The organism is Natrinema sp. DC36, assembly GCF_020405225.1.
Classification (GTDB): Archaea; Halobacteriota; Halobacteria; order Halobacteriales; family Natrialbaceae; genus Natrinema.
Genome location: NZ_CP084472.1, coordinates 4,043,653 through 4,097,440, shown reverse-complemented (window position 1 = coordinate 4,097,440; position 53,788 = coordinate 4,043,653). Strand labels below are relative to the sequence as shown.

The following is a 53,788-nucleotide window of genomic DNA, read 5'->3' as shown; positions in this document are numbered from 1 at the left end:
GTCAGCGCCGCCTCGAGTCCGGCGGCGAACTCCTCGCGGGTCTCGCCGTCGCGGTCGCGCTGCTGGAACGAGACGACGTCGGTTCCCGCGTAGCGATCCTCGACGGCTTCGACGACCGAGCGGACGTTCGCAGACCGGGGGATCTCGAGGGTGACGCGCGCTCGACCGTCCTCGCTTTCGATCGCCTGGGTGCGGGCGCCGCGCTCGGAGAGCCAGCCGACGAGGTCGTCCGCACCGGTCAGTTCGATCAGACACTCCTCGTCTCGTTCGACGATGACTCGGCAATCGATATCCGGTAGCGCCGCGGCGGCCGCGGTGAGTTCGTCCGCGCTTGCACCGGTGACGGTAAACAGTGATGCCGTCTCGTCGTCGGTCCGGTGGACCGACCGCCGGTACTCGAGCCGGCAGTCCGCTTCGGTGGAGAGGGCGACAGGCGCGAGGGCTCGATCCGTCAGGTCGAGTTCGACGGCGACGACGGCGTCAGTCTCGAGCACGCGGCTGGTCTCGCGGGCGTTGACCCCGCTCGCGACCGCACGGGCGAGCGCGGAGAGGATCACCGTTTCGCGGTCGTCGACGGTTCGATCCCGATTCGTTCGAATCGTCAGGACGCCGTACTCGATCCCGTTGTACGAGAGCGGGAACGCGGCGTGAGTCGCCCCCTCGACGGTATCGACGACCGGCTCACCCGTTTCGAGCGTTTCGACGGCGGGATGGTCACCACCCGTCTCGATGGCGTCGCGCCCGGGATCGGTCCCGGCGCTCGAGCGAACGTCGATCGCGCCGGTCGCGGGGTTGCGCTCGCCGATCCAGGCCCCGTCGTAGGCGTCTTCGGCCGCGATCCGAGCACAGACCTCGGACTCGAGCGTCGAGCGATCGGTCGAACCGGCGACGACGGCGGTGACGTCCTGAATCAGCCCCTCGACGCGATCGAGGAGGTACTCGAGTTCCGCGGTCCGCTCTTCGAGCGCGAGTTCCGCTTCCTTGCGTGCGGTGACATCGTTCTGGAAGCCGACGTAGTTAGTCACGCGGCCGTCCTCGTCTCGGACGGGGGCGATCGTCACCTCGTTCCAGAACTCGGTGCCGTCCTTGCGGTAGTTCTTCAGTTCGACGGTGATCGGCCGCTCTTCGTCGATCGCGGCCGCCATCTCGGCGATCGTCTCCTCGTCCGACTCGGGACCTTGCAGGAACCGGCAGTTCCGACCGACGACCTCGTCGAACTCGTAGCCGGTAATCGCTTCGTAGGCATCGTTGGTATAGACCAGCGGATTGTCCTCGCGGTCCGGATCGGAGATGGTGATCCCGACGGGTGCCTCCTCGATCGCGCGGTCTTTCGTCAGTCGGTCGCTCGCGTCCGCCGTCGGTTCGGCAGGGTCCGCGAGCGAGTCCTCGTCAGCGTCGCCGTGGGAGCCGACCGCGCCGCGATCGAACGTGATCGTCGCGCCGTCGGCACCGCGGTGGACCCGTGCGCCGTCACGATCCCCTTCGAGATCGACTCGGCGAGCGGTACCGACAGTCGTCTCGCCGATCGCCGCCGCGAGCCGATCCCAGCGGGTGCCGAGTGCGGTCGCCGCGTCGCGGTCGGCGTCGCCGATCCCGAAGGCGTCGCGGGCGGCGGCGTTCGCGTACGTCACCGTGCCGTCGGCGACCGCCACGACCGGATCGACCACGTGCTCGAGCGCACGCGCCGCTCCGACGGCGTCGTCGGCGGATCGACCGTGCTCCGCGTCGACATCATCCATACTCTTCCCTACGTGGTGACGACTAAGAATCGTTGTGATCGGACGACATGCCGACAGGGGCTAGAATGTTATATGCTACCACGGCATACGCTAATACATGTCAACGTACCGTTCGCCGTTCGAGCGGCTCCGGGAGAAGTACGACGAATCAGAGCTCCGCTGTCCGGCGTGTGGGTATACCGACGCCGACGGTGGATGGCGCGTGACCACCTCGGGTGGGCGGGTCCGGTATCAGTTCGTCTGTCCGGCTTGCGACGCAATCGAAACGCGGGAACTACGACTCGAGCGGTGACGGTGACGGCCGCAATCGCGCACGACCCGCACGCGGGTGGCAGCGCGAGCGGCCGTCGACGGCTTGAGAGCGCGGTGAGATTTCGGACCGACAATCGGCGGTTTCGACGCGGAATGGCAGGTAATCGACCGCTTGGAAGCCGGCAGAGTACCGGAACTGCGGGGGACCCGGACGGAAAATCGGGACGGGACGTGCAGCCGGTCACAACGACCGTTTTCTTCGATCTAATCTCGTAACAGTCTGCCCGTTTTAGCCCGAGAACGACCGTACCTCGGTTCGTATGGTTTCACGACCGCGAACGATCGGTGTCGCGTTCGTCGCGCTGTTGGTGATGCTCTCGGGGGGTCCCGCCCTCGTCGGCGCAACGACGACAGCCGCGACCGACGACGCCGACGACATGAGCGAACCGAGCGCGACACTCCAGAACGTGCAGGTCGGCACGCTGGAACTCGAGAACGTCACGATCCAGAACGCCACGATCGAGGAACTGACCGTCCAGCAGCTAGACGTGCAGGACGGCGAAGACGAACTCGAGCAACAACTGAACGAGACCCGCGAGAATCAGTCCGCCGGAAATCAATCCGCAGGGAATCAGTCCGACGAGGTGATGCTCTCGAACGTCGCCTTCGAATCGCTGGCGCTCGAGAACGTCAGCCTCGACGAACTCGGCGGTGGGAACGAGAGTATGGCCGCCAACGAGACCGGAAACGAGTCCGCAACGGGCAATGAGACTGGGAACGAATCGTCGACGGGTCTCCAGCAAGTGATCGACGAGAACGCCAGCACCGTGATGGTGCAGAACATGACGATCGAGTCTATGAACGCCGACCAGCTGACGATCGATAATCTGACCGTCGGCGAAGGCGACGATGGCGGTGGGATCCTCTCCGGCATCTCCGACGCCATCGGGGACCTGTTCGGTGGTGGCGGTGACGGCGAGAATCAGACCGCAACCGACGGGAACGAGAGCGTCCAGGAGATCGAGTCGCTGACCATCGAGCAGTTCGACGTCGGCGATATCACGTTCGAATCCATGACCGTCGGCTCCCTCGAGAGTCAGCAGGCGGGCAATGCGACGAGCGAAAACGCAACCGAAAACGAAACGACCGCAAACGAGACGGCCGCGAACGAAACGATGGCAGGCGGCAACGAGACGGCGGCAGGCGAAACCGTCTCGTCGGTTTCCGCGGGAGCGATGACGGTCGAGAACAGCTCCGTCGACACCCTCACCCTCGGCGAAACGCAGGGACTCGAGGAAGCGCTCGGACAACCGGCCGATGGTGCAGCGAACGAGACGGCAAACGAAACGAACGCGACTACGAACGAGACCGGCAACGAGACGAACGCAACGGGGTGACGATCGAGGCCGACGCATCGAACGAAACGCCATGAGGAACCGAGCGGCGTGACCGGCTCGAGCCGGTCGAACGCCGCGTTCCAACGCAGTCCGTTATTTTTGGGCAGGCCGCGATCCGGATCGATCAGTCGATACCGCGATCCGGATTGAGTAGTCGATAATACGAGACGGCGAGCACCGTCCGACCGTCGCGGATCTCGCCGGTGACCACGGCATCGATCAGTTCCTCGAGGGGGAGTTCCATCGGACGAATGCTCTCGTTGTGATCGAGTCGCTGCTCGGCGGTCGGGCGGCACCCGTCGGCGACGAAGAAGTGCAACACGGAGTCCGCGATCCCGTTGGCCGGCTCGACGGTCACCAGCGGCTCGAGTTCCGTGGCCTCGTACCCGGTCTCTTCGGCGAGTTCTCTCCGGGCCGCGGCCTCGAGACCGTCGTCATCGGGTTCGACCCCGCCGACGGGGAGTCCGCGGCTGATTCGGGAGACGGCTTGCCGCCACTCCTCGATGCAGACGACGTCGCCGTCGGGCGTGAACGGCAGGATGCAGACGCTCGGGGCGTCCGAGAGGTAATCGAACTCGGATTCCGTGCCGTCGGGGAGTTGAACGGACTCGTTAACGACATCGAACCCCGGACAGGAGTAGGCTACTCGACGCTCGCGAGTGTCCCAGGCCAGTGGATCGGTTGGCATAGCGGCCGATACGGCGGTGAACGTCAAAAACGCGGCGTCACGGCTGCGGCGTCACGCGCGGCCGACGGTGGGCTATCGGCACCGAACGTGCTCGGTCGATAGTAGTCCTACGGGCCGCATTCCGGCTCGAGCGGCGTCGTATCCGCTCTATAACAAAGCCACAGAGCGGTGAACGTCGTCACTCAGAGGGTGATCCATGGACCAGCTAACTGGCTTCCAGCGCGACCTGTTGTACGTGATCGCAGGGAAAGACCGGCCGTCCGGGCAGGAGATTCTCGACGACATCAATAACTACATCGACCAACCCGTCACACACGGTCGACTGTATCCGAACCTCGACACGCTCGTCGAGAAGGAACTCGTCGAGAAGGGCGAACTCGACCGGCGGACGAACTACTACGCGCTGACGCCGAAAGGCCGACGCGCGCTCCAGCGTCGCCAGGAGTGGGTCGACCAGTACGTCGACGTGTAACTCCGGGCGACCTCCTCTCGAGAGGTGTTCACCGATAGCGCCTCGCTTCGCGGTAGGATCGAAATGCGTTGGGAACCGGTTCGCGAACGCCTGCGACCGCCGTCACCGGGCGTCGTCGAGATCGACGACCGCCTCGAGATCCGCGGTCAGCCAGGCGTTCAGTTTCTTCGTCGTGGTGCCGTCGCGTGGGACGAGCGTACAGCGATCGTCGTCGGACTCGTATCGGACGATGACGGCGTCGAACAGTACCGCGTCGGCCTCGTCGGTGGGGGCAGCGTACTCGTGGGCAGTTCCGTCGTCGATCCCGTCGGCAGAGCCATCCATGGTAGTCCAGGCGAGCGTCGTCGCCACCGTCCCGTAGGCGCGGACGGTACAAAACGACTGCTAGGTGTCATATAGAGCGGTTGGGTCGACTGTGTACCGCTCCCGAACCGCTTTGCGAGTCGACTCCTGGTACCCACAGATGAAACGAACCGTCCGGTCGACGAATAGCTAGTCGTCACCGAAGCTGACCTGCGCGAGATCCGCCTCGAGGTCGGCGACGTGCTCGTTGAAGTCGGCGACGAACGCGGGAACGTCGCCGGCCAATCGGCGGACTTCGGGGGCCGCTGGCGGGCCGTACTGCGAGAGGAGGTAGACGCCGTCGGAGCCGCCGACACGCAGATACGAGGCGAGATCTTCTTCCCACTTCAGTTCCCACCGGGTGCCCGAAATCGTCGTCGAGTAGGTGCCGTACTCGCCGTCGTAGCGGTGGAGCTGACTCGCCATCGCGTTGCAGACGTCGCGGATGCGGTCGACGATTCGGTCCCGCTCGGCGACCAGTTCCGCCGTGGATTCCGCCTCCGGGAACTCGTCGGAGACGTCCGCGAGAATCCCCTCGAACGAGCGGACGTACTCGTTGTAGGCCGCGACGAACGCCCCGTAGTCGGCCATCGCCGTCTCGAGGGCCTCGGGTTCGGGCGGCTGCTTGCTCGAGACGACGTAGATCTCCGACCCCGATTTCGGGTCGAATCTGAGGTACTGTACGTCGCCGGCCTCGTACTTGAGCGTCCAGCTCCCGCCGTCGGTGTTGAACGTCTCCTGCCCGTAGTCACCGCCCTGGAAGACGGCGAGTTCGCGCGCGATCTCGCCGGCGTGTGTGCGAACGCGAGCCGCCAGTTCGTCCCGTCGCTCGGCTATTTCGTCCATCTCCTCGACGTCCGCCTCGAGTCCGTCGGTCATCACTCGAGGAAGGGGGCGAGACCCGGTAACGGTTACGCCATCACGACGGGAGCGCGCAGCCGTGGTCGGACGGTGACGAGAGGCGGGTCAGTCGAAAATGCTGGTATTGTTCTCGCTATCGTTCCCGGTTTCGTTGGTCTCGTTGGTCATGTTTCCAGTCTCGTTTCCGGTCTCGTTCGTCGCGTTTTCGGTCTCGTTCGTCGCGTTTTCGGTCTCGTTCTCGCCGGCCGGTTCGTCTTCCACGTCCTGCCCGTTCCCGGTCCCCTCTTCGGTTTCGTTTTCTCCGTCACTCGTATTGTTGTCGTCGCCACCGGGGCCGCCACAGCCAGCGACGAGCGCAGTCGACGCCGCGACACCTGTTAGTTGTAGTACTCGTCGGCGAGTCGATCGCTGCTGATCGGTCATACAGGTGAGGACACTGTCGATATCCATAAGCCGTCAGCCGTCAGTTGCGTGGTCATTGACATCCCTTGGTACGTGTCGACTGCCAACCGTCTGAGATCGATTCCGTCAGACGAGGTGTTCGTTCGCTCGCGATCAATGTCGGCAACACATCCAAACCGAGAGCCGTTGAACGATACCCATGGCACCGATACCCGAGGAGTTCCACGACCTGTTCGAGACGGAAACGTTCGCCCACGTCGCGACGCTGACCGACGAGGGACTCCCCCACGTCACGCCGGTCTGGATCGACTACGACGCGGACGACAACCGGTTGCTGGTCAACACCGAACGCCACCGCCAGAAGGCGCGGAACGTGGAACACAACTCCGCGGTCGGCGTCAGCATGACCGACCCCGACGACCCCTACCGGTTCCTCTCGGTGATCGGCGAGGTCGACGAGATCACGACGGATGGGGCTCGAGAACACATCGACGAACTCGCACGGCGGTACACGGACAACGACGAGTATCAGACGCCGATCGAATCGGAGCGTATCATCCTGCGAATTCGACCGGACCGCGTCCTCTGACGCCACCAGCGCGGGTGCCGGCACGCGAGCGCGCTCCCGATCCGACGAGCGCCGCGTGGTGGTCGATAGCGCGTGTCCTCCGTTCGAGGGGGTTTAGCTTGTATCACAAATGAGTGTGAAATGATGGGTGGCCGCATCGACTTCGTTCGATCGTGTCACAACCAGATGCGGTACCCGCGACGGACGAGCGCGACGAATCGAACACGACCGACTATACCCGACGAGCCGCTCTAATGGCCCTCGGTGCGGGCGCAGTCGCCGGACTCGGCGCACCGTCAGCGCCAGCAGCCACGCCGCGACGGTCTGGTCGTCGGGCGGGACGTGGTACGCCGATGCTCACGGCTCGGGCGTGTACGCGGGCGGCGACATGCTCGACGCGATTCAGGCCGCCGTCGACGGGCTCACGCCGGGCCGAACGACGAAAGAGACGGTCGTCGTCGAAAACGGCGGGACGGTCGGCCCGACGAGCCAGGTCCACGCGGTCGACCTGCCCAGCTACACGACGCTCGACGTTCGCGGCCCGATCACCGTCGAGGACACCGGCGACGAACTCGTCGTTCCGATCCGCGCCCGGAGCGTCGAGGCAATCGAGATTCCCTCGATCACCGTAAACGGAAATCCGCGATACGGAATCTGGATCCAGAGCTGTACCGACGTGACCCTCGGCACCGTCGAGATGGCGCTTTACGAGACCAGCAGCATCGGTCTCGGCGTTCGAATCGACGACGGCGACGGGGGCCGCTCGAGCAACGTCTCGCTGGACTCGGCGGCCATCGAGGGCTGTGCCCACCACGCGGTCGAGACCTACGGCGTCGACGGGGTCGACATCGGCACCGTGACGACCGCGGACACCGGCGGCTGCGGCCTGCTCTTGAACGACACGACCGACGCGACCGTGGGGACGGTCGACGCGACCAACCCCGACCCCGGTGGCGGGTACGCCGGTTTCCGGGTCGCAAACGGCGGCGGCCAGAACGTCACCGTCCGGGAAGTCATCGTCCGCGGCGGTGCTCGCGGCGTCTTCGGCGTCTCCGGCAGCAGCGGCTTCACCGTCGAACACGTCGACATCGAGGGCACCACCAGCCAGGGGATCCTGCTCCAGAACTGCCAGAACGCCTCCATCAACGGCGTCATCGTCCGTAACAGCAATAACGAGGGCGTCCGCATCGACTCGCGCGATGACGGCTCCCACCCGGCCGCGGAGAACGTGACGGTCCAAAACCTGCGCGTGGTCGACGATCGAGCGAATCCACAACAGCGCTACGGGATCCGCGAGACCGGCCCCGGCACGGCCAACAACGCCATCCTGAACAACGACCTCAGGAGCGCCGGTACCGTCGCCGATCTCGAGGTCTCCGCCTCGAGCACGGAGACGCGCGGAAACGTGCTGACGGGCGAGGAATCGCCGGACGACGGCGCGTCCGGCGGCGTGGCCGACGGCCGATACGTCCTCGAGAACGTCAACAGCGGCAACGTCCTCGAAGTGGCCAACGCTTCGACGGCGGACGGTGCCAACGTCCAACAGTGGCCTGTCAACGGCAACCCGACACAGCACTGGGACGTACGGGACCGGGCAACGGCGAGTACGAGGTCATCAACGTCAACAGCGGCAAGCTCCTCGAAGTGGCTGACGCTTCGACGGCGGACGGCGCGAACGTCCAGCAGTGGTCCGCCAACGGCCATCCCACGCAGCGTTGGATCCTCTCGAGCGTCTAACGGCGCGAGTCGAGGCCGGCCGAGCAGCCCGAGTTCGACGGGGGACGATTAATGGCAAGCGGTGTGGACGGGTCGAGCATGCAAACCGCAGCCGACCTGCTCGTTCGCTGTCTCGAGTCCGAGGGCGTCGAGCGCGTCTTCGGCGTCCCGGGCGAGGAAATCGAGGACCTACTGTTCTCGCTGCGCGACTCGTCGATCCGGTTCGTTCCGACGCGTCACGAACAGGGCGCGGCGTTCATGGCCGACGTTCACGGCCGGCTGACCGGCGAGGCGGGCGTCTGCTGCTCGACGCTCGGCCCCGGCGCGACGAACCTCATGACCGGCGTCGCCGACGCTCAGTTGGACAAGAGCCCGGTCGTCGCGATCACCGGCCAGGGCGGCCGCGAGCGACTCCACAAGGAGAGCCATCAGGCGCTGGACGTGGTCGACGTCTTCGAGCCGATCGTCGCGTGGAACACCCAGATCGCCGAGCCCGAGATCGCACCGGAGTCGGTTCGCAAGGCGTTCAAACTCGCCGAGTACGAGAAGCCGGGCGCGACCCACCTCGAGTTCCCCGAGGACGTCGCCGCGTCCCCGGTGGACGGCGAGCCGATCGAAACGCGCGATCCGGTTCGGCGACCGGACCCGGACGACGAGTCGGCCGCGCGGGCGGCGCGGCTGATCGCCGAGGCCGAACGACCGATCCTGCTGGCGGGCAACGGCGCGGTTCGAACCCGCGCGTCGGAGCACATCCGCGCCATCGTCGACCGCATCGGAATTCCGGTCGTCGAGACGTACATGGGGAAGGGGGCGATCTCCGACCGCGAGCCGGCATCGCTGATGACGATCGATTCGGGACCCGGGAGCGAGGCCGCGCGGGCGATCGAGCGCGCGGACTGCGTCGTCGCGGTCGGCTACGACATCGCCGAGCACGACCCCCAGGGCTGGAATCCGGACCTCGAGAAGACCATCGTCCACGTCGACTACGAGCCCGCGGAGGTCTACCGCCACTACAACCCGGACGTGGAGATCGTCGCCGACGTGGGCGCGGCGCTCGAGGCGATCGACGGGCAACTCGAAGACGGGGCCTGTTCGCTGTGGTGTGGCGATCTGCACGATCGGTTGCTCGAGGCGGTGACGGAGCCGCCGGCCGAAGACGATCCGGTGACGGTGCGGAACGCCTTGCCCCTCCTGCGCGAGGCGATGGCCGACTCGGACGTGCTCGTCTCGGACGTGGGCAGCCACAAGATGGCGATCGCGCAGTCGTTCCCGACCTACGAGCCCAACACCTGCGTGATCTCGAACGGGCTGGCCAGCATGGGGATCGCCGTCCCGGGCGCGCTCGCGGCGGATCTGGCGGTCGAGGGGAACGTGGTCGCGGGCACCGGCGACGGCGGCTTCCTGATGAACGCGGCGGAGCTCGAGACGGCGAGTCGGCTGGACTGTAGCTTTACCACCGTCGTGTTCAACGACGACGATTACGGGCTGATCTCCGAGAAGCAGGAGGATCACCGGGGCGAGCACACCGGCACCGAGCTGACCAACCCCGACCTGGTGAAGTTCGCCGAGAGCTTCGGGCTCGAGGCCTACCGGCCCGAGGGATGGGACGAGATCGAGTCGGCGTTCGCGGAGGCCGTGCCGTCCGACGAGTTGTCGTTGATCGAGGTTCGGCTCGAGTGAGCGGCGAGCCCCGATTATCCGTCTCCGGTCCCGTCCCCGCGAACGGTCGCCGCGTCCGCGCCGGTGCGGGCCGCGCCGATCACGCAGCTATCGGCGACGCGTTCGGCGCGCTGGAGGAGGAGGAGCGCGCGCCCGGCGTCCGTGAGTCGGTACGCGGTCGCCCCGTCGGAGCCGTCGCGGTCGTCGAGGAGGCCGCGCCCGACGAGGACTCGTAGGTTCGGCTCGAGTCTGGTGCGGGTGACGGTGGGATACGTGTACCCGAGCGTGCACATGATCCCCAGTTCGTCGCACGGCCGGTCGTCGCGCTCGCGGCGAGCGACGGCCTCGAGACAGTCGCGCTGGAAGGCGGTGAGTTCGACCCAGGCGCGTCGGCCGTTCCGCGTGAGGTGACTCGGGATCGATGCGTCTGCTCGAGCGGGAATGTTTCGTGAAACTCGCGGTAAGAAATGGATTTGTTGGTTATTCTCGGGCTTCTCAGCTAACTCCATAAACACCCAACTTCAAGCCCGTCCCACTGAAATCAATTTAAACAGAAAATGGACATAGAGTCTGATGGGCCGGAGGGCGCTTCACTCTCGTATAGAAAGATCCTTGAACGGGAGATGGAAAGTGCACTCAAGGAGATCAATCGCCCTCCCAAAGGCGTGTTTCTCTCCGGCTTGTCGGCAGGGCTCAACCTGAGCTTCGGTGCCTTACTCATGGCGATGGCACTGACCTTTTCCGGGGGATTCGAATCGAAATTGGTACAGCAAGTCACGTTAGGCGGTGTGTCTTCGATCGCGTTCTTATTCGTCGTCCTCGGGCAAACGGAACTGTTCACCGCCCATTCAACGATGGCCATTCTACCGGTACTCGATGGCCGAGCGACAATCGGCGAACTATGTCGCGTCTGGAGCGTCACATTCGTCGCAAATCTCGTCGGCTGCGCGCTATTTGCTGGTCTAATCACTCTCGTTGGCCCACCATTGGGAATCATCAACGCAGACGCCTTCGGAACATTAGCGTCTGCATTGCTCCCATACTCGTGGTGGGTAATCTTCCTGAGTGGGATGATTGCTGGCTGGCTAATGGGGTTAGTGACGTGGCTGTCTGCGGCTAGCCGGGACACGGTCAGTCGAATTCTCTTCGTAATTATCATCACAGCGGTCATCGGCTCCGGACCCTTCCATCACAGCATTCTCGGAACGACGGAAGTCCTCTCCGCGATATTCCTAGGACAGGATGTCACTCTCGGTGACTACAGCCACTTTCTCCTCTGGACGACGTCCGGCAACATCGTAGGCGGAGCCGTCTTTGTCGGGCTACTCAACTATGGACATGTAGCGCTAGCCGGTGAGAAACAGGATGTTGAATTCGAAGCAACAGAAGAGTGACCCCAACTATCGCTCTGTATTCAACAGGCCCATCTTGACGGCATCCAGAGAGGCGAAGTCCTGCACCGATAACTGTACTATCTGTACTGAACACGGGTTTCACAAACCACTCTAAATCCAGAAACCGAATTACCAACTACTGTTAGGGAATCGGAGACGAAAACGGGAGGACAGCGGGCTACGACCGAAGCCTCTGCTCATAGCGCGCGCCGGCGCGTTCGGTCGCCAGCAGGAGCTGGTGGGCGACGATGAGCACGCCAACGGTGAGGACGATCAGCGCCCCCTCGAGCGGACTCGAGAGCAGGCCCAGCGAGACGATCAGCGTCGTCGCACAGGCCGGCGGGTGGCGGGTGTCGGTCGCGAGCATCCCGCCCGCGGTCAGCGTCGTTGCGACGACGCCACTTGCGCCGAGCGCGAGAGCCTCGAGCGATCCGGGCTCGGCCGCGGCCGTGATCGAGGTCGTGACGCCGAGCGAGTGATAGGCCAGCAGGCCGGCGGCGACGCCGATGGCGTGGCCGCCGATCACCCGCCGCGGCGCAGTCGCGTCGCTGTCCTGAAACAGAGCGAGCACGAACGCCGAGGGCCCGAGACTCGGGAACAGCATCGGCAAACCGGAGAGCCACGCCATCAGTGCCGTCGTCGAGATGAGAAGGCCGGTGTGGAGTGTCGTCCCCAACTGATCGTCCATAGTAGACATCGAGGGCTCGAGGCCAAAATATCGATGATTCGGCGTGCCGGGCGACGCGGCCGAAATCGGGCACCGTCGCCTACGGGACGATCGTTACCGGCACCGTCGCCCGGCGGGTGACTGCCTCCGCGACGCTGCCCAACAGCATCCGGGAGACGCCGGATCGACCCTCGCTGCCCATCACGATCTGATCGATGTCGTTGGCGTCGGCGTACTCAAGGATCGCGTCCGCCGACGTGCCCTCGATGACGACCGTCCCGACGGACCGGTCGTGCTTGGCAGCGGTTTCGCTCACGTCGGCGAAGAAGTCGGGCTTGTCAGCGTCATCCCCGTCGCTCGTCACCTGCGCGCGGCCGGCGTAGGCCGCCTCGAGGTCGTCGACCGCGTGGACGACGGTCACCTCGGCCGAAAATACCGCCAGCGTGTACTCGAGGGCCGCTCGCGCCGGCTCGGAGTCGTCCATCGGAACGAGTACGTGATCGGGACTGTCCATACTAGACCCTACGACCGAGGGGGCCTTCAGTCGTCGCCCGGAACCTCCGTTGGCGTTCCGACTCCTTCCCGGTCCTCGATCGGTCGGTCTGCCTCGTCGGTACGCGGTGATCCCGGAGCGAGCAGCGGCCGCGCTCACACTTTTCCGCCGCTGTATTGATGTCGATACCATGACCACGGACGCGAACGCGACCGATCCCGACGAGGGCGAACGGATCGACGCGGTGGTAAGCCGGAGCGACCTCGTCCACGAACGGCTCCGCGAGTCGCCGGTCAAACGGTGGTTCCTGCTCGACGGGAACCGATACGTCATCACCGCGCTGTTCTCGCTGATCGTCTTCACCGCGTGTGCGAGCATCGGCGTCGCCGGGTACATCCCGGTCACCGATCCCGCCACCGCGACTACACTTGTCGCGGCGATCGTCGGCGGGACCCTTCCGTTCATCACGATCGTGCTCGCGATCAACCAGCTGGTGCTCTCCCAGGAATTGGGCTGGCCCGGCGACCTCTCCGACAGGTTCGATCAGATGGCGACCTACCGGCGGAAGGTCGAATCGCTAACGGAGACGCCGGTCAGTCCGGCGGCCCCCGCTGACTTCCTCCAGCTACTCGTCGACACCGTCATTGATCGAACCGGGCGACTAGACCCGGCCGCCGGTCGGCTGGCTGATCCGGACCGTGCCGTTGTCAGGGAGTTCGTCGAAGCGGTCGAGTCCGAGGGCGAACTCGTCTCGGCGTCGCTCGAGGGGGCGGACTTCGGGACCTTCGACACGCTGTCGGCGGTGCTCGGCCACTTCAACGGAGCGCACCTGTACGCGGCCCGGAAGATCCGTGCACACTACGCCGACGACCTCTCGGCCGACAACCTCGAAACTCTCGACTCGCTCGTCGAGTTGCTCGGGCAGCTCGCGATCGCTCGCCAGACGTTCAAGACGCTGTACATGCAGTACGAACTCGCGCACCTCTCGAAGGTGCTGCTGGTCGTCGGCTTCCCGACGCTGCTAGGGGGTGGGATTTTCATGATGACGTATCCGACGATTATCGAGACTGCCGGGACACCGTCGATGCTCGTCCTCATCGTCAGCGGCGTCGTCACCTTCGTCTTCCTCCCGTTTACCGTCCTGGTGGTCTACACGTTCCGAATAGCCTCAATCGCGTCACGAACCGCCGACTTCGGCCCGTTCGTACCGCGCGTCGACTTTGAGGAGGCGGTGGCCCTCAGGGACGACGAGGAATGACAAATTGAGCCGCTCTCTCGCTTGTCGACCGGTGTGTTCAAATCTCAAGAGGATGAAAATAGATAGCAGTAAGACTGATTGCTTCTCCGCTACCTGTTTACCTGTACTGATCGGCAACTACGCATGCGTACTGGTCGCGAATCATCCTATTTGGATCGCCACTTTTCTTCTGTTCGGGTTCGCCGGATTCATTTCGCTCTCCGTCTCGGAACGGGCGGTCTGATTTCTCAACGGGACGATCAACGGTCTCCTCACGCTCATTCCTATCGCCTTGGTCTCAATCAGATCGTTCTCTCGCAGGAATTGGGCTCGCTCGATGATCTGTACGACCGCACGAAGGGAACGTTCGATGTCCATCAGCAAATCGGGGACACCACGAACGTCTCCGTGAGTTCGCCACAGGCGTCGGAATTTTTCCTTCAATTATCAAACGCCATCAATAACCGAGCGGTGGAGCTCGAAGCGGCGAGTGAGAATGTCACCGACGAACAACTGCAAGAGGAGATCAGTGACTACGCCGAAACGCTCACTGAACAGATCGACGACATCAGCGCTGATCTCGAAGACCTCGGTTTCGAGCTGACCGATACACTGATCGTACTGCTTGATTATCACGATTGATGGCAACTCCACACGGCGCGTCGTCTCGATGCCACGTACCAGAATGAGCTTTCGGAGACCGCAATCGAGGCGCTCGACGAATTAGAGGACCTCTTCTTGGAGCTCGACGCCGCGCGCGATTATATCAAATCGTTGTGGATACAGCGAGAACTCGCAGAGCTGTCGCGAATGATGCTGTACACCGGACTTCCGGCGGTCATCGTCACCGCACTCGGCATCTTTATAGCCCCAGAAATACCCGGTTTCACGATTGCACGCCCGATCATTGTCGTCCTCCTCAGCGCGACCGTCGCTGTCTCGCTCGTACCGATTTCGGTCCTTCTCGCGTACGTCGTTCGTATTGCGCTCATCGCCCAGCGAACGGCAGCGTTCGGCCCCTTCATCCCGGAAGACGAACAGCAGCGGATCAGCGGTCAGGTCACGACGGAATCACAGAAATCGGACGGGTACTGATCGTGAGGTGTGGACAGCGGGCACTGGAGCACTCCCTCTTTTTGTCATGGATAGAAATAATTCGATAGTCTAGTCCGGTCGCACTCGTCGAACTCGACGAGACGGGCCATCGCGAACCACCGTCCTCGCGATCAGTGCCCGTCTGTAGTGACTGAAAACCGAGATTGCCAGCCAGAGGCTTTTGCCTGTCAGACCACTGGGGGAGATATGAGCACCCAACCACCAGTCGAATGTCCCCTCTGTCACAAAGACCTCCCTGAGAACCAGAACGTCGACGAGCATTTGATCGAAGATCATTCGAAGGAAGAACTGGCTGAATTCGTCGTCTCGGAACCGAACGCCTCGAGTGGAGATATCTCTTAAGTCAGGTCACGGACTGGACAGTCTCGGTGGGAAGATGCTGTATGCAGTGGATCGGCGCAGATATCGAAGGTTGGAGTAGTAGAGGCCGGCGCAGATTCGAATCAGGGAGGAGCTTTGCTCCGACCGTGGTTCGAATCTGCTTGGGTCCATTTCCCCGCACCGCAATACGAGGAACGGAGTGACGAGTCTGCGGTGCGGGAGAAAGTGGGCCGGCGCAGTTTTGAACTAACGTAATTGATAGTACTCTCGCTATGCTCTCGCTGTCGATGACTCTCGGTTAGTGTGTCAGTTGTCATGATCGTCAGAATCTAACTTCTCGATGTGGTTCCGACGCCGCTCGAGGTTCTCCCGGTAGCGACGCCAGCGCTGTTCCTCCGTCGCCCAATCGTAGTGATCATAGATCACGTCCTGAGTAGCGTTCACCCGGTCCGCGACGACCTCCGGAGGAATGCCGCGGTTCAACTGCCAAGTGATACTACCCGCTCGGATCTTGTGCGGTGACCGACTCGAGGGGCACTTACTCGCGTGGGCGTACTCCGTCCATTTGCACCGCTCACGAACCTTCTGGTGCGGGCAAGATACCCGAAGACACGGTTGCGTCGCGAGGTACGACCAAACGCGAATCGTATTCGTTCCAGGCCGTCCTCGAGCACTGGCGAGGAGAGGTTGGCGACCGTGATCATCGCGGGTATCGTACCGGTAGTCGTCGATGTACTCACAGAGAATATCGCTCACAGCCGGTGGAACCGCCACCGGCCGCTCCCCTTTCAGTTTGTTCTTCAACGGCGTATCAGTCTCCGGTCGGTGATGAAACTCGACGAAGTTCTCGTCGAGATCGACATCACGGGCATCGAGCGCTCGAAGGCCACCCTGTCGAGCGCCCGTATACCACGCGAGTTCGAGGAACGCATGCGCACGGGTTGCGCGGTGTTTCTCGGATACACGGAAGTACTGGAGCTGGGGCAACGCTTCTTCCGCAGGGAACGTTACGTCGTCCGTCCGATCTTCTTTGTCGAGATCGGGGATTCGAACCGACTTAGCCAGTCCCCGATCGACAGCGTCCAACTGCTCCAGGTACTCGACAAACTTCTTCAGGGTCCACATCTCTCCCTCAAGAGTTGCAGGTGCGATTTTCGAACTCCGGAGTTCGAAGTATTCGTCGAGATCGTAGCCCTGGAGTTGCTCGACGCGTTCGATTCCGATTCCTTCCGCCCACTCAACGAACAACTTCAGCCGGTACTTCCACGCAGTTACGCTCGAGTCCGTCGAGTCGGATCGGCGGCGGCGAAGATATCGCTCAACGGCCTTCCGCGGTGGAAGCTGACCCGGATCTCGAGACCTCCCCGTCATCGATTCAATCCGATGCTCGGTGTCTCGAGTGTATCGCTGTTGTTACAGTATCCGGTACTCTTACCGTGGTAGCGTGCCAGTTTGGTCATGGTCTCACTGTTGTGGGACCGCGGACTCACCGTGCGCGCCACTGTGTAGGACCGGGGGCGCGCGCGGCTGCTGTCCATCGGTCGATTATACCGATTGAACCCGACTCCCTTAGTCGTCGGAGTGCGGTTTCCGATAGTTCCGAAAATAATCGCTTTCGGTGACTGACTCGCTTCCGTGAGTGTTGAACGGCGGTTCTCCGTGATTCCGATAGTTCCGATATCGGAACTCGAGGCGGCCGTGGGCTGTGGGCCGTGGGCCGATCGATGCGGTCTATCGGGGGCTTTATCCCCCGTTGCGTTGCGCGAATACATGCTTCCGTAGCTGGTTTACGGTAGCCAGCGGGCCGGTGCCCCTAACACCGGGTCCGCGTTTCTGACGAGGACCCGACCGGGCAGCGGCGGGTCCGTCTGGCTTCCGTTGGCGACACCGAAACATCCCACTTACTTATACTTAACCGACCGTTCGTTAATCTACAGTGAACCGAATGTTGATGCCGAGGAATCCAATCAGTATTGATAAAATGCCGGTATGGGACGTGACTGTATGCGAAGACCGAGGGTATCGTGGATGACGCAAGCCGATGACCGCATCCTCGAGACTCTCGCGGACACCGATCTGATTCTTTCCCCTCGCGTCCTCGAGGCGAATATCGACTATTCGCGGCACTATCTGAGTACTCGGCTCGGGAAGCTGCGCGACGCCGGCCTCGTCGATCGCGTCGACGAGGGGCTGTACCAGATCACCGACCGTGGGCGCGCGTATCTCGAGGGTGAGCTCGAGGCCGAAGAGTTGGAGAAATAGCGTCCGAAACCGCTCACTCCGCTTCGTCGGGCGAGAGACGGTGTTCGGGCAGGTGACCGAGCGAGCGAGTTGCAGCCGCCGAGATCGTTACCGACTTCTCACCGGCCGTGACGGGTTCGCCGGCAACTGATTGAATCAACGCTGCCAGCTCCTCGCGGTAGGACTGTGAACGTTCTTCGATAATCTGCATTGACTCGCTCGACGGGTCCGTATACGCACGGTTCGCCAGATAGCAGTAGACGAACGTCTCACGGACATCTATGGGCGCATCCTCGAGATACCACGGAAGTGCAAAATCCTCGAGTTCCGATTTCTTCCCGATCGGTGTGCCGAGTACGTGGAGTACCCGACCGAGGATTGCGCCGTCCTCGCCGGGTCGGACAACTGGACCGCGTATCTCGTCGGCATCCTCGTGAACCGTGTGACCGACGCCCGCGAGCTCGAGCACATCGATACAATGTGAGTTGAAGCCGCGCTCGTTCAGCGCGAACAGCGGTTGCCAGTTCTCGCTATTGATCGAACCGCCCGAATACACGTTCGCGACGAGCGCGTTGAGCGCAGTAAACTGGTCGTCCTCGTAGGTGATGTCGATCCACCCGCGCTCGTGGGCTGTCCGAAGGCCGGCCACGACATTCGGGGTGCGCTCGTAGTCGATCCACGAGCGGACGCGACCGAGCGGGATCTCGAGTCGGTTCGAAATCGCCGTGTATCCCGCATCGGGATGATCGATCCGGTAGGCAGCGACTCGTCGATACTGTTGAACCGCTGTCCATGCATCGTCGTAGGCCCCGCCGTCGTAGGTGCGCGCGAAGTCGGCCTCGGTGACGAGCGTCCCGTCAGGTGGCATACCCACACCGTTCGCTCGAGCCGACAAATTCGTATCGTTTCAGCAGGAAATTATAAAACCGCAAGACAGCTTAGCTTCAAGGACCCGCTGGAACCGAGATAGCGCCCACTAATTATCAGTTCTGAAAGCGTTATCAATGGAACTGAACTTCACTATCCCTTAAGTATATATGGACCCGGTTGACTGCTTGCTATTAGGCATCGGACGACGGCGGCTCGAGAAAGCAAGGTGAGGTGGTTCCAATCCCCCTAACTGCGATCCTCGGTTCCACGAGGAGTTAGATAAGACTTCTCACCGTTCACGGCCGGTGCGTGATTCAAATGATAGATGGAAAATCAGTGCGGCAGAAGCTAATCGGATCGGACGATGAACGTGCAGTGAGCCCTGTTATCGGGGTCATTCTCATGGTAGCAATCACCGTGATTCTCGCGGCCGTGATCGCCGCGTTTGTTCTCGACATGGGGCAGGGACAGAGCCAGAACCCGCAGGCCGGTTTCCAAATGAACGAGCAGAACAACAGTTCGACGGATGTCAAAATCGTCAGCATCGACCGACTCGATTCCGTTGAATATCAGTGTGACGGTGGTAGTAGCGCTGGGCCGTTTAACGACCCGTCTGTTGGTCAGACAGAGACAGTGAGTTGTGCTCAAGACAATATCACCATCATCGGCACCTACGACGGATCCGAGACGGTGATGAACTAACGCAGACGGTTAAGAGTCGTCTCTTTCGGTTTTATTTTTAGCGGTTGGAATTCCGATACGGAACTGTTGGTTAGAGCTAACTCGATAGTTGCTCAAAGTTGTTGGCTTCCCCAAGCAACTGGGCGATCGCTTTCCTCGCTTCCCGCTCGAGTTCCCGGCGTTGTTCTCGCCTGACCTCCTCGAGTAGACCAGCACTCACGCGTCGATCCCCTCGACGAGTTCGACCGTCCATTCACCGTCACCGATGTGGCGGATGTGGAGGTGGTGTTCTCCCTCGAGGTCGCCGTGTTCGTCGAGTAGCCCCTCGACGCGGAGATCGTCTTTCGGCAGGGTGATCCCGAGCGAGTTCTGGTCCAAGCGTCTGAGTTTGTTCAGCGCCATGCAGCGGGCGGCAACCCGCCTTGGTATAAAGTTTGTTGGACCTTGGTTTTCCTGACCTTTTCGACAGGAGGGAATGACGACCGGTCGTATGGCTCTTAGCCTACCATCAAACGCAGTACCGAACGCGGTACGGCGTGAAGACGGCATAGACCTGATTGACAGCGTGCTCGCGCCGCTGTTCGTGCTCGCGACGATCTCCGTCGCCGCGGTCGGAACGTTCTCGCTGAGCGCGCCATTCAATACCGGGTTCGGCGGCGTACTGTACAGTTCACAGGGAACAGAAGTCACCTACGGATTCATCATCTCGATGATGACCGTGATCGTCGCGTGGGTCACGAACGGCCAGACGAGCATCGAGGACTACACCGACATGGAGACAGTCACGCTCCTGCTGATGTTCATCCTGAACATCCTCTCGGCACTCGTGCCGGCTGTTTCTCACGCCGTCGGCTCGATGTGGCCGCTCGGCTGGTTCATGGTGTTCCTGAACGGCGCGGGATTCTACCTGATTGCCTACAAGTAAACCGGAGGTTCAGTACATGACAAACGATTTTTCGACGGTTCAGCGTCTCGGGTTCGTGCTGTTAGTCGCGGCGATCGCGACTGTCGGGCTCGCGGCGATCGGCGGCGCACAGACGGCCGACTACGAGATAAACGAGACAATGGAACTCACGAACGAAACTGAGCCCATCACCGTCTCTGTCGAGTGGAACGAGACGATAAACGACCCGGCCAACACGTCGGCCACCGTCACGTTCTACAACGAGACCGAATACGCGAACGACTCGGCGAACGCGACGGTCGCGCTCCAGGACACGATCGCGGCGAACGCGAGCAACACGAGCGAGGTCGAGTACAACCAGAGTGACGCTGGCCTCGAGCTCGACGGCGAGTACCGAGTCGTCGTCACCGGGAACGCCTCGGCGATCGACAGCGCGAGCATCGAGGACAGTTCCGGGTTCCTCGGCGGCGTCTTCACGGGCGGCGGGCTCGAGGGGAGCGGCGGGATGCTCGCCGGGCTCGCCGTACTCGCGTTGGCCGTGATCGGCGCGGCCGTGGTAATGATGCGGGACTAACGAGACGAAACTATGAATTCCAAGATTTTCGACCGTTCGGATGCTGAGTTGTACAGATTCGCCGTTCTCGGGTACTGTCTCGGGGCCTCGGCGCTGACCGTCGTGCTCGCGGCGATCTCAGCGGCGGGGGTGATCTGATGTTGGCCCAAAGCCCATGGCCCACCGATTCGGACGGGGGCGGCCCTTCGATGACTCGCCGCTCGCTGTTCAAACGAACTGCCACTGCTGGCGCAACTGTCGCCATCACTGTCGGTGGCGTCGAACGCTTCGTCCCGGCGTACTCGCCGCTCGGAAGGGCACAAGCACTCAGCAAATCCGGCGCGTTCCTCATCGGCGTCTCTGGTATCGCCGGACTGCTCGTCGGCGCTGGCTACATGCTCGGTAGTGGCGACGGCTCGGCCGACGCGATCAACGAGGCTCGAGCGAACGAACTCCACGACCGGATCTGGCTCGACGGCAACGAGATGCAGATGACCCAGACGCCGATGCTCGAGTCGCTATCGGGCGACGTGACGATGCTGCGCCAGATCTGCCGGTCTGACGCGGCATTCGCACTGATGAACGCGGCCAGTGACTCGAAGTCGGAAGCCGACGCGACTGCCGACGGAAAAGCTGCTGTCGAGGACGCTGTCGCGAAGGTCGAGGCCAACTTCTTCGACGCGTGGACATCGCAACTCACCAAACTCGGCAACCGTGCTAGTCTCGTCAACAACGAAGACCCACTGAATCGCCTTGACGTATTCCAGTGGATCGGCTCGTCCGTACAACCGAATTACTTCGAGACGTTAGACCCTGACCATGCGGATACGGGCTATAGCACTGCAACCGCGACGCTGGTCAATGGACAAACACACAGTGTGGATGTTGTCACTGGCGAGTATTCCGAGACGGGCGACCTGAACGCCCAACACCTGCTCATCCCGTGGTCTGATTCAACCTCTGCAAGCAATCTGAGCAAGACTCAGGACTACGGATCGCACTACGCGATCTGGTCGGACGATGGCCAGAGCTGGACGAACGGCCTGTCCCCGCATTGGGGCGTCAACATCCTCGATCGCCAGTCTGGCGATACGGTGCCGGCTCTTGACGCCACCGACTGGTGGCAGATCCATAACGATCTCGTCACCCTGCTCGAGGAGGAAAAGACCAATGTCGAGACGATGGTCTCGACCTTCTACCAAGAGGCGCTGAATGGCGAACTCGACTTGCACGAGATGGCGTCGGCGTCTGCGATCCTCGAAGCCGCGGACACGCTCGACAACTGGAAACAGGCGGCCGGAGCCTACCGCGCGATGGTCATGCCGGAAGCCGAAGACCCGGCCGTGATCGAACTCGAGAATGGCGTACAACTCGAGGGGCTACTGTTCTGGTCCGACCCTGACCCGGACAACGGTCTTCCGGTCGGCGATTTGACGAACCCGGACAATACGATCGGCCGGATCTACATGGCCGCAGAAATCCGCTCTGTGCCGGAAACACCCGAATCGGAAACCTACGACGTGACCGTTACCGTTGTCGACGACGACACCGACGCGACCGCGCTCGAGGGAATCTCGATCACCGTCAAGGGCACCGACGCAACCGCCACGACCGACGCGAACGGAGAGTCGACGCTCTCGCTCCCCGAGGGACCGAGAACGCTCTACCTCTCCGGTACGGACTCGGGCGGCACGTCCCACGAAACCGGCCAAACACTCGAGATCTCGAGCGAGAACACGAGCGCCGAGATCGTTCACGACGGCGGCGACCGAACGTCTGTCCAAGCTGACCCGTTCGCGGACGAGACGCTGACCCAAGAGAACGTCGGCGACGTGGTGATGCCGTACCTGACTGATCCGTTCACGCTTCTCGGTATCGACGGCCGACCGGACGCCACGAATCTGATGTTCGAGGAGCCCACTCGGGTCGAACCGGATGACGACTTCCAGACGCAAGTCGATAACTCGAAACGAGCGGCTGAGCAAGAAGAGGAAACCCGCACTGAGACGACGAAAATCGTCATCGAGGAAACGGGCGACGGTCCCGGCCCGATCTTCGGCGGCGACTTCCTCGAGGGCGGCGGTGGGTTGCTCGGGCTCGGCATCATCGGGGTCGTGATCCTCGCTGTGATCGGTATCGTGACCGACGCTATTCCGGGGCTGGGGAACTGACCGATGAGACGTCTTTTCATTTTTGCTACGGTCGTAGCGCTGGCGCTCGCGATGGGCATGGGCGTTGGGCCAGCCGTCGCACAGAGCAACGAGACCGCGGCGAACCAGACCGACGGCGAGCAGGTCGCACAGGCCGACGGGGACCGCGTTCGGATCATCGACAACGAGACGCGAGTCGTCGATTGGAGTTACGAGCCCGGCCGGTTCACCCTCGAGATCGAGGCCGACGAGCCGACCACGATCAGTATCACCGAGTCGGGGGCGTTCGAGAAAGGCGCAAAGAGCTTCAACTACGCCGAGAAGGAGTTAGACGAGGGAACGCAGACGGTCACGTTCATGGTCTCGCCGCGGCAGGGGCAGAAGGGCGCGGCCGTCGCGATCGCCACCCAGAAGTCGCTCGAGGCGGGCGGCGGCGCGATCGTTTCGACCGGGATGGTTCAGCAAAACCCGTTTCGTCACTTCGGCGGTGAGACGGGGCTGTTCTCCGGCGTTCTCATCTCTGTCGGTTGTGCGGGAATCGGCGCGTGGTACGTCGTTCGCTCCGAAGAAAGCGGGGTGGTCGAGGCATGAGCGACACGAGCGGCACCTTCGGGAACTGGAAGGACCGACTCACCTACGTCGTCGCCGAGGCGCAGTTACTCGTGTTCGCAGTGCTGTTCTCGCTCGGCGTTGCGATCCTCTGGATTCGGCCGTCTGTGCCGGGTATCCCGCCGATATTCTTCGGTTGGTTCGCGGCGCTGATCCTATTGGGACCGCCGCTGATTGCGATCTTCGTCACCGGAGCCCGGAAGCTCCGCGACCGGCGAATGACGACGGTCTACCACATCAACGGCGTCGATGACGTGAGAAAGAAATACTACGTCGAGCCGGAGTTGTGGAGTCAGAAGACCGTCGAGGGGCCGTCTCCATACGTGTGCAACGACGGCGATGCCTTCGAAGTCCGCGAGTTCACCCACCACGAGGATATCGGCGAGTTGGTCGTTCGAGGCTGCTATATGTCGCAGATGGCCGACTCGAAACTCGTCACGACGAAGACCATGCTCGAGGACATCCACGGCGATCTCGTCGAGGCGTTTCTCGAGTTGAACCAGCTGCGCGGACGAATCAGCAAGATGGGGCTGCAGATCCAAGGCGACGTGATCAACGAGGAGGCTGAGGCTGACGAGCGCGGATTGATGAACCCGCGGACGGCCATCAAAGATCGGTTCGAATCGGCCAAGGAAGACGCCGCTGCGTCGGACGATGACGAGATCCAAGACGTGAGTCAGTACGTCGACGAGTACACCGAGGGACACGGACCGAGAACGCCCGTCAGAGCGGAGGAATCGACCACAGAACAGGCAGCAACCGACGGAGGTGAACCATGAGCGACGAGCAAGACAACTACACAGTCGGCGGCTTTCGCGAGTATCAGGATGGCAATCTCGAGCGCGACCCCGAAGAAGTCCTTCGGCATTCGGGGTTCGTTCGTGACGAGCAAGTGGACCGACAGCTAGCGATGCGAGCTGTTCATCATGACCCCGATCGGTGGGACACGAAGCCTGCGAAGGATTACATGGCGGTCGGTAAGAATCGGAAAATCCTGCAGGCTGAAGGGAGCGAGACGGCCCGTCAGGCGCTCGAGAACGGCGACACGCTCACACTCAAACACTACATCGGCGATCCGTCTCAGGAGGCCGACCTCGCCGGTATCAAAGCCGTCACGCGTCTGCAGGAGATCGTCGCCGGGCCCGCGCCTGTTATCGTCCTACTCGGCGAAATGGGAGACGGGAAGACCGATTTCTCTGGGCTGTTGGGCCAACTCCGTGAGCGGTGGGTCGACGGGAATCTTCTCGTCGGCTCGAATATCCGCACGCTCGAGCGAACGAATCGATGGGTCCGTGATGACGGATCGGTCGAAGACGGCTGGATTCCGAACTATCCGCTGCTCGAGGAATGGGTCAGTCAAGACGGTGATCCCGTCGAGAACCCGCAGCAGCCGAAGCTATTCATCGGCGACGAGTTCTCGACGAACGCCAGCGGAACCGGCGAAGACGGCCATAAGGTGCGGAAACTGATGGGGCCGCTCGTGTTCAAGATCCGCAAGTACGGCGGCGCGCTCATCTATATCGGTCACGACGAGAGTTCGATCCATCCGATGCTCTGGCGCGTCGGCACAATCATCAAAAAGACGTCGCAGAAATCCGCAGTCGTCGCCGATCGGGTCTCGAACGGCAGTCTCGTCGACGTAGATCCGCGGCCGCTCGAGGGCATCCCGCCGACCGACTGGTCTTTCAACACGAACGACGAGGCCGACTGGAGCTGGTCCGCGCCTGGAGGCGACGAGAAAGACGAGGCGATCGCCGAGAAAGACGTGAAACGAGTCGCCGCCTGGACGATGGAAATCTGCCGTCGGCAGGGAATGTCGTCGCGTGCAACCGCCGAATTCGTCCCATACAGCCACGCTACCGTCTCAAATTGGTGGGAGGATATCGACGAAGGCGGCGAAAAGGCAGAATGGGTTTCCACAGTTGAGCAGGTGATCGCATGACTGCGCCGGGGTGTCAAGCTGTAAAGCGTAACTGGCCCCCCTTTAGAGTAGCCCATAGCCCACCGTGCTCGCTCCCTACCGGGAGCGAAGCGAGCGATGGGCGTACGGCTCGAGGCCAGCGGAGGAGTATATATATATCGGCGCGCGACGCGCGTGGTCCGCGTGAACCGCTCGAAGCGGGCGAACCACTTTGGGACCGCCGTCGAGAAACGAATGGCGGAGAAGCGTCGCTTCGATCTCGAGCGGGCCAGCTGGCACGACGCGAGATTCGGGAACGGAACGCCCGTCGAGATTAAGTCGACGATGCACGAGCATTCCGATGGCCAGCCCGGGAACTGGAAGGTCTACCGCGAGTACCACGAGAAACTCCGGCGTCACGACGGCTGGTATTGTTTCGTCGTCTACCGGCCACATGGGTGCTCTGGCTGTACGGTTCTATGTGATAAGATGGTCCGCTCGAGCGATCTCCCGCTGCTCCGGTGGCACGGTGGTGGCGATCACCGCGGAACCGAACAAGCGAAGATCTCGATTGATCTGATTTTCTAATTTTGGCTAAACATTCAAATCATCCACCTATTTCCGGACCCATGATTTGGGGATGAAGTCCATTTTTCAATTAAATCTCATACAAGATCCGTACTACCTAACCCTTACACCCTAAAGGGAAGGTCATACAGAACAACCTTCTTATTGTATCAGTTATTGAATCTTCATATCAGAATTTGAAATGACTCCTATAGAGCTAAACTATCCTGAAGAAAAGATCTCTGATGAGGATTATGATGAGTTCGTTCAGGAATACAATGAGATAGACTTAGAAAAACTGCATGAATATAAGAACAGGGAGGAATATCATAGGATTCTGTTTAAGTTATCTTTAGTTGGAACTATTTTAGCGGTAGCTCTTGGTTTCCTGCTATTAAATCAGGATGTGATAGAAAATCCTACACTTGTGTTTGTGGGCACAATGATTTTTATCATGTCTTTCCAGACCATTGATAAAGTGCCACTTATTTTAAATACGATGGCCTCAATCTCCGAGCGAGATATATTTCTCTATCATATATCGAATTCAATAGTAGAATATAGAAATGATGAAATAAGCAATTGCCGTGACGAGTTGAATGAAGCAACTAAATATAGCGGATGCTCCATAAATTGGTTACCAACACAGTATCTCACATTGGTTGGGAATTTTTGTTTCAAAGTGGGGAATTCGGAGAAATATAAAACGGCAATTGAGGGATATTTTCTGAAGATCACCGGTGGCGTTATTTACTATTGGAAATTGAAAGATGAAAGTCGGCTAAATGCGAATGTGGAGGGAATACCCGTCACACTAACAGATAAGAAATCACCAACCACTCAGTTTTTCATAGATATCGTCAATATAACTAGGTCTATACTGATTAATAGAATTTCTTTCGTTATTATTTCACTCATCGGCGGAGTGCTAGTATATTATTCAACTGGAGAGATTACACTTGGAACGAGTGCTATAGCTATACTCTTAACTGTATATACTGTTTTCCGATAATCGAATTCTGATATTGAATTTTACCGTTCTAAATGTGGCGGCGATCACCGTGAGACCAAACAGGCGAAGATCGCGATCAACTCTGTTTTCTAATCGGTGTCGACGACGATCTCGGATTCGACTTCGAACGTTACCGCTCTCGTCGAGAGCGTCTCGGCGATCTCCCGGCGCTGCTTGAGCGTGAGGTCGTCGCGCTCGAGGACCTGGCGTGACGCCTGGACGAACTTCGGTACGTCGTCGCAAGCGCTCACCACCGCTTTCGTCTTGTTGCAGTCGTAGAAGTCAGCTGCGCGTTCGATCGCGTCACGTCGGTACGCATAGTCACCGTCGGTTCTAATTCGCATACTCGTACACACGACCCCCGAAATCCTAGTTTTTTCGGGTCACTGGACGGTCCATTTCGGCCCAAAATCAGCGGAACGTGTCGGTCATCCAGAGAAGAACGCGGTCTCGAGCGGCCGAACGACTCGAGATATGCACACGAGGGTTCGCGTCTCGTGTGCATATTCGGGGAACAGGATTTGCCGACGTGCAACCCCAGAGGGTAGTAGAGAAACAGTGATTCATCATCTTCTATTCATTCAGTAGTTGGTTGAACGCCCCGATTACTACATGCGCTTACTGTACGCTTACTATCGCTTACAGATTGTGTTAATACCTCTCGTGCCGCAGGTGCTTTATGGAATGTCACCGGTGTAGAGGCCCGAATGGCAAACGTATAGAAATTAATTACCACAGTAATGCCACAGTTATTGCGTATATGTGCAGAGAATGTTCTAAGAAAGCCAAACGCGATACCTTGGTGAGAGAACTCGTTCCTTCCTCAAGCCAGTAACCGGCTATCGTCTCACACGAACTTGCGAACAATCCAGATGCGAAACGGCAGCAAAGATCTATTTAAGTCACAAAAGTTGTTATTCAGTTCGATATGAGACCAAGATTCGAAGGCAGTCGTCATTTGTGCACCTGAATACGTTTCCAAGAGACGACAAACTATCTTCATACTGCATCAATCTTTCACACCTTGAACATTTCTGCCCAGATACCATCCCATAATTATCCATGTAGGCATCTACAATCTCAACAGCAAAACTATACAGGGTAGCAACGAAGTTCCAAATACAGGGAGTACAGAACTAATGGAAGACGTTGAATCTATTGAAGTCCACCCATTTGGTGATGGGTTAATAGTGGAAATCATCGGTGTTGATGAGAAGGAAGACATCGAGATAGAATCTGTTGAGTTCGATATCAGTGAGGATGGTAGTGAGGTAAGCGTACGTGGGGATCTACCTTCAGAATATAAAGAAGACGTCAAAACGGCGCTTTCCAGGGAGGGGTATTCGTTGGTAGATACCTAAGGCCGTCATCTGCTACATGGTTCTCTGTACTTACTGCTAACTCGGGATCGTCGTTCGACTTTTATTGATCGGTCGGCCGTGTAGTTCAGCTGCGGACCCGTTCGAATAGCGAGATGGCGATGGGTTCAATCTGGTTCGAGTACTGCATGAGCGACGTGCCGAGAATACTCATCACGAGGACGTAGCCGACGGTAAAGGCGTAGATCGTCTGAACCGTCTCCGCTGCCATGCCGCTGCCGGCTCCGGAGAGGGCGAGGCTCGCGATGATCAGCGAGAACTCGCCGCGGGTGGTCATTCCGAATCCGACCCGTAGCGATCGGCGGTCGTTGAGGCCGTATATCCGTCCACCGAGGTAGCCGCTCACGATCTTCGTCGGCGTCGTCACGATCACGGCGGCGACGATCATCCCGAGAATCGAGAGCGTGAACAGTCCTGGATCGGTGACGAGTCCGATCCAGAAGAAGAAGATTGCTGCGAACGCGTCTCGCAGCGGCTCGAGCAACTGCTCTAGGTCGTGGACGTGATCGGTCGAAGAGAAGGCCATCCCGACGAAGAAGGCGGCGACGGCCTCGCTGACACCCAGTGCGAGCGCGATCCCGGCGACGAGGATCGTGACGCCGAGTGCACGGACGACGATGAACTCGTTGGTGTCGGCGTCGAGAAATCGCTCGAAGAAGCCGGTCCCGAAGGTGACGAGTCCGAGCAACGCGAGGATGAACCCGACTGCGATCCCGATCTGTCCCGCGGCTTCCCCAATGTCACCGCTGCCCAAGACCAGTGCGGACGCGATAGCCAGGTAGACGGCGATGAACAGGTCCTCGTAGACGAGCGTGCCGAGCATCGGTTCGGATTCGTCGTTGGCGATCCAGCCCAGATCGATCAGTGACTTCGTGATAATCGCACTCGAAGAGATGTAGACGATTCCCGCTGTAAGGAAAGCTGCGAGGAAGCCGCCGAAAACGAGATAGCCGAAGACCAGCCCGATCCCGAAGTTGATGACGAGATCGATAGACCCCGCTTTGCCAATCCGGCCTTTACTCGCGATCAACCGGTTCAAATTGAACTCGAGACCGAGGAAGAACAGGAGGAGGACGATCCCGATCTCTGCGCCGACGACGATGAAGTCGGTTTCGCCTAGTGCGAGTCCACCGACCGCGCCTATGAGATTGACGCCCCCGACCGTCACCTCGGGAACGGTAACGGCGACCCCACCGATCCCGATCTCGCTGCCGGCGAGTGCGGGGAGTTCGCCCAGTACGTTTGATCCCAGCAAGACGCCGACGATGATATAAAAGGGAATGACCGACTGATCGATTCGACTCGAGAGGACGCCGGCGAGAGCAACTGCGGCGAAGAGAATGCCGACATCGACGAGCGCCGTTTCGGTCGCCACTAGTGCTCACCTCGTGCGGGAAGGTTCGTCGCGATCACTCGTCGAGTCCGGCTCCAAGCAGTTCCTCGAATTGGGCGCAGTCCTCGCGGTCGCCGATGACGACCAGCGTGTCACCCACCTCGAGGACGGTCTCCGGTGTCGGCGGCGAGATCAACTCCTCGCCGCGCTGAATGGCGACGATAGAGACACCCGTTTCATTGCGGATATTCGCCTCAACGAGGGTCTGACCGGCTACCTCGGCGGTCTCGGAGACGCCGTACCACTCGAGGTAGGTATCGTCGGCGAGCATCGTCTCCACCTGTTCGGCCTGCACCGGCTGGAAGTACGCCCCTTCCAGAATCGTGCCGATCTTTCGGGCCAGACGATCCGATGCCTCAAACACCTTCTCGCTGTCCGCGTCCGCGTCCGCTTTCAGGTACACCTCTCGTTTCCCCGTGTTGTGAGTCACGATGACGAGGCGCTCCCCGTCATCGAGTTCAATCTCGAATTTCTTTCCGACGCCGGGGAGATCGCTCTCGTAGACGGTCATACGTCATCAAAGCGAGGGCGTGATAATAAATGGCGTGTCCCTTTGACCTATCGCGGTCGTCTCTGTCTAGTGATTCTCTTCAAGCTGTCAGAGAACGGTTTACAGGTACGTACCGCTCGGGCTCAAGCGGACGTCGATACGCGGTGACAACAGGCCGCCCCAGCAAAACCGGTCACTTAATCAATCAGAGACGGTATCCACAGTGACTGGTGGACAGCAAATGCGCGAGCTTCGAGATATAGACGGACTGCACCCGCGTGATCTGACGCAACGTCAACGACTGTTGGTGCTATTTGTGGTTGGTCTCGGTCTGGTCGTCCTCTTCTACACGGTCGTCTACAACTGGGGAATGCAAACGCTCGAGAATCGCCCCCAGTCGATCTTCCGGTCGTTCCAGACGGTCGTCGAGACGATGACGACGACCGGGTTCGGGGCGGACGCGCCCTGGGCGACGCCGGTGATGAACGTCCTGATGGTGTCGATCCAGGTGACGGGGGTCATCATCGGGTTCGTCACGCTGCGGGTCCTGGTCATCCCGCTCTTCGAGCGAACGCCGCTGGACCTCTCCGACCGCCTCACGACCAAGAACGACCACGTCGTCATCGCGGAGTACCAGCACGATACCGAGTTGCTCCTCGACGAACTCGAGGAACTCGATATCGACTACGTCCTCATCGAGTCCGACGAGGAGGATGCGAAGCGGCTCTCGGACGACGGCTATCAGGCTATCCATGGCGATCCCGAGGAACGAGCTGACCTCGACCGCGCGACGATCGAGCGAGCGTCGCTGCTCATCACCGACGCCGGCGACGAAACCGCGAGTATCGTCCTGACGGCGCTGGAAGCCAACGAGGACCTACGAGTGATCAGTTTCACGGAGTCGACGCGTCGGAAGGCGGCACTCGCGGAGGTCGGTGTCGACCGCAGTGTCGCCCCGCACGCGCTGATCGGCCAGCGGCTGGCGGAGAAGGCGGCGACGCCGGTCACGGTGCCCGACCGAACCGACGGCGACGAGGTCGACGTCCGCGAGATCCTCGTCCGCCGAAATAGCCCGCTCCACGGCGTCAAAGTGCGCGATTCGCCGGTCGTGAACCACCCGAACCTGACGCTGGTCGCCGGGTGGTTCGACGGCGAGTTGCACTTGCCGCCGTCGCCCGACGACGAACTGACGCCCAACACCGTGCTGGTCGTCGCCGGACCGAGGAGCGAGATCGACGAAATCACGGACGAGATCGCGGGCGTCCGGTCGCGGCGCATCGAGACTCCCTCGCAGCTCGTCGTCGCCGGCTTCGGCGAGGGCGGAACCGCGGCCGTCGACGCGCTCCCGGCGGACGTCTCGGTGACGACCGTCGACCAATCGGAGGAGCGGAGCCCCGACGTCGTCGGCGACGTCACCGAACCGGAAACCCTCCGCGAAGCCGGCATCGAGGACGCGTCGGCCCTGGTCGTCACCGTCGGCAACGATTCGGCCGCACTGATGACCATCGCCATCGCCCGCTCGCTCTCGAGCGACGTCGAGATTCTCGCACGTGTGACCGATAGCGACAAGACGAGAGCAGCGTTCCGAGCGGGCGCTGACTACGTTCTCTCTATCCAGCAGGTGTCCGCTCGGCTGGTCGCGGCGGAGGTCCACGGTGAACAAGTCATGTCTCCAACGAACCAGATTCGCCTAATTCGGGCGGACGCAGCGCCGTTTGCTGGCGAGTCACTAGAGGATGCCCGTCGCAATACTGAGCGCGGATGGACCGTTATCGGCGTTTCCCGCGGCGGCACTGTCCATACCGACGAACGTACTTCCATTGAAACTGACGACGAAGTGATCATCGCGGGGAGTGACGACGCGATTCAGGAGTTCGAGCGAACAGTCCCTTCCTCGTGATTGGGTACGTACCACTACTGTCCGAGAACCTTCTTTCTTCTACTCTACACTGTATCAAGTGGTAAGCACACTACCTGTACTTACCGCTCAGTCACAGTCTAATCTCACCCTTCCTAAGCGGACTCGACAATAGTCGTTATCGAGGTCCCATCTTCACCTAATTCTGGAGTAGCACCGTTGTACCGTCTGGCACCGGCCAGTTCGTCTTTCTCTCAGCGCGGCGCGCGCTCTGCGCGCCGCGCAATTGCCCTGCCCCCTTAGGGGCACCTACCGTAGGGGTACCCGGCAACCCCGATACCTGAGCCAACCGCTGAAACGGCCAAGTTTTCGCGCGTCCGCTGCTGTTTCAGCGGTTCAACTTCGTGCTCGAGTCGGCGAAACTGGCCCGAAGTACGCCGACTGTTCCCGTTAACACCTTGGTGAAAGTAATATTTTCCTCAGAAAGCGAATGTGTCGAGCGCGAATGTAAGAACCACTGGTGAGACGTAGTGAAACAAAGGAACAACCGCGCGTGCTGCAGCTATCCGCCGAATCGAACCGGACCGACGACAACCTATTGAAGCGGTGGCGGTAGTTCGTCGACGCGAACCCGAACGTCGCGATCGTCGAGCTGGTCGCGTTCGTAGAGGTACGCCACATCGTGAATTGACGCGCTCAACCGCTCGAGGTACTCGAAGCCGATCTCGGTCGCGTCGTTCGTGCTCTCGTCGCTTTCGGCGACATCCGCGTCCGATTGGTCGTCGTCACTCGCCTGCTGTTCCTCGCGCCGCTCACGCCGCTCGTCGGCCCGCCCGTCGATATCCTCGGGCATATCCTCCGGACGGACTTCGCGAAGGATCTCGCGGGCTCGCTCGAGGACGACCTGAGAGACGAAAAACACCATCACCGGGTTCCCCTCGCGGGAGACGACCCCGGTTTCAGCGAGCCGACGAACGTGGTACCGAACCGTCGATCTCGCGAGCCCTGTCCGCTCGACGAGCGTGTCGTAGTTCGCGCCGTCGTGCTCGGCGATCACTCGCAGGATGTCGTAGACGGCCGTGGTCGACTCCTTCAGCGCTTCCCGGTAGATGTCCGTCGCGAGGTCCTCGTACCGCTCCCGAAGCATGTTACGGCGGCCTGTCGGCCGCTCGAAGTCCCACGGCGCGGATTCCGGCCCATCAAAGAAGTCGTCGGCGACGAGGTCCGATCGATCGATCCCGGCCCATCGTGCGTGCGTCGCGACGACCGTCCGGAGGTGCTCCAGGACATCGTCCCATTCGGAGACGTGCGGCAGCTCACCGCGGTCGACGCCCGCGTAGGAGGCCTCGAGCTTCGGGTGATGGAACGGGTCGGTTTTCGGCTTCTTATGCCACTGATTCGCCTGATAGATCTTCACCTCCGTACTGTACCGCTGGGGATCGAACCCGAGTAGGTGCCAGCGATCGCTCTCGACGAGCGCCTCGAGCCAGCCTTCTTGCTGTCGTCGCTGGTGGGCGTCGATCTCGCTCTCACCGCCCCAATCGATGAGCTGCTTCGACTGCTCGAGCGTTTCGATAGCGGCGTTCTTCTTCCCGATTGCGAACCGAATGTGCGCCTCGGCTTTCGGAACCCGACGTGCGTCGTCGACGCGGTCATCGAGGTCCACCGCATCGGCACCGTAGACGGCCCGGAGTGCATCGTACATCCGGCGTTCAATCTCAAAGGGGTCCTCGGCCCACGTCGTCCAGGCGAGCAACCGCGTCCCCTCTCCGTAGGGACACTCGAGCGGGTCACCGCTCTTGTAAACCATGTCCCGGAACTGCGGCATGATCTCGACGTGCAACGCCAGCGCGGGTTTCCGAAGGTCCCGCTCGCCGTCGTCGGTCTCTGGCCCCCATTCACGGAGCTTCAGGTGTTGCTCGTAGTACGAACGATAGTCGTCTCCATGGCCAGTTCCGGCCTTCCACCGTGACGACGTGAGTACGAGCGCGTAGTCTCCCGGCGGCAGCCAGTCGGCTTCAAAGTCGTCGACGGCGACGTGTGGCTCGAGGTCGCGATCGCCGACGTTCTCCCGCCAGTAGGACAGCGACCGGTCGTACAGCGTCCCGCGTTCGGCACTTCGACCGGCGCGGGAATTTTGGACGTCGTCGAGATGGTTCATCACCGCGGCGCCGTGAGCGCGGGGCTTCGGGAAGGTATCGGACTCAGACCCGGTGACATCGTCAAACTGTACCGGATCCTCGGCAGCGTCAACGCTCACAGCGGTCCCTCTCGCGCGTCGCGAACGTCGCGCGTACAGTCGGTGCAGAGACGACGAAGCCCATCGATGGCCTCGCTGCAGCGCTCGCACTCGCTGTTCCCGACGAGTCGACTCACAGCGATCCCTCCTCGAGCCTGTCCTCGGCTCGAGCGAGCAGGTTCCCGATCGTCCCTGGTCGGCGATCGGTCCGCCGGGCGAACTCGCGAACACCGACGCCGTTCTCTCGACAAGCGACGTAGGCCTCGCGTTCGGCCTCGGTGAGCTGGGAGAGATCCGGCCCAAAGTCCACGAGCGTCGCTTGCTTACTCGACATGCTCGGTCACCTCCCGCTCGGGGGTCGCAACGTGGCGAATATGCTCGTCTGAGAAACGGATCTCGACGCCGGTCCAGCCGTCGACGAACGCACTCGCGTCCTCACCGCCGACTCGCATCGGCATCACGATCTCGTAAGGATGGCGCTCGCACCGCCACCCGAACGTAACGAGTTCGTCGAATGCGGCAGCGAGAGCAACAAGTACGAGGTCCGGTTTCTCGATCCGCTGGGGTCCCTTCGACTTGACGACGGGATGGCCGCACTCCGGGCAGATCTGAATGTCCTCGCTGTCTCGCGTGGGTTCGCGGACGATCGTCGGCGGCATGACGCCGAACTGTCCGAGACCGGTTCGGCTCATCGGTCACCTCCCGGCAGTAGTGAGTGGTGATCGTCGATTAATCCACCAACACAACGGGGGATCAGATTGATTTGTTGTAAATCGGTAGAACCAGATTGTCGAATGTTGTCTCGATGTCCGAATTGTGATGAAGGGCTGGGTGAGCAGCTCGAAAAGTATGTCTCAGACGGAGAGGCAGTAGCAGACTTCATCTGTCCGAAGTGCGACCACGAGTGGTCGTTGTCGATCTGATCCGGCCAAATCTCGTCTATATTTTCAGTAGGCAGTTCGGTACCGCTCGAGGAGTGCCCGCCGTCGGTGCGAACCTCTCGGTCCTTGAGCGCCCGCCGAACGTCCGCGTCAGTCGCTTGGTGGGCCGGATGGGCTATGGGCGTCCGACTCCCGACATCGTACAGCCGATTCGCCGGAACGAACCCGCTACACATCGGTCTCACCTCCGTGGCGGCCGGGCGACGTTTCCGGGTCCGGAATCGACACGTCGACGCCAGCAGCGGAGCCGCGGCTCAGTCGAGCGTACGAATCGCAGTCGCCACAGCGGTGGGCTCGGTTGCGGTTGTCACCGAAAACTCGAGAGAAGTGGTCGGTGACGTGGGCTCCGCAGTGCTTGCACGTCGAGTTGTCGACCGACGGCCAGGGTGCGACCGTCACGCAAACCACCCCGTAGAGCGGCCACTAAGTGTCAGGGAGTGCGGGAAAAGGTATATGTACCCAGTGGGCCGGCGCAGATTCGAACTGCGGTTACGGCCACCCGAAGGCCGAAGGATACCAAGCTACCCCACCGGCCCGCACATTCTGAGTGAACGGATCCGATCGTTTAACGCTTCCGAATGCCGGCGTCGAACCGCCGGCAGGGGAGCCGATCCCTCGAGCCAACCCCCTCCAAAACCAGCCTCAAAACCGCTCGTAGCCGTCCGTATCCAGGTAGTGGTGCGTGATCGTAATCGCCTGATCCGCGTGTAACAACTCGGGCCCGAGCCGAAGCCGCTGATCGGCGAACGCCTCGAGCAATCCCGCCTCCTCGTCAGTGAAGTCCCGATGATCCGAGAGCACGAAAATCGCGTCCCCCAGCGTCTCGGCACCCACGTCGCTCACCGCCTCGCCGTTCTCGTGCAACTGGACGATCGGACCGTCGTCGGCGATCTCCTCGAGCGTCCCCTCGAACCCGCGGCGGTAGACCTCGATCCCCGGACTGGGTTCGGCGGGCAGCGCGCCGATGGCGTCTTCGCGGTGCTCGAGGGCCTTGCGAACCAACGCGGCGGTGCTCCGCTCGTCGGGGTTGAGCCGCTGGAGCGTCCCGCCGTCGAAAGTGATCGTGAACTCGTCCTGGGCGATCAGGTGGACCCGCACGTCCTCGCGGATACCGTGGGAGGTGACGAACGCGGCGGTGATCGACCGACAGAGCGCGTCGAGCCGACCGGCCCCGCCCGCGAGGTCGTCGAGCGAGAAGTCGGGCTCCGTGGGAACGTCGTGACCGATGAGCACGAACTGGCGCATATCGAATCGTGGCCGGCCGACGGGATAGCCGCCACGATTCGGCGGCGGGAGAGTACCGCCACCTCCCGAGGCTCAGGACCCGATCCCGAGTCGGCGCTCGAGCGAGTCGAACACCCACTCGAGTCCCGGCATCCCGTCGCGGTACCAGGCGACGACGGCGACGGCGAAGAGACCGAACTGGACCCACTGGTAGGTCCCCAGTTCGTAGTAGTTGAGGAACGCGTCGAGGATGCCGGCGACGGGTTCCTCGGGGGGCTGCTCGAGCACCGGCCAGAGGAGGTAGGTGGCGTGTGCGAACTCCCCCGAGAGGACCCGCGGCGGGACGTCCGCCAAGAGGTGCGAACAGTAGCCGATCAGGAAGGCGACGCCGATCGCGCGGCCCTCGAGTCGATCCGCGACGAGGAGGACGGCCGGCACGAGGAGGGCCACGACGAACAGCGAGTGCGCGAGGGTGCGACCGCCGGGCAGGATGCCGAAGTTCCACGCGAGGGGCTTATCGATCAGATCCGGCGTCTGTGAGCCGATCGCGAGCGCGATCGCCGGCACGGCACGCGGCGGGCGGCCGAACCGGCGGTGCGTGACGACGGTGTACAGTAGGTACGCGACGGCGAGGTGTCCCCAGGGCCACATCCCCAGAGCGTTCGCCGGACGCGGGCATAGATGCTTCGGCTCGACGCGACGACAGTGAGGCTGCGTACCGCGATGGCGGGGCTGCATAGGCATGGCCAACCGTTTCCCTCGTTACCGGTATGCAGTGGATACATGGCGAAATCAGAGTCGGCGCAGTCGACCGGGCAACAGCAGTTGCTCGCGATGCTCGAGGGACGGTCCTGTCACCACTGTCCGGACGGCCAGCTCGAGCGGGGGACGTACAAGGACAACAGAGCGATCGTCTGCGATAGCTGCGGGACGCCGCGCGTTCAGGTCTGGCCGACGCCGCTCGACTAGTACTCGAGCGCGCCGATCCAAGCATCGACGCTGCTGACTGCACACCACTCGCGGTGTGCGTCGTAACAGCGCGAGTCCATTACCAGGCCACACCGACACCAGCGCTGTGCGTCGCCGGGAACGGGCCGTCGACAGAGCGGACATCTGGCCTGCATGATAGCATCTACCGCGATCCGACAGATACCACTTTTCGGTGCAGCGCTGACCGGTCACGAACGCGACCGGTATCCGCCGAGAGACGGCTCTCAAAGGGGGATTCAACGGAAGTAGTCGAGGGTGCACCAACGGGGAAACCGGGGGCGGCGATCACCGAGATCGCGATCCCGAGTAGTCGTGGCCGACGACGAGCGCGAGCGCGTGGACCGCCAGCAGCGCGACGAACAGCGACAGGCGACTCATCGAGTCGATCCCGGCGAGAATGACGGGCACGTAGACGATCGGCAACAGGGTGCCGAGCCAGAAGCCGGCGGCGGTGACGGAGTGCCGTAGATGCATCGTCGGAACTAGCGCATCGACTCGAGGTCGACGAACGAGTCGTCGTGTGCCGTGATCCAGGCGGTCATCAGTTCCTCCTCGCTGGCCTCGGACGGAAAGATCGCGCACTCGTCCGGGGCCCCGTCGTTTTCGATGGTGACGTGATCGAGCTCGGCGGTCGGTCCCTCGGTGTCTGGCGTGTGGAAGTCGGCATCGGTCATGGGAAATCTGGCGACGGGTACTCGCGCCGGACGTTGCTACCGGAGACGATACTATTGTTATCAAGTGGCTAATCGGGTCAATTCGGTCGATAGCGATCGGTTCCACTCCGATTCAGACGGTTCAATCCGTCGACAAAGAACTCAACGAGCGGTGACGTGTACGATATCGCTATGACGAAGCGAAAACGGAAACCCAGGCGAAGCGGCGGCATAATAACTCGTTTCGAACGGTCTAACGCGTCGTTCCGACCGGGTTAGACGGCTCGGGTCGGCAACTGACCACCTATAGTAGCCACTGAAAGTCAATGTACACCTGATCGAATGACGGCGTTGCGGTCAGTGTGTAATTCGTTTCAGTGGCTACTATATACCGACGGCCGGGCGTCGAGCGTCAGCGTTCTGGTGATCACGCGCCCGTTCCGCCGGAGACCGATATCGAGCGCGTCCCCGGGACTGGTCTCGAGCGCGAGATACGTCGACAGCGCGTGGCGGTCGGGGATCGGTTCCCCGTCGAACGTGCGGATGACGTCGCCGCCGACGGGGATGGGTTCTCCGCGCCGCTCGACCGACCCCGTAGCCGGCTCGAGGACGCCGTCGGCGGCCGAGCCGTCGACGATACCGGTCACGATGACCCCGGACGCCGCCTCGAGATCGTTCGCCTCGGCGACGAGTCGGTCGACGGGGTGGAGGCCGATCCCCAGATAGGAGTGGTCGTACGACCCCGAATCGATGAGTTCCGGAACGACGCGTTCGGTGAGCGCCGCCGAAATCGCGAACCCGATGTTGTCGCCGCCGCCGGAGTTGATGACTCCCACGACATCCCCCTCGAGATCGACGAGCGGCCCGCCGCTGTTGCCGGGATTGACGGCCGCGTCGGTCTGGATGACGTTCGGGTAGGAGAACTGTCGATCGGGGAGGTCGAGCGTCCGGTTGACGCCGCTGACGATCCCCGACGACATCGAGCCGTTGAGGCCGTACGGGTTGCCGACCGCGGCCACCTCCTGTCCGACGACGGGCCGTTTCTCGGTCAGGGGAAGTGGGGATGCCGTCTTCGGGACGTGATCGGCCTCGAGAACGGCTAGATCGCTGTGGTAGTCGCGACCGACGAGCGTGGTCCCCGCCCAGTCGCCGTTGCTGTACTGGAGGTCGGCCGCCGTTCCGTTACCGATGACGTGGTCGTTGGTTACGATGTGTCGGTCGTCGTAGACGAACCCCGATCCCTGCCCGCGTCCCTCGGCACCGGTGGTCGGATCTCGGAGCCCGAAGACTCGAATCTGCGTGACCGAGTCGATGATTGCCTCATAGAGGTCCGTAAACGCCGAGCCATCCGCGAGGGCCCCTCGATCGATCTCGTGCGAGGAGTTCCCCTCGATCGAGTCGTCGGCTCGAGGTTCCACGCAGCCAGCGGCGACACCGGCGAGTCCGGCGCTCGCGGTCGCGAGAAAGGAACGGCGATCCAGTCGAGAATCGTCCATGACCGGGAATTGGACCCGACCCATTTGAACCTCCGGGCCATCGGCCGGCATATGCCGGCCGTGTCGGGTCGTTCGACCGGGACGGCGACCCCGACAGCAGGCGATCGAGCGCAGCGTCCCCGCGAAGGGAAAACGTGTTACCCGCGGCACCCCCACTCTCGAGACATGATCACGGAAGACGCCCGCGCGTTACTGGCGACGGGCACCGTCTGCGACTCCTGTCTCGGACGGCCCTTCGCCGAGCGGAGTTTCGGGCTGACCAACGCCGAGCGCGGGCGGGCGCTGCGCACGACGGTCGCGCTGGCCGACGACGAGGACTTCGATCCGACCGACCCCGCGGACTGCTGGGTCTGCGAAGGCTACTGCGGGACGTTCGACGCTATCGCGGACACGATCGTCGACGCCCTCGAGGGCATCGACTTCGCTACCTACCAGGTCGGCAGCCGCATCCCGCCGCTGGTCGAGGAGAACGAACGGCTGTTCCGGGAGGACGCCGACCTCGAGCCCGACGTCGGCGAATCGATGAAGCGCGAGATCAACCGGGAGGTCGGTCGGCGCGTCGGCGCGAAGACCGAGACCGAGGTGGACTTCGACCGGCCCGACGTGCTCGCCATCGTCGACCTCGAGGGGTTCGACCCGCGCGAGACCCTCGAGTCGGGGGCCGTCACGAGCCACGCGGTCGACGTCCAGATCAATCCCGCGTTCGTCTACGGCCGCTACCGAAAGCTCGAGCGCGACATTCCCCAGACGGAGTGGCCGTGCCGGGAGTGTGGCGGCAGCGGGATCCAGCTCGGCGACGACGGCGAGGAGCCCTGTGACTACTGCGGCGGCTCCGGCTACCTGTACGACACCAGCGTCGAACAGGTCGTCCGACCCCACGTCGTCGACGCGATGGACGGCGACGAGGGCACCTTCCACGGCGCGGGCCGGGAAGACGTCGACGCCCGCATGCTCGAGGGCGGGCGGCCGTTCGTTCTCGAAGTAAAACGACCGCGCGTGCGCGATCCCGATCCCGAGACGCTCGAGGCCGAGATCAACGCGGCCGCCGACGGCTCCGTCGAGGTCGACGGCCTCCGGCTGGCGACTCACGAGATGGTCGAGCGCGTCAAGGAACACGACGCGAGCAAGCGGTACCGAGCCGACGTCGAGTTCGCGGAGCCGGTCGACGAGGACGCCTTCGAAACGGCGCTCGCCGAACTCGAGGGGACGACCGTCGACCAGTACACGCCGGAGCGAGTCGACCACCGGCGGGCGGGGCTGACCCGCGAGCGGACGGTCTACGGAATCGACGGCGATCTGCGGTCGTCGGCCGAGGCCGAGGTCCGAATCCACGGCGAGGGCGGGCTCTACGTGAAGGAACTCATCAGCAGCGACGACGGCCGGACCGAGCCGAGCCTGGCTGGCCTGCTCGAGATCGACGCCGAGGTGACGGCGCTGGACGTGACCAGCGTGGAAGGGGAAGAGGAGCCGTTCGAACTCGAGGAATTCTTCCTGGACGAATCCCGCACAGACCGCGAGGAAGAGGCGGCAGAGACGGCCAACTGAATCGATTCCGTCGAGTCGCAACGATTTTCCGCTCCGCCACCGATCGCCAGCGTATGCCATTCGGCGTCGACGAGGCCGGCAAGGGGCCCGCGCTGGGGTCGATGTTCGCCGCGGCCGTCCACTGCGAGGAGCCCAGCGTTCTCCCCGACGGCATCAGGGATTCGAAGCGACTCTCCCCCGAGCGGCGCGAAGAACTGGCGGCGACCCTGCGTAGCGACGATCGACTCGCGATCGGCGTCGCCGAGATCACGCCGGCGCGAATCGACGATCCCGAGACGGACATGAACTCGCTCGCGGTCGCGTCCCACGCCGAAGCGATCGAGGGGACGGTCAGCGACCTCGAGCGCGCCGGTGACGCGAACGGGACGATTTCGGGCCTCTGCGACGCCTGCGACACCGACGCCGAGCGCTTCGCTCGACGAGTCGCCGACGCCTGCTCGCTCGAGGGAGTTGCCGTCGACGCGCGTCACGGTGCCGACGACGAGTCGCCGCTGGTCGGCGCGGCCAGCATCATCGCCAAGGTCGAACGCGACGCGCACATCGCGACCCTCTCCGACGAGTACGGGCCGATCGGCAGCGGCTATCCCGGCGATTCGACCACTCGAGCGTTCCTCGCGTCCTACGTCGACGAACACCGCGAACTCCCGCCGTTCGCGCGCGAGTCGTGGTCGACCTGCGAAGACGTGCTCGCGGCCGCCGAACAGACCGGGCTCGAGCAGTTTTGAAACCCGCTCGAGATGGACTCGCGGCTGACGACGTGGGCAGTATCGGGGTGCAACCAACGTATCGCTCCGGACCAGCCAACCGGCGTGCGGTGGCGCGCGCTGTCGACCGACCGAACGAGAGTGAGGCCGGTCGATACCACTGTGCGAGGGATGAGCGAACGCCGTCAGGCGTGAGCGTTAGCGCGGAACCTTCGGTTCCGCGAACCATGCGAACGGGCGCTGCGCGGCGCGACGCGCCGCGCCGCGACTGTCGGGACGGCGCAGCCGTCCCGCAGCGCCCGTGAGCAGAAATCGGCTGGGGAGGGCGTGGCGATTCCCTGTTGCCACGATAGCAGGACGCTCTGTCACCTGATCCCCATTCCAATCGGCTGCACCATTCACACGAGAACTGAATCAATCCGTTCAGTTCAGATCGATATCAATCGAATCAGGAACGAACGTCGATTGCTGCTCTCCGTCTCCGACCGACGACACCACTCAATTCGAACGCCAGACCGCGTAGACGTAACAGCCGACCCCGAGAAAGACGAAGAGCGACGAAAGTAGGTCGATGGCGGCCGCCCTCGTGAGGACGGCAGCGAACGTGAGAACGCCGCCCGCGGCGAGACAAGCCGCGGCCGCGGCCAGCACCGATCGCGGGTTCGCGGTCTGCCCGTACAGCATCGCCCCGACGGCGATCGCGATGACCCCGAACCCGAGTTCCGCGACGATGGCCGCCAGCGGATCGCTCGCGACCGTCGCGTAAACCAGAACGACGAAGTAGCCCAGAATCAGGGCGACGATCGCTCGAGACCGAGCCGTCGATCCGGCGGTCGCGTTCATGTCCTCCCCAACTCGCTCTCGGGCCTTAGCTTTCGAGGGTGTCGGCCCACTCGAGGCCGAATCCCTCGTGGACGACGAACTCGAGGGCGTTGATCAGGTAGTGGGCGACGACGACGACAAGCAGGCTCCCGGTGGCGATGTAGACGGCCGCGAGCACGAATCCGAGGAGACCGGTGACCACGATTCCGACGGAGCCCTGCATGCCGTGGCCGAGCGCGAACGCGATCGAGGAGCCGACCGCGAGCAACCACGGCGAGAGACCGAAGCCAGCGGCGGCGGGGACGCCGATCAGCGCCGCCCGGAAGAGGAACTCCTCGAAGAAGGCGATGATCGGCAGCACGCCCAGCAGGAGGATGAGCCAGCCACCGATCGAGTCGGGCGAGAGCAGTTCTCGAAGCGCCTCGTCGTGGTCGAACCCGAACCGCGTCGCGGCCGCCGCGGCGAGTTCGTTCGCGAGGTAGAAGCCGATTCCGGCGACCGTTCCCAGGAGCAGCCCCGTCTCGAGGTATGCGAGGGAGAACTCGATGCCCAGCGCCGATGCCGGAATCGCCGTGTAGACCGTCGCCCCGAGAAGGACGAGCGCGAACAGGCCCTGGGAGAAGGCGACGTTCGCAAGGACCATTCCGGTCGACAGCGAGCCCGGATCGACGCCGCGCTCGGTCGGCCGGCGCTCGTCGCCCTCGGCGGTGATCTCGCGGTGCGCACTCGAGTCGTCGGATTCGATTCCATTGGGGCTCTCGTCGGGTACGCCGGCAGTGCTCCCGTTCGGTCGTGGGGAGACGGTTGTGGGAGCATCGGCGGACCGTGCGTTCCGGGTCGAATCGTGATCCGTCTCCGCCGGAGTCCCGCCCGAATCAGACGCTGACTCGAGGGGTCGGTGACTCGAGGTAGTCGTCCCGTCAGCCGACGCTCCGGGGCCGTCGCTCGAGTCGGGTTCGCCGTCGGTGAACGCGGATTGGGTGAGATGCGATAAAACGAGCAGCAATACGAGGACGACGCCCGTAATGCCGACGAACGTCGCCCACTGCGGCATTTACTGTGGGCTCGGGTTCGAGCCGCCGGCGGAGCCGACGGTGCCCTGATCGAACGCCGTGCCGGTGATCGACTTCAGCCGGTCGACCAGCGAGTCCTTCTTCGGTTCGCCCATGAGGGCGACGTCGAGGACTTCGCTGATGTTCGAACAGGGGATGATTTCGACCATCTCCTCGTACTCGTCCTCGATCATCACGTCCTGCTTGTTCGCTTCGGGGATGATGATCTTGGTACAGCCGGCCTTCGCGGCGGCCTCGATCTTGTGGGTGACCCCGCCGACCGGCAGCACGTCGCCGCGCACGGAGAGCGAGCCGGTCATCGCGACCGACTGGTCGACCGGGATGTTCTCGAGGGCACTGATGACGGCCGTCGCAACCGTAATCGAGGCGGAGTCGCCGTCGACGCCCTGTTGACCGGCCTGGACGAACTGGATGTGGATGTCCTTCTCCGAGAGATCGACGTCGGAGAACTTCTTGATGATCGCGGAGACGTTCTGGACCGACTCCTCGGCCATCTCCTTGAGCTGACCGGTCGCGATCACCTGACCGCCGCCCTGCGCGGGCGCGATCTCGGCCATCACGGGGAGCATGATACCGGAGTCCTCGCCCATGACGGCGAGGCCGTTGACGCGGCCCTCGACGCCGCCATCGTTGACCTGCAGCTCGTAGTCCTTGCGGCGCTCGATGTAGTCGTCGGCGAGCTGTTGCTCGATCGAGCGCGAGCGGGCCTTCGCCTGCAGGACGTCGTCGCGGGTGGTGAAGTCGCGATCCTCGGCGCGAGCGATGTCGCCCGCGACGCGGACCAGCCCACCGAGGCTGCGGAACAGCAGCGTCAGGTGGTTCTTTCGACCGGAGCGGCGTTTCGCCTCGAGGATGACCTCTTCGACGGCGTCGTCGGTGAAGTGGGGGAGGCGGCCGTCGCGTTCGACCTCCTGGGCGATGAAGCGGGCGTACTTGCGCCGCATCTCGGGGGTGTCCTCGATGGTGTCGTCCATGTAGACCTCGTAGCCGTACCCCTTGATCCGGTTGCGGAGCGCGGGGTGCATGTTCTCCATGGCGTCGAGGTTGCCAGCAGCGACCATGATGAAGTCACAGGGGACGGGTTCGGTCTGGACCATCGCGCCCGAGGAGCGCTCGGACTGGCCCGTGATCGCGAACTCGCCTTCCTGGATCGCCGTCATCAACTTCTGCTGGGTCCGGATGTCGAGCGTGTTGATCTCGTCGACGAACAGCACGCCCTTGTTGGACTTGTGGATCGAGCCGGGTTCGACGCGATCGTGAGACGGCGTCTCCATACCGCCGGACTGGAACGGGTCGTGGCGGACGTCGCCCAGCAGTGCACCGGCGTGGGCACCGGTCGCGTCCTCGAAAGGCGCGACGCGCTGCTCGCCGTTGTTAACGATCATGTTCGGTACCATCGCGTCGCTGCCCCGAGAGGTGTAGCGGAAGATCAGCCAGATGATCCCCGCCGCGAGAATACCCAACAGGAGCTGCCCGCCCGCCAGGATCGCGTAGCCGAGGACAACCGCGATGATGATCCACATCAGGATCGAGCGCATCTGGTTGCGCTTGCGGGCTTCCTCCTTGTGCGCGTCGATGATCTGTTCGCCCTTTCCCGCGGGGACGGTTCGGACCTTCGGTTCGTTGCCGTCGTCCGGATTGTGGTAGACTAAGACGTCCTGGAGATCCTCCTTGGGCAGCAGTTGGCTCATCGCCTTCGCCAGCATCGACTTGCCGGTCCCCGGCGAGCCGATCATCATGACGTGGCGGCGCTGCTTCGCCGCCTTGATAATTATGTCTCGTGCTTCGTCCTGACCGATGACCTGATCGACGAGTCGATCGGGGACTTCGATGTCCTCCGTCGAGTCGATCTTCAGACCGCCCAGCAAGTCGTCCTCGGCGATCTCCTCGTCGACCTCGACGCCGGGATCGACCTCGACCGTACTCCCCAGGTCGTCGACGGTCTCGATGTCGTCTCCCTCCTCCTCGTCGGACGACGGCTCGAACTCGTCGATCGGATCGTCGACGTCGGGACGACGGTCGCCGTCCTCCTCGAGCGGCGACTGATCTCCCTGACGCTCGGGCTGCTCCGCGGGCCGGTCCTCCTCGGGAGCAGCGTCGGGGGCGTCTTCGGGAGGGTCGTCAACGTTCGTATCGTTACTCATAGAACTCTGTTCAGTACCTGATTCGAAGGGATTGCGACTGATATACTTTCTCCATGCGGAGGATGCTGTCAGTCGCTGATACCGGAGGGAACAGCGGTCGACGGGACGAATCAAGCGTTAGCTACTGAATATTTAATGCATTTTTAACTGGCGCGGAATATATGGTTACGATACCGGTCAGTTATCGTGGATGTTACGGATAGGCTGGAACGAGCTGTAGTCGGCGCGACTGGCCACGACTCGGACCGTGCCGATTCGTGCGAAAACTCGCCACGCTTAAGCGCCGTGCCCGAGCAGTGTCCGGCATGACCCGGGGGTTCTATATCGGTCGTTTTCAGCCGTTCCACAACGGCCACCGAAGCATGGTCGAGGCGATCGCGGACGACGTCGACGAGCTCGTCCTCGGGATCGGGAGCGCCGACGACTCCCACACGGTCCGGAACCCGTTTACCGCGGGCGAGCGGATCATGATGATCACGAAGTCGCTGGTCGACTTCGATCTCGTGACCTACGCCGTTCCGATCGAGGATCTGGAACGGAACTCGGTGTGGGTGAGCCACGTCCAGAGCATGAGTCCGGACTTCGACGTGGCCTACTCGAACAACCCGCTCGTCATTCAGCTCTTTCGGGAAGCCGACATCGAGATCCGCCAGTCGCCGATGTTCAACCGCGACGTGCTCGAGGGATCCGAGGTCCGCGAGCGGATGATAACGGGCGGCGACTGGGAGTCGCTCGTCCCCGAAGCCGTTATCGAGGTCGTCGACGAGATGGACGGCATCGAGCGGATCCAGATGGTCAGCGGCTCGGACTCGAACGGCGACTGACTTTAGCCGTCGATTCGTAGGGACGACCATGATTACGCTCTCGTCGGACTTCGGCACGCCGTATCCCGCGGCGATGAAAGGAGTGCTACTGCAGCAAACGGACGCCAGACTGGTCGACATCGCCCACGATTTCCCCCGGCAGGACGTTCGAACGGCGGCCTTCTGGCTCCGAGAGGTGCTGCCCTATTTTCCGCCCGCGACCCACCTCGTGGTCGTCGATCCGGGCGTCGGCACCGACCGGAACGCGCTGGTCGTTCGCGCCGGCGACCACGCGCTCGTCGGGCCGGACAACGGCGTCTTGCTCCCCGCCGCTCGGCGACTCGCCGGCGAGGAGGAGCTCGAGACCGCGCTGATCGACGAGCGAGAGCTCGGCCCCGTCGAACCGACGACGCCGGCGGACTCGACGGCCGACTCGAGCGAACGGGCGTCGACGACCCGGAGTACCACGTTCCACGGGCGGGACCTCTTCGCTCCCGCCGCCGCCGCGGTCCACGACGCCGAGACCGACTCGCTCGGTTCGCTCGAGTGGCTCGAGTCCGGTACTGCGGCCGTCGACCTCGAGCTACCGGCGGCCGAACTCGAGGGCGGGCGAGCGATCGGCGAGGTGCTGGTCGTCGACGGGTTCGGGAACGTCATCACGAACGTTCCCGGATCGTCTCTCGACGATCGAGACCGGATCCTGGCGAACGGCCAGTCCGTCCCGGTCGGAGCGACGTTCGCGGCCGTCCCCGCCGGGGAGCGACTGGCGACCGTCGGCAGCCACGGCTACGTCGAACTCGACGTCAATCGGGGCCGCGGCGACGACGCATTCGGTCTCGAGCCCGGTGATCGGGTCGTCCTCGAGTCGGCCGAGGACGGCAGCGACTGACCGAACCGTGACCGCAACGTGACTCGAGTCGTCAATCATTCACCGACGTAGCGTCAGTCGCCCGCCGGTGTACCCTGCTGTCGCGTCGGGTCGATGATGATCTCACCGTCCGAACGCACGGTCACGGAACACTGCGAGAACGTAAAGGAGACGGAGCCGTCACCGACGCGGGGCTCGTCGCCCCGCCAGTGGATGAACAGCGCGTTCAACGCGTCCGGCTCGACGCACTCCGAGAGCGCCTCGAGGTCGTCGGGTTCGACGCCGAGGACAGACGAGACGGTCATGAGCAGGGCCGTGCTCACCGGCTCGTACGCGCCGTCCTCACACCACGTGTGGTAGGTGCCCCGATCTTCGTCGTAGTAGACGGTCCGATCGCTCGTCGTCCCGATCGGCCGCAGGTTCTCTCTCGGAGCAGTTCCGGACATGCTATCCCGGAGTTACGCTTGGTAACACTTGGCATTGATGGCCAGCTGACATTGTCCCGTCGCTGGGGGTCAGGACATCGAAAACGGGTGAAAAACGAAACGACTGCCGCGAACAGCGACGTTATTCGGCGGCGATGACGTCGTCGATCCGGGCGATCATCGTCGCGGCTTCGGTCGCGCTCTCGACGGCTTCGCGCTTGACGTCGGCGGGGTCGATGACGCCGTACTCGAAGGGATCGCCGATCGTGACTTCGTCACCGCTGGTGATCAGACCGGCTCGGCCCTCGGACTCGTGGGCGGCACGAAGGTCCACGAGCACGTCGATGGGGTCTCGGCCGGTGTTGGCCGCGAGCGTCCGGGGGACGATGTCGACCGCGTCGGCGAAGGCCGTCACGGCGAGCTGTTTGCGGCCCTCGATGCCGGCGGCTTCCTCGCGGATCTTGTCCGCGATCGCGATCTCGGTCGCGCCCGCGCCGGGAACGACTTCGCCGGATTCCAGCGCCGTCGCGACGACATCGAGCGCGTCGCCGATGGCTCGCTCGAGTTCGTCGACGATGTGTTCGGTTCCGCCGCGGACGAAGACGGTCACCGTCTCGGCGGCCGCGCCGCCCTCGACGAACGCGAGATCGTCGTCGCCGAAGCTCTCTGTGTGGATCCGGTCGGCGGAGCCGAAGTCGGACTCCTCGAGGTCCTCGAGCGCGCCGACGCGGCGAGCGCCGGTCGCTGAGGCGACCTGTCGGGCGTCGCTGTCGCCGAGACCCTCGAAGACGAGGATGCCCTCGTTGGCGAGGGAGTTGGCGACGCGGTCGTTGACGTCCTCGGTGGTGAAGACGACGTCCGCCCCGCTCTCGGCGACGGTCTGGGCGTAGCCCTCGAGTTCGCCTTCCTCGGCGTCGATGGCGGCGTTGAGCTGGTCGATCGAGTCGATGGCATACTCGGCGTCGACGTCGCCCGTGCGGACGCCAAGTTCGACGTCCAGAATCGCGATCGACGCGTCCTCGATCTCGGTGGGCATCCCGTCGTGGACCGGTTCCTCGTCGACGACGATGCCGGGGACGAGTTCGGTCGCGTTCGAGGAGGCACCGACCTGCGTGTGGACGGTGATGTTGTCGCGTGCGACGCCCTCGTCGGTGTCCACGTGACGGATCGCTTCGACGACCGTCTCGGCCAGCGATTCAGCCGTGAGACCGCCGGTTCCCTTGCCGGTCATGCACGATTCGGCGACCTGCTGGAGGATTTCGTCGTCGACGTCGGCCTCGTTGACCTGCTCGGCGATCGCCTCGAGGGCGATCTCGCTGGCTTCGTGGTAGCCCTCGACGATGGTCGTCGCGTGGACGTCCTGCTCGATGAGGTCCTCGGCTTCGCCGAGCAGGTTGCCAGCGAGCACCGCGGCGGTCGTCGTCCCGTCACCGACTTCCTCCTCCTGGGAGTCGGCGACCTCGACGATCATCTGGGCCGCGGGGTGCTCGATGTCCATCTCGTTGAGAATGGTCGCGCCGTCGTTGGTGATGACGACGTCCCCGCCGGAATCGACGAGCATCTTGTCCATGCCGCGGGGTCCGAGTGTGGTCCGTACCGACTCGGCCACGGCCTTGCCGGCCATGATGTTGGACGACTGCGCGTCCCGACCCTGCGTTCGCTGACTATCCTCGCTCATAATGAACATGGGCTGCCCACCCATGCGTCGCTGTTGTGCCATCGTTGTTCCTCACTAACCATGTCGTCAGCACTTCTATATAAATCTTTCCCTCCTACCGCCGTTCCGTCTGGCGATTGCGCGTGTGAACCGTCGACAGGCCGGTGGCAGCGAGAGCCGGTAGGGAAATGTAGGTCGACTCGGAACACACCTGTGAATGCTGGAGCTGGAACACGGGTTTCGCGTCGTCGACGTCGCGACGCGGCTGCCGGCGGCCGACGGCAGCAAGGGGTCCCGGAGCCGAACGATCACGGCCGATCGACTCGAGCGGGAGATGCACCAGGCGGGGATCACCGGATCGGTCGTCTACCCCCCGTCGCGGCCGGAGACGAGCTACGTCGCGCCGAACAACGGCGTCGCCAGACGCAGCGTCGATCGGCCGTTCGTTGCCTTCGCCCGAATCAACGGCTCCCAGACGCCGGGTCGGAACGCGACCGGTCGACTACGCAACGCCGTCAGTCGCCGCGAGGATCGTCACACGTCACCGAGTGACGTCGAGAAGTACGCGTACGACGACCGCTTTCACGGGTTCGTCCTCGATCCCGCTATCGACGACTATCCCGACGACGACATCCTCGCGGCACTCGAGGACGTTAACCTGCCGGTGATCGTCCGCGGCGGCGTCGACGCGCCCCCCGAAACGCTCGCCGAGACCATCCTCGAGCGCTCGTTTCCCGTCGTCGTCGGCCGCTTCGGCGGCCACCCCCTGAACCGCTCGCTGATGGGCGAGATGATCGACCTGCTCGACGAGTACGACGACTGCTACCTCGAGACGAGTTTCGTCCGGTATCGCGAGCAACTCGAGCGCGCGCTCCGCGAGCATCCCGACCGGGTGTTCTTCGGGAGCGGCGCGCCCGCCTGCCATCCCAACGTCGCGGTCATGGAGATCCTTACCCTCGACGTCTCGGAGGATCTGCTGCGGCGCACGTTCTCGAAGAACGCCTGCCGCGTGATCGACGCGCTCACGGTGGACGCGGAACCCTGGAAGTGAGCTATTCGACGACGACCAGCACCCGCAGATCGTTCAGGTTCGTTCCGGTCGGCCCCGTGAACACGAGCGATTCGCGCGCCTCGAGATACGGGTAGACGTCGTTTTCGGCGAGGGACTCGCGTGCGATATCGACATCATCGACGGTCGTCCCGTCGACGAGTGCGCCGGCCGCGTCGGTCGCGCCGTCGATCCCGTCGGTGTCGACCGCGGCGACCGTAATCCCGCCGCTGCTTCCGGCTTCGTCGCTGCCGTCGTCCCCGTCTCTACTTCCACCCTCGTCTCCGCCTCCGCCCTCGAGTTCGAGCGCCGCGCTCGTCGCGAACTCCTGGTTCGGCCCGCCGGTCCCGTCACCTCGGACCGTCACCGTTGTCTCCCCGCCGGAGATGAGTACGGCCGGCGGTGAGACGGGGGTGCCGGTGACCCGTACTTCCTCCGCGATCGCGACGTGGGTCGTCGCCGCGTCGCGGGCCTCGCCGCGAACGCGCGAGGAGAGCACGAGCGGTTCGTACCCCCGTTCGACCGCCGCGTCCCGGGCCGCTTCGAGCACCGTCATTCCGTCGGCGACGACGTGGTTCGAGACGGAGTCGAAGACTGGGTCGTCGGGACCCGGTGTTTCGGCTCTCTCGCCGGCCGCGCCGCGCTCGAGGTGCTTTGCGACGGCGTCGGGCGCGTCGATCCCGTAGCGCTCGAGCACTCTGAGCGCCTCGTCGAACGTCGACTCGTCGGGCGCGACGGGACCGCTCGCGATGACGCTCAGGTCGTTCCCGACGACGTCGCTCAGGACTAACGAGGCGACCGTCGCGGGCGCGGCGCGACGAGCCAGTCGGCCTCCCTTCAGCGCCGAGAGGTGCTTGCGGACCGCGTTGATCTCGCCGATGTCGGCCCCGCTCGCGAGCAGGGCGTCGGTCGTCGTCCGGAGGGCCTCGAGCGAGACGTCTCCGGCCGGTGCGGGCATGAGCGCGCTGCCGCCGCCGGTGATCGCCGCCAGCACGAGGGTCGATTCGGTCGCCGCGTCGGCCGCCTCGAGCACGTCCCGCGTCCCGTCGACGCCGCGCTCGCTCGGGACGGGATGGTCACCTTCGCGAACCGCGACGCGCTCGGTTTCCACCGGGTCGTCCGTGACGACGACACCGCCGTCGATCCGATCGCTCAGGATCGTCTCGAGCGCGACGGCGACGTGTGCCGCGGCGTTGCCGCCGCCGAGGACGACGATTTCCTCGTACTCGCTGAGGTCGTACGTCGCGTCCGCGATACGGAGGGTCTCCCCCTCGAGCGAGACGGCGTCGCGGACGACCGTTCGCGGATGGCCGGCTTCGATCCCGACCTCGAGACACTCGAGTGCGACGTCGCGAGCCGCGGTCGACGCGAGGCGATCACGATCAGCGATCACGCGAGATCACCTGCGGCCGTTACCGGCGGTCGCGTCTCGTCGCCGCTCACGGGAGAGGCGGGCGCGACAGGCAGCAGCCCCATCGTCGCCGACGGCTTCGAATCCGCCGTTCGAAAGGAGATTTCCATACGGAGCATAGGCGAGCAGTCGTCCGGAAACCGGTAAAGCTAGGGGGTTCGGACCATCTCGCGTGGCGTGTCATGGTGCCGTTTCTCCGAGACTGAGTCACCCGGACGAGGGGACTGGTCCCCTCGAGTGGACCGGCCACGAGGCAGAAACTGCCTCGGGGGGAGCGGATCTCACGGCGGTCGAATGAGTCAGTGACTAGTTCTGTGGAGTGACTCCGGTGACGAGCCGGCGATACAGCTGTACTGCTCGAGATGTGAATGGAACAGTATGTTTTGGTGAGAATGAGTGAGACGAAGCGTCCTGCTACCGTGGCAACAGGGAATCGCCACGCCCTCCCCAGCCGATTTCTGCTCACGGGCGCTGCGGGACGGCTGCGCCGTCCCGACAGTCGCGGCGCGTCGCGCCGCGCAGCGCCCGTTCGCATGGTTCGCGGAACCGAAGGTTCCGCGCTAACGCTCACGCCTGACGGCGTTCGCTCATCCCTCGCACAGTGGTATCGACCGGCCTCACTCTCGTTCGGTCGGTCGACAGCGCGCCACCGCACGCCGGTTGGCCGGTTCGGCGTGATACGTGGTTTCCTGGCACTGAACGATTCGGAAGATTGGAAGTCAGTCACGAGCGGCCTCGAGAATCGCCTCGCGATCCGCCGGCTCGGTGGCAGTCCACCACGCGATGCGATCGATCTCGAGGGGGCCGTAGTCGGAGACGAACGCGAGCCACTCGCAGGAGGCGATCGTCCGGCGGTTCGTCGACGTGTCGATCGGCGAGTGCTCGAGATCGGCGTCGACGGCCTCGAGCAGCCGTTCGACCGTCGGATCCGGTCTTGGCGTATCGACGCCGGCGAGCTGGCGCAGGTACTGAAACGTCGCGAGACCGACGCCGGAGATCGAGCCGATCGGCTCCTCGTCGTAGCGGTAGTGGTCGGCCGTCGCGGCCCACCCCACGAGCGCCGCGAGATCGTCCGTTTCCGGCCGGTCCGCGAGGGCGCGGGCGATCTCGAGGAGGACCTCGCGCTTTCGCTGCGCGCCGAGCGCCGCGACGAGGGCCTCGTCCTCGCGGTCGAGATCGGCCAGTGCCGCGAACGAGTCGACCCGGTCGGTCGCGACGAACGAGTCGCGAAATCGCTCGACGGTCGGTTTGATCCCGTCGACGAAGCCCTGACCGGTCGACGCGGCCGCGGCCTCGGCGACGAGCAACAGCGGCTCGTCGCCGCTCCAGCGCCGATACTCGAGAAAGTCTCGCGCGAGTTCCGCGTGGGGTACGCCGTCGGCGTACGGCTCGAGGACCGTCCGGACCGCCTGGTCGGGACACATGCGTCTCACCATACATATCATACGGGGGACTGATAGCTGTATCGCCGACGTCGGTGTATCCGAAAACAGCGTTACTGCTCCGCGCCGTTCGTGATCGTCGTGTGCGCGCCGATGAGCGCCCCGGCGAGGTCGAGGTCCTCGAGGTGGGTCCCCTGATCGATGATCGAGCGGCGGATGTCGCCGTTCCGAACCGTCGCGTTCGGGAAGATCACCGTGTGTTCGAGGGACGTTCCCTCGAGCGTGGCGTCACCCATCACGTGGACGTTCTCGCCGATTTCGGTATCCTCGAGCGTCACCGAGTCGGCGACGAGCGACTCGCCGTCGAGGTGCCAGGAGACGGCGTCGAGATAGCTCTCGGGGGTGCCGATGTCGTACCACGCGCCCTCGAAG

63 protein-coding genes, 1 tRNA gene and 1 pseudogene (2 of these 65 running past the window's edge) are annotated in these 53,788 nt (G+C 62.8%); 31 read left to right on the top strand and 34 right to left on the bottom strand.

Annotated elements, in window-relative coordinates; all coding sequences use genetic code 11:
- Nucleotides 1–1,739 carry the 5' portion of a bacterio-opsin activator domain-containing protein gene (locus tag LDH74_RS20895; protein WP_226040573.1) on the bottom strand. 175 nt of this gene lie to the left of the window's left edge, so only the first 1,739 of its 1,914 coding nucleotides appear in the window; the start codon lies at nt 1,737–1,739; its stop codon lies beyond the left edge, outside the window.
- Between the two features lie 97 nt (nt 1,740–1,836).
- Between LDH74_RS20895 and LDH74_RS20890 the strand changes: the two genes are divergently transcribed.
- The gene (locus LDH74_RS20890; RefSeq protein WP_226040572.1) at nt 1,837–2,031 is read left to right on the top strand and encodes an HVO_0649 family zinc finger protein; all 195 of its coding nucleotides are present in this window, start codon (nt 1,837–1,839) and stop codon (nt 2,029–2,031) included.
- Nucleotides 2,032–2,311: 280 nt separating this feature from the next.
- Nucleotides 2,312–3,388 (top strand): hypothetical protein, encoded by a 1,077-nt coding sequence (locus LDH74_RS20885; RefSeq protein ID WP_226040571.1) that lies wholly within the window; start codon nt 2,312–2,314, stop codon nt 3,386–3,388.
- A 124-nt stretch (nt 3,389–3,512) separates the two neighbouring features.
- On the opposite strand, the gene LDH74_RS20880 is transcribed toward LDH74_RS20885, so the two are convergent.
- The gene (locus LDH74_RS20880) at nt 3,513–4,076 is read right to left on the bottom strand and encodes an NUDIX hydrolase (RefSeq protein ID WP_226040570.1); all 564 of its coding nucleotides are present in this window, start codon (nt 4,074–4,076) and stop codon (nt 3,513–3,515) included.
- Nucleotides 4,077–4,272: 196 nt separating this feature from the next.
- Between LDH74_RS20880 and LDH74_RS20875 the strand changes: the two genes are divergently transcribed.
- On the top strand, nt 4,273–4,548 hold the full coding sequence (locus LDH74_RS20875; protein ID WP_098724428.1) for a PadR family transcriptional regulator: 276 nt from the start codon (nt 4,273–4,275) through the stop codon (nt 4,546–4,548).
- Nucleotides 4,549–4,650: 102 nt separating this feature from the next.
- Here the strand turns inward: LDH74_RS20875 and LDH74_RS20870 are convergent, their stop codons facing one another.
- The 3 genes from LDH74_RS20870 to LDH74_RS20860 all read right to left on the bottom strand — a co-directional run bounded on the left by LDH74_RS20870 (nt 4,651) and on the right by LDH74_RS20860 (nt 6,174).
- Nucleotides 4,651–4,899 carry a hypothetical protein gene (locus LDH74_RS20870; RefSeq protein WP_226040569.1) on the bottom strand — a complete coding sequence of 83 codons (249 nt, stop codon included), beginning with the start codon at nt 4,897–4,899 and terminating at the stop codon, nt 4,651–4,653.
- A gap of 141 nt (nt 4,900–5,040) precedes the next feature.
- Complete coding sequence (locus LDH74_RS20865; protein WP_226040568.1) at nt 5,041–5,769, bottom strand: hypothetical protein; 729 nt, start codon at nt 5,767–5,769, stop codon at nt 5,041–5,043.
- 87 nt (nt 5,770–5,856) lie between these two features.
- Nucleotides 5,857–6,174, bottom strand: coding sequence for a hypothetical protein (locus LDH74_RS20860; protein ID WP_226040567.1), 318 nt, complete (start codon nt 6,172–6,174; stop codon nt 5,857–5,859).
- A gap of 178 nt (nt 6,175–6,352) precedes the next feature.
- Here LDH74_RS20860 and LDH74_RS20855 point away from each other — a divergent pair, with 178 nt between their 5' ends.
- The 4 genes and pseudogenes from LDH74_RS20855 (at nt 6,353) to LDH74_RS20840 (ending at nt 10,117) form a co-directional block, all read left to right on the top strand.
- The gene (locus tag LDH74_RS20855; protein WP_226040566.1) at nt 6,353–6,742 is read left to right on the top strand and encodes a PPOX class F420-dependent oxidoreductase; all 390 of its coding nucleotides are present in this window, start codon (nt 6,353–6,355) and stop codon (nt 6,740–6,742) included.
- 367 nt (nt 6,743–7,109) lie between these two features.
- A pseudogene (locus tag LDH74_RS20850) lies at nt 7,110–8,264 on the top strand (right-handed parallel beta-helix repeat-containing protein); the annotation flags it as partial.
- A gap of 2 nt (nt 8,265–8,266) precedes the next feature.
- Nucleotides 8,267–8,458, top strand: a complete 192-nt coding sequence (locus LDH74_RS26680) for an RICIN domain-containing protein (protein ID WP_226042576.1) — start codon at nt 8,267–8,269, stop codon at nt 8,456–8,458.
- A gap of 78 nt (nt 8,459–8,536) precedes the next feature.
- On the top strand, nt 8,537–10,117 hold the full coding sequence (locus tag LDH74_RS20840; RefSeq protein ID WP_226040565.1) for an acetolactate synthase large subunit: 1,581 nt from the start codon (nt 8,537–8,539) through the stop codon (nt 10,115–10,117).
- A gap of 14 nt (nt 10,118–10,131) precedes the next feature.
- Here the strand turns inward: LDH74_RS20840 and LDH74_RS20835 are convergent, their stop codons facing one another.
- A complete protein-coding gene (locus LDH74_RS20835) occupies nt 10,132–10,605 on the bottom strand; it encodes a PadR family transcriptional regulator (RefSeq protein WP_226040564.1) in 474 nt (157 codons plus the stop codon).
- A gap of 48 nt (nt 10,606–10,653) precedes the next feature.
- Between LDH74_RS20835 and LDH74_RS20830 the strand changes: the two genes are divergently transcribed.
- Nucleotides 10,654–11,490, top strand: a complete 837-nt coding sequence (locus LDH74_RS20830; RefSeq protein WP_226040563.1) for a formate/nitrite transporter family protein — start codon at nt 10,654–10,656, stop codon at nt 11,488–11,490.
- Between the two features lie 178 nt (nt 11,491–11,668).
- Here LDH74_RS20830 and LDH74_RS20825 read toward each other — a convergent pair whose 3' ends face one another.
- Nucleotides 11,669–12,178, bottom strand: a complete 510-nt coding sequence (locus LDH74_RS20825; protein WP_226040562.1) for an HPP family protein — start codon at nt 12,176–12,178, stop codon at nt 11,669–11,671.
- Between the two features lie 79 nt (nt 12,179–12,257).
- Nucleotides 12,258–12,671, bottom strand: a complete 414-nt coding sequence (locus tag LDH74_RS20820; RefSeq protein ID WP_226040561.1) for a universal stress protein — start codon at nt 12,669–12,671, stop codon at nt 12,258–12,260.
- Nucleotides 12,672–12,840: 169 nt separating this feature from the next.
- Between LDH74_RS20820 and LDH74_RS20815 the strand changes: the two genes are divergently transcribed.
- From LDH74_RS20815 to LDH74_RS20800, 4 genes are all read left to right on the top strand, one after another.
- On the top strand, nt 12,841–13,908 hold the full coding sequence (locus LDH74_RS20815; protein ID WP_226040560.1) for a hypothetical protein: 1,068 nt from the start codon (nt 12,841–12,843) through the stop codon (nt 13,906–13,908).
- Between the two features lie 123 nt (nt 13,909–14,031).
- On the top strand, nt 14,032–14,529 hold the full coding sequence (locus tag LDH74_RS20810; RefSeq protein WP_226040559.1) for a hypothetical protein: 498 nt from the start codon (nt 14,032–14,034) through the stop codon (nt 14,527–14,529).
- A 168-nt stretch (nt 14,530–14,697) separates the two neighbouring features.
- Nucleotides 14,698–14,982 (top strand): hypothetical protein, encoded by a 285-nt coding sequence (locus LDH74_RS20805; protein WP_226040558.1) that lies wholly within the window; start codon nt 14,698–14,700, stop codon nt 14,980–14,982.
- Between the two features lie 207 nt (nt 14,983–15,189).
- Complete coding sequence (locus LDH74_RS20800) at nt 15,190–15,345, top strand: hypothetical protein (RefSeq protein WP_226040557.1); 156 nt, start codon at nt 15,190–15,192, stop codon at nt 15,343–15,345.
- A gap of 285 nt (nt 15,346–15,630) precedes the next feature.
- Here LDH74_RS20800 and LDH74_RS20795 read toward each other — a convergent pair whose 3' ends face one another.
- The gene (locus LDH74_RS20795) at nt 15,631–16,695 is read right to left on the bottom strand and encodes a tyrosine-type recombinase/integrase (RefSeq protein WP_226040556.1); all 1,065 of its coding nucleotides are present in this window, start codon (nt 16,693–16,695) and stop codon (nt 15,631–15,633) included.
- A 657-nt stretch (nt 16,696–17,352) separates the two neighbouring features.
- Between LDH74_RS20795 and LDH74_RS20790 the strand changes: the two genes are divergently transcribed.
- Complete coding sequence (locus tag LDH74_RS20790) at nt 17,353–17,586, top strand: MarR family transcriptional regulator (RefSeq protein ID WP_226040555.1); 234 nt, start codon at nt 17,353–17,355, stop codon at nt 17,584–17,586.
- 13 nt (nt 17,587–17,599) lie between these two features.
- Here the strand turns inward: LDH74_RS20790 and LDH74_RS20785 are convergent, their stop codons facing one another.
- Complete coding sequence (locus LDH74_RS20785; RefSeq protein ID WP_226040554.1) at nt 17,600–18,433, bottom strand: hypothetical protein; 834 nt, start codon at nt 18,431–18,433, stop codon at nt 17,600–17,602.
- A gap of 320 nt (nt 18,434–18,753) precedes the next feature.
- Here LDH74_RS20785 and LDH74_RS20780 point away from each other — a divergent pair, with 320 nt between their 5' ends.
- A complete protein-coding gene (locus LDH74_RS20780) occupies nt 18,754–19,137 on the top strand; it encodes a type IV pilin N-terminal domain-containing protein (protein ID WP_226040553.1) in 384 nt (127 codons plus the stop codon).
- A gap of 195 nt (nt 19,138–19,332) precedes the next feature.
- Here LDH74_RS20780 and LDH74_RS20775 read toward each other — a convergent pair whose 3' ends face one another.
- The gene (locus LDH74_RS20775) at nt 19,333–19,518 is read right to left on the bottom strand and encodes a hypothetical protein (protein WP_226040552.1); all 186 of its coding nucleotides are present in this window, start codon (nt 19,516–19,518) and stop codon (nt 19,333–19,335) included.
- Nucleotides 19,519–19,606: 88 nt separating this feature from the next.
- Here LDH74_RS20775 and LDH74_RS20770 point away from each other — a divergent pair, with 88 nt between their 5' ends.
- From LDH74_RS20770 to LDH74_RS20735, 9 genes are all read left to right on the top strand, one after another.
- Nucleotides 19,607–20,041 (top strand): hypothetical protein, encoded by a 435-nt coding sequence (locus LDH74_RS20770; protein WP_226040551.1) that lies wholly within the window; start codon nt 19,607–19,609, stop codon nt 20,039–20,041.
- A 16-nt stretch (nt 20,042–20,057) separates the two neighbouring features.
- Nucleotides 20,058–20,594, top strand: a complete 537-nt coding sequence (locus tag LDH74_RS20765) for a hypothetical protein (RefSeq protein WP_226040550.1) — start codon at nt 20,058–20,060, stop codon at nt 20,592–20,594.
- A 12-nt stretch (nt 20,595–20,606) separates the two neighbouring features.
- Entirely contained in the window at nt 20,607–20,732 is a 126-nt protein-coding gene (locus tag LDH74_RS26505; protein WP_255680852.1) for a hypothetical protein, read from the top strand.
- Nucleotides 20,733–20,782: 50 nt separating this feature from the next.
- The gene (locus tag LDH74_RS20760) at nt 20,783–22,744 is read left to right on the top strand and encodes a hypothetical protein (RefSeq protein WP_226040549.1); all 1,962 of its coding nucleotides are present in this window, start codon (nt 20,783–20,785) and stop codon (nt 22,742–22,744) included.
- 3 nt (nt 22,745–22,747) lie between these two features.
- The gene (locus tag LDH74_RS20755; RefSeq protein ID WP_226040548.1) at nt 22,748–23,314 is read left to right on the top strand and encodes a hypothetical protein; all 567 of its coding nucleotides are present in this window, start codon (nt 22,748–22,750) and stop codon (nt 23,312–23,314) included.
- The gene (locus LDH74_RS20750; protein ID WP_226040547.1) at nt 23,311–24,111 is read left to right on the top strand and encodes a hypothetical protein; all 801 of its coding nucleotides are present in this window, start codon (nt 23,311–23,313) and stop codon (nt 24,109–24,111) included. The genes LDH74_RS20755 and LDH74_RS20750 overlap by 4 nt, the downstream gene beginning before the upstream one ends.
- Nucleotides 24,108–25,274, top strand: coding sequence for a hypothetical protein (locus LDH74_RS20745; protein WP_226040546.1), 1,167 nt, complete (start codon nt 24,108–24,110; stop codon nt 25,272–25,274). The genes LDH74_RS20750 and LDH74_RS20745 overlap by 4 nt, the downstream gene beginning before the upstream one ends.
- A 162-nt stretch (nt 25,275–25,436) precedes the next feature.
- Nucleotides 25,437–25,820 carry a hypothetical protein gene (locus LDH74_RS20740; protein ID WP_226040545.1) on the top strand — a complete coding sequence of 128 codons (384 nt, stop codon included), beginning with the start codon at nt 25,437–25,439 and terminating at the stop codon, nt 25,818–25,820.
- A gap of 181 nt (nt 25,821–26,001) precedes the next feature.
- On the top strand, nt 26,002–26,811 hold the full coding sequence (locus LDH74_RS20735) for a hypothetical protein (RefSeq protein ID WP_226040544.1): 810 nt from the start codon (nt 26,002–26,004) through the stop codon (nt 26,809–26,811).
- A gap of 89 nt (nt 26,812–26,900) precedes the next feature.
- Here LDH74_RS20735 and LDH74_RS20730 read toward each other — a convergent pair whose 3' ends face one another.
- Nucleotides 26,901–27,155 (bottom strand): hypothetical protein, encoded by a 255-nt coding sequence (locus LDH74_RS20730; RefSeq protein ID WP_226040543.1) that lies wholly within the window; start codon nt 27,153–27,155, stop codon nt 26,901–26,903.
- Nucleotides 27,156–27,950: 795 nt separating this feature from the next.
- On the opposite strand from LDH74_RS20730, the gene LDH74_RS20725 reads away from it, so the two are divergent.
- A complete protein-coding gene (locus tag LDH74_RS20725; RefSeq protein ID WP_226040542.1) occupies nt 27,951–28,172 on the top strand; it encodes a hypothetical protein in 222 nt (73 codons plus the stop codon).
- An 85-nt stretch (nt 28,173–28,257) separates the two neighbouring features.
- On the opposite strand, the gene LDH74_RS20720 is transcribed toward LDH74_RS20725, so the two are convergent.
- Nucleotides 28,258–29,565 carry a cation:proton antiporter gene (locus tag LDH74_RS20720; RefSeq protein ID WP_226040541.1) on the bottom strand — a complete coding sequence of 436 codons (1,308 nt, stop codon included), beginning with the start codon at nt 29,563–29,565 and terminating at the stop codon, nt 28,258–28,260.
- Nucleotides 29,566–29,599: 34 nt separating this feature from the next.
- On the bottom strand, nt 29,600–30,094 hold the full coding sequence (locus tag LDH74_RS20715; protein WP_226040540.1) for a TrkA C-terminal domain-containing protein: 495 nt from the start codon (nt 30,092–30,094) through the stop codon (nt 29,600–29,602).
- 220 nt (nt 30,095–30,314) lie between these two features.
- Between LDH74_RS20715 and LDH74_RS20710 the strand changes: the two genes are divergently transcribed.
- Complete coding sequence (locus LDH74_RS20710) at nt 30,315–31,973, top strand: NAD-binding protein (protein WP_226040539.1); 1,659 nt, start codon at nt 30,315–30,317, stop codon at nt 31,971–31,973.
- A 553-nt stretch (nt 31,974–32,526) separates the two neighbouring features.
- Here LDH74_RS20710 and LDH74_RS20705 read toward each other — a convergent pair.
- The 7 genes from LDH74_RS20705 to LDH74_RS20675 form a co-directional block, all read right to left on the bottom strand.
- Nucleotides 32,527–34,191 carry a winged helix-turn-helix domain-containing protein gene (locus LDH74_RS20705; RefSeq protein ID WP_226040538.1) on the bottom strand — a complete coding sequence of 555 codons (1,665 nt, stop codon included), beginning with the start codon at nt 34,189–34,191 and terminating at the stop codon, nt 32,527–32,529.
- A gap of 112 nt (nt 34,192–34,303) precedes the next feature.
- Nucleotides 34,304–34,504: a sigma-70 region 4 domain-containing protein gene (locus LDH74_RS20700; RefSeq protein ID WP_226040537.1), complete on the bottom strand. Its 201-nt coding sequence runs from the start codon at nt 34,502–34,504 to the stop codon at nt 34,304–34,306.
- Nucleotides 34,494–34,862 carry a hypothetical protein gene (locus LDH74_RS20695; protein WP_226040536.1) on the bottom strand — a complete coding sequence of 123 codons (369 nt, stop codon included), beginning with the start codon at nt 34,860–34,862 and terminating at the stop codon, nt 34,494–34,496. The genes LDH74_RS20700 and LDH74_RS20695 overlap by 11 nt, the downstream gene beginning before the upstream one ends.
- A gap of 417 nt (nt 34,863–35,279) precedes the next feature.
- Complete coding sequence (locus LDH74_RS20690) at nt 35,280–35,519, bottom strand: hypothetical protein (RefSeq protein ID WP_226040535.1); 240 nt, start codon at nt 35,517–35,519, stop codon at nt 35,280–35,282.
- 55 nt (nt 35,520–35,574) lie between these two features.
- A tRNA-Pro gene (locus LDH74_RS20685) sits at nt 35,575–35,647 on the bottom strand.
- A gap of 106 nt (nt 35,648–35,753) precedes the next feature.
- A complete protein-coding gene (gene trmY / locus LDH74_RS20680) occupies nt 35,754–36,356 on the bottom strand; it encodes a tRNA (pseudouridine(54)-N(1))-methyltransferase TrmY (RefSeq protein ID WP_226040534.1) in 603 nt (200 codons plus the stop codon).
- Between the two features lie 72 nt (nt 36,357–36,428).
- A complete protein-coding gene (locus LDH74_RS20675) occupies nt 36,429–36,986 on the bottom strand; it encodes a metal-dependent hydrolase (RefSeq protein WP_226040533.1) in 558 nt (185 codons plus the stop codon).
- Between the two features lie 132 nt (nt 36,987–37,118).
- Between LDH74_RS20675 and LDH74_RS20670 the strand changes: the two genes are divergently transcribed.
- On the top strand, nt 37,119–37,304 hold the full coding sequence (locus LDH74_RS20670; RefSeq protein ID WP_226040532.1) for an HVO_A0556 family zinc finger protein: 186 nt from the start codon (nt 37,119–37,121) through the stop codon (nt 37,302–37,304).
- Here LDH74_RS20670 and LDH74_RS20665 read toward each other — a convergent pair.
- From LDH74_RS20665 to LDH74_RS20650, 4 genes are all read right to left on the bottom strand, one after another.
- Nucleotides 37,301–37,459 carry a hypothetical protein gene (locus LDH74_RS20665; protein ID WP_226040531.1) on the bottom strand — a complete coding sequence of 53 codons (159 nt, stop codon included), beginning with the start codon at nt 37,457–37,459 and terminating at the stop codon, nt 37,301–37,303. The two genes, LDH74_RS20670 and LDH74_RS20665, sit on opposite strands and share 4 nt — an antisense overlap.
- A gap of 151 nt (nt 37,460–37,610) precedes the next feature.
- Nucleotides 37,611–37,799 carry a hypothetical protein gene (locus tag LDH74_RS20660; protein WP_098724445.1) on the bottom strand — a complete coding sequence of 63 codons (189 nt, stop codon included), beginning with the start codon at nt 37,797–37,799 and terminating at the stop codon, nt 37,611–37,613.
- An 8-nt stretch (nt 37,800–37,807) separates the two neighbouring features.
- Complete coding sequence (locus LDH74_RS20655) at nt 37,808–37,999, bottom strand: hypothetical protein (protein WP_226040530.1); 192 nt, start codon at nt 37,997–37,999, stop codon at nt 37,808–37,810.
- Nucleotides 38,000–38,352: 353 nt separating this feature from the next.
- Nucleotides 38,353–39,474, bottom strand: coding sequence for a trypsin-like peptidase domain-containing protein (locus tag LDH74_RS20650; protein WP_226040529.1), 1,122 nt, complete (start codon nt 39,472–39,474; stop codon nt 38,353–38,355).
- A gap of 165 nt (nt 39,475–39,639) precedes the next feature.
- Between LDH74_RS20650 and LDH74_RS20645 the strand changes: the two genes are divergently transcribed.
- Both LDH74_RS20645 and rnhB read left to right on the top strand, forming a co-directional pair.
- Nucleotides 39,640–41,019, top strand: a complete 1,380-nt coding sequence (locus LDH74_RS20645) for a tRNA pseudouridine(54/55) synthase Pus10 (protein ID WP_226040528.1) — start codon at nt 39,640–39,642, stop codon at nt 41,017–41,019.
- Between the two features lie 53 nt (nt 41,020–41,072).
- On the top strand, nt 41,073–41,744 hold the full coding sequence (gene rnhB / locus LDH74_RS20640; RefSeq protein WP_226040527.1) for a ribonuclease HII: 672 nt from the start codon (nt 41,073–41,075) through the stop codon (nt 41,742–41,744).
- A gap of 477 nt (nt 41,745–42,221) precedes the next feature.
- Here rnhB and LDH74_RS20635 read toward each other — a convergent pair whose 3' ends face one another.
- From LDH74_RS20635 to lonB, 3 genes are read right to left on the bottom strand one after another with little or no spacing between them, the layout of a single operon-like run.
- On the bottom strand, nt 42,222–42,566 hold the full coding sequence (locus LDH74_RS20635) for a hypothetical protein (RefSeq protein WP_226040526.1): 345 nt from the start codon (nt 42,564–42,566) through the stop codon (nt 42,222–42,224).
- Nucleotides 42,567–42,591: 25 nt separating this feature from the next.
- Nucleotides 42,592–43,599 carry a CPBP family intramembrane glutamic endopeptidase gene (locus tag LDH74_RS20630; protein WP_226040525.1) on the bottom strand — a complete coding sequence of 336 codons (1,008 nt, stop codon included), beginning with the start codon at nt 43,597–43,599 and terminating at the stop codon, nt 42,592–42,594.
- Complete coding sequence (gene lonB / locus LDH74_RS20625) at nt 43,600–45,762, bottom strand: ATP-dependent protease LonB (RefSeq protein WP_226040524.1); 2,163 nt, start codon at nt 45,760–45,762, stop codon at nt 43,600–43,602.
- Between the two features lie 305 nt (nt 45,763–46,067).
- On the opposite strand from lonB, the gene LDH74_RS20620 reads away from it, so the two are divergent.
- The gene (locus LDH74_RS20620) at nt 46,068–46,586 is read left to right on the top strand and encodes a nicotinamide-nucleotide adenylyltransferase (protein ID WP_226040523.1); all 519 of its coding nucleotides are present in this window, start codon (nt 46,068–46,070) and stop codon (nt 46,584–46,586) included.
- Between the two features lie 28 nt (nt 46,587–46,614).
- Nucleotides 46,615–47,454 (top strand): SAM-dependent chlorinase/fluorinase, encoded by an 840-nt coding sequence (locus LDH74_RS20615; RefSeq protein ID WP_226040522.1) that lies wholly within the window; start codon nt 46,615–46,617, stop codon nt 47,452–47,454.
- A gap of 53 nt (nt 47,455–47,507) precedes the next feature.
- Here LDH74_RS20615 and LDH74_RS20610 read toward each other — a convergent pair whose 3' ends face one another.
- Both LDH74_RS20610 and thsA read right to left on the bottom strand, forming a co-directional pair.
- Nucleotides 47,508–47,879 carry a HalOD1 output domain-containing protein gene (locus LDH74_RS20610; protein ID WP_226040521.1) on the bottom strand — a complete coding sequence of 124 codons (372 nt, stop codon included), beginning with the start codon at nt 47,877–47,879 and terminating at the stop codon, nt 47,508–47,510.
- Between the two features lie 121 nt (nt 47,880–48,000).
- Nucleotides 48,001–49,545: a thermosome subunit alpha gene (gene thsA, locus LDH74_RS20605; RefSeq protein ID WP_226042575.1), complete on the bottom strand. Its 1,545-nt coding sequence runs from the start codon at nt 49,543–49,545 to the stop codon at nt 48,001–48,003.
- 187 nt (nt 49,546–49,732) lie between these two features.
- Between thsA and LDH74_RS20600 the strand changes: the two genes are divergently transcribed.
- The gene (locus tag LDH74_RS20600; protein ID WP_226040520.1) at nt 49,733–50,566 is read left to right on the top strand and encodes an amidohydrolase family protein; all 834 of its coding nucleotides are present in this window, start codon (nt 49,733–49,735) and stop codon (nt 50,564–50,566) included.
- 1 nt (nt 50,567) lies between these two features.
- Here the strand turns inward: LDH74_RS20600 and LDH74_RS20595 are convergent, their stop codons facing one another.
- The 4 genes from LDH74_RS20595 to LDH74_RS20580 all read right to left on the bottom strand — a co-directional run.
- On the bottom strand, nt 50,568–51,956 hold the full coding sequence (locus LDH74_RS20595; protein WP_226040519.1) for a DUF4147 domain-containing protein: 1,389 nt from the start codon (nt 51,954–51,956) through the stop codon (nt 50,568–50,570).
- On the bottom strand, nt 51,953–52,093 hold the full coding sequence (locus LDH74_RS20590; protein WP_226040518.1) for a hypothetical protein: 141 nt from the start codon (nt 52,091–52,093) through the stop codon (nt 51,953–51,955). Before LDH74_RS20590 ends, LDH74_RS20595 begins: the two co-directional genes overlap by 4 nt.
- A 600-nt stretch (nt 52,094–52,693) precedes the next feature.
- A complete protein-coding gene (locus LDH74_RS20585; protein WP_226040517.1) occupies nt 52,694–53,398 on the bottom strand; it encodes a hypothetical protein in 705 nt (234 codons plus the stop codon).
- 71 nt (nt 53,399–53,469) lie between these two features.
- Nucleotides 53,470–53,788 carry the 3' portion of an NDP-sugar synthase gene (locus LDH74_RS20580; RefSeq protein WP_226040516.1) on the bottom strand. 656 nt of this gene lie beyond the right edge of the window, so the window shows 319 of its 975 coding nt (coding positions 657–975); its start codon lies off the right edge, out of view — the gene reads right to left on this strand; the stop codon is at nt 53,470–53,472.

What these genes read in the sequence shown, in the direction of transcription:
- LDH74_RS20805 (WP_226040558.1), top strand. Translation starts at nt 14,698, where the DNA reads ATGATGCTGTACACCGGACTTCCGGCGGTCATCGTCACCGCACTCGGC.
- LDH74_RS20885 (WP_226040571.1), top strand. Translation starts at nt 2,312, where the DNA reads ATGGTTTCACGACCGCGAACGATCGGTGTCGCGTTCGTCGCGCTGTTG.
- LDH74_RS20700 (WP_226040537.1), bottom strand. Translation starts at nt 34,504, where the DNA reads ATGTCGAGTAAGCAAGCGACGCTCGTGGACTTTGGGCCGGATCTCTCC.
- LDH74_RS20775 (WP_226040552.1), bottom strand. Translation starts at nt 19,518, where the DNA reads ATGGCGCTGAACAAACTCAGACGCTTGGACCAGAACTCGCTCGGGATC.
- LDH74_RS26505 (WP_255680852.1), top strand. Translation starts at nt 20,607, where the DNA reads ATGAATTCCAAGATTTTCGACCGTTCGGATGCTGAGTTGTACAGATTC.
- LDH74_RS20635 (WP_226040526.1), bottom strand. Translation starts at nt 42,566, where the DNA reads ATGAACGCGACCGCCGGATCGACGGCTCGGTCTCGAGCGATCGTCGCC.
- rnhB (WP_226040527.1), top strand. Translation starts at nt 41,073, where the DNA reads ATGCCATTCGGCGTCGACGAGGCCGGCAAGGGGCCCGCGCTGGGGTCG.
- LDH74_RS20710 (WP_226040539.1), top strand. Translation starts at nt 30,315, where the DNA reads ATGCGCGAGCTTCGAGATATAGACGGACTGCACCCGCGTGATCTGACG.
- LDH74_RS20795 (WP_226040556.1), bottom strand. Translation starts at nt 16,695, where the DNA reads ATGACGGGGAGGTCTCGAGATCCGGGTCAGCTTCCACCGCGGAAGGCC.
- LDH74_RS20860 (WP_226040567.1), bottom strand. Translation starts at nt 6,174, where the DNA reads ATGACCGATCAGCAGCGATCGACTCGCCGACGAGTACTACAACTAACA.
- LDH74_RS20855 (WP_226040566.1), top strand. Translation starts at nt 6,353, where the DNA reads ATGGCACCGATACCCGAGGAGTTCCACGACCTGTTCGAGACGGAAACG.
- LDH74_RS20650 (WP_226040529.1), bottom strand. Translation starts at nt 39,474, where the DNA reads ATGGACGATTCTCGACTGGATCGCCGTTCCTTTCTCGCGACCGCGAGC.
- LDH74_RS20730 (WP_226040543.1), bottom strand. Translation starts at nt 27,155, where the DNA reads ATGCGAATTAGAACCGACGGTGACTATGCGTACCGACGTGACGCGATC.
- LDH74_RS20630 (WP_226040525.1), bottom strand. Translation starts at nt 43,599, where the DNA reads ATGCCGCAGTGGGCGACGTTCGTCGGCATTACGGGCGTCGTCCTCGTA.
- LDH74_RS20835 (WP_226040564.1), bottom strand. Translation starts at nt 10,605, where the DNA reads ATGGAGTTAGCTGAGAAGCCCGAGAATAACCAACAAATCCATTTCTTA.
- LDH74_RS20750 (WP_226040547.1), top strand. Translation starts at nt 23,311, where the DNA reads ATGAGCGACACGAGCGGCACCTTCGGGAACTGGAAGGACCGACTCACC.
- LDH74_RS20830 (WP_226040563.1), top strand. Translation starts at nt 10,654, where the DNA reads ATGGACATAGAGTCTGATGGGCCGGAGGGCGCTTCACTCTCGTATAGA.
- LDH74_RS20810 (WP_226040559.1), top strand. Translation starts at nt 14,032, where the DNA reads ATGCGTACTGGTCGCGAATCATCCTATTTGGATCGCCACTTTTCTTCT.
- LDH74_RS20660 (WP_098724445.1), bottom strand. Translation starts at nt 37,799, where the DNA reads ATGCATCTACGGCACTCCGTCACCGCCGCCGGCTTCTGGCTCGGCACC.
- LDH74_RS20655 (WP_226040530.1), bottom strand. Translation starts at nt 37,999, where the DNA reads ATGACCGATGCCGACTTCCACACGCCAGACACCGAGGGACCGACCGCC.
- LDH74_RS20665 (WP_226040531.1), bottom strand. Translation starts at nt 37,459, where the DNA reads ATGCAGGCCAGATGTCCGCTCTGTCGACGGCCCGTTCCCGGCGACGCA.
- LDH74_RS20765 (WP_226040550.1), top strand. Translation starts at nt 20,058, where the DNA reads ATGACAAACGATTTTTCGACGGTTCAGCGTCTCGGGTTCGTGCTGTTA.
- LDH74_RS20880 (WP_226040570.1), bottom strand. Translation starts at nt 4,076, where the DNA reads ATGCCAACCGATCCACTGGCCTGGGACACTCGCGAGCGTCGAGTAGCC.
- LDH74_RS20840 (WP_226040565.1), top strand. Translation starts at nt 8,537, where the DNA reads ATGCAAACCGCAGCCGACCTGCTCGTTCGCTGTCTCGAGTCCGAGGGC.
- lonB (WP_226040524.1), bottom strand. Translation starts at nt 45,762, where the DNA reads ATGAGTAACGATACGAACGTTGACGACCCTCCCGAAGACGCCCCCGAC.
- LDH74_RS20725 (WP_226040542.1), top strand. Translation starts at nt 27,951, where the DNA reads ATGGAAGACGTTGAATCTATTGAAGTCCACCCATTTGGTGATGGGTTA.
- LDH74_RS20745 (WP_226040546.1), top strand. Translation starts at nt 24,108, where the DNA reads ATGAGCGACGAGCAAGACAACTACACAGTCGGCGGCTTTCGCGAGTAT.
- LDH74_RS20695 (WP_226040536.1), bottom strand. Translation starts at nt 34,862, where the DNA reads ATGAGCCGAACCGGTCTCGGACAGTTCGGCGTCATGCCGCCGACGATC.
- LDH74_RS20760 (WP_226040549.1), top strand. Translation starts at nt 20,783, where the DNA reads ATGACTCGCCGCTCGCTGTTCAAACGAACTGCCACTGCTGGCGCAACT.
- LDH74_RS20815 (WP_226040560.1), top strand. Translation starts at nt 12,841, where the DNA reads ATGACCACGGACGCGAACGCGACCGATCCCGACGAGGGCGAACGGATC.
- LDH74_RS20825 (WP_226040562.1), bottom strand. Translation starts at nt 12,178, where the DNA reads ATGGACGATCAGTTGGGGACGACACTCCACACCGGCCTTCTCATCTCG.
- LDH74_RS20790 (WP_226040555.1), top strand. Translation starts at nt 17,353, where the DNA reads ATGACGCAAGCCGATGACCGCATCCTCGAGACTCTCGCGGACACCGAT.
- LDH74_RS20715 (WP_226040540.1), bottom strand. Translation starts at nt 30,094, where the DNA reads ATGACCGTCTACGAGAGCGATCTCCCCGGCGTCGGAAAGAAATTCGAG.
- LDH74_RS20875 (WP_098724428.1), top strand. Translation starts at nt 4,273, where the DNA reads ATGGACCAGCTAACTGGCTTCCAGCGCGACCTGTTGTACGTGATCGCA.
- LDH74_RS20600 (WP_226040520.1), top strand. Translation starts at nt 49,733, where the DNA reads ATGCTGGAGCTGGAACACGGGTTTCGCGTCGTCGACGTCGCGACGCGG.
- LDH74_RS20585 (WP_226040517.1), bottom strand. Translation starts at nt 53,398, where the DNA reads ATGTGTCCCGACCAGGCGGTCCGGACGGTCCTCGAGCCGTACGCCGAC.
- LDH74_RS20820 (WP_226040561.1), bottom strand. Translation starts at nt 12,671, where the DNA reads ATGGACAGTCCCGATCACGTACTCGTTCCGATGGACGACTCCGAGCCG.
- LDH74_RS20615 (WP_226040522.1), top strand. Translation starts at nt 46,615, where the DNA reads ATGATTACGCTCTCGTCGGACTTCGGCACGCCGTATCCCGCGGCGATG.
- thsA (WP_226042575.1), bottom strand. Translation starts at nt 49,545, where the DNA reads ATGTTCATTATGAGCGAGGATAGTCAGCGAACGCAGGGTCGGGACGCG.
- LDH74_RS20645 (WP_226040528.1), top strand. Translation starts at nt 39,640, where the DNA reads ATGATCACGGAAGACGCCCGCGCGTTACTGGCGACGGGCACCGTCTGC.
- LDH74_RS20735 (WP_226040544.1), top strand. Translation starts at nt 26,002, where the DNA reads ATGACTCCTATAGAGCTAAACTATCCTGAAGAAAAGATCTCTGATGAG.
- LDH74_RS20800 (WP_226040557.1), top strand. Translation starts at nt 15,190, where the DNA reads ATGAGCACCCAACCACCAGTCGAATGTCCCCTCTGTCACAAAGACCTC.
- LDH74_RS20675 (WP_226040533.1), bottom strand. Translation starts at nt 36,986, where the DNA reads ATGTGGCCCTGGGGACACCTCGCCGTCGCGTACCTACTGTACACCGTC.
- LDH74_RS20780 (WP_226040553.1), top strand. Translation starts at nt 18,754, where the DNA reads ATGATAGATGGAAAATCAGTGCGGCAGAAGCTAATCGGATCGGACGAT.
- LDH74_RS20785 (WP_226040554.1), bottom strand. Translation starts at nt 18,433, where the DNA reads ATGCCACCTGACGGGACGCTCGTCACCGAGGCCGACTTCGCGCGCACC.
- LDH74_RS20770 (WP_226040551.1), top strand. Translation starts at nt 19,607, where the DNA reads ATGGCTCTTAGCCTACCATCAAACGCAGTACCGAACGCGGTACGGCGT.
- LDH74_RS20865 (WP_226040568.1), bottom strand. Translation starts at nt 5,769, where the DNA reads ATGACCGACGGACTCGAGGCGGACGTCGAGGAGATGGACGAAATAGCC.
- LDH74_RS20670 (WP_226040532.1), top strand. Translation starts at nt 37,119, where the DNA reads ATGGCGAAATCAGAGTCGGCGCAGTCGACCGGGCAACAGCAGTTGCTC.
- LDH74_RS20620 (WP_226040523.1), top strand. Translation starts at nt 46,068, where the DNA reads ATGACCCGGGGGTTCTATATCGGTCGTTTTCAGCCGTTCCACAACGGC.
- LDH74_RS20610 (WP_226040521.1), bottom strand. Translation starts at nt 47,879, where the DNA reads ATGTCCGGAACTGCTCCGAGAGAGAACCTGCGGCCGATCGGGACGACG.
- LDH74_RS20590 (WP_226040518.1), bottom strand. Translation starts at nt 52,093, where the DNA reads ATGCTCCGTATGGAAATCTCCTTTCGAACGGCGGATTCGAAGCCGTCG.
- LDH74_RS20755 (WP_226040548.1), top strand. Translation starts at nt 22,748, where the DNA reads ATGAGACGTCTTTTCATTTTTGCTACGGTCGTAGCGCTGGCGCTCGCG.
- LDH74_RS20890 (WP_226040572.1), top strand. Translation starts at nt 1,837, where the DNA reads ATGTCAACGTACCGTTCGCCGTTCGAGCGGCTCCGGGAGAAGTACGAC.
- trmY (WP_226040534.1), bottom strand. Translation starts at nt 36,356, where the DNA reads ATGCGCCAGTTCGTGCTCATCGGTCACGACGTTCCCACGGAGCCCGAC.